A 54,960-nucleotide genomic window follows, 5' to 3' on the forward strand; every position below is an offset into this window, starting at 1 on the left:
CCGCGTCCTTCTCCTGCTGCTGCATCAACTCGGCTCCCGTGCGTACGATGTCCGAACTGTTGTGGGAGCCACGTGCCTTGCCCATGATGATCCTTCCCGGCACCAGTCACTCTGATGCCAACCGGTCATACCGGGCATACACAAACCACGCGACAGGCCCGGGTGTGGTCGCGTCCGACGGCCACCACACCCGGAACTGGGCGCGCAGCATCTCCACATCACTGCCGCTCGCGTCATGATGGTCAGGGTCCTTGATCACCGCGCTCAACGTGGGGATCCGGTCGGTGTAGTGCGCCCCGGCGTTCCCGTACTCGCACGCGCCGCCCGGGTTCATCACCAGGTCCGACATCAGCGGCTGGTTCGGAGGCCGGTTGTAGGTGACCTCGAGATGCGCGTTGCCGCAGAAACGCTTCCAGTACTCGTAGCTCTCCGACGAAGCCATCAGGCGGAACGTCGTGTAGTCCCAGCCGCTACTCGCGGCCTTCTGCACCACGCTCTCCGCGTTGAAACGGACGTTCTGGTTCGTAGCCGTGCACGATCCCGCCGGGTTCGTGGGCTCCTCCGTTCCGACCGTCCCCTTGTATCCGGGCTGGTTGTTCCAGTTCGTCCCGGAGTTGATCGCGCTGGCGGATCCGCTGTTGACCCAGTCCAGCTTCACGCCCCGCGGCGTGCTGTTGTAGACGTACGTCATCGTGATCGCGAACTCGGCCGAGATGATCGTCTTCCCCTTGAAGGAAGCCGTCGGGATCGAATAGAACTGCCGCTTCACGTCACTCGTGCTCGCGCACTTGGTCGACACGTCCGCGGGACACTTGCCGACGCCCTCGTCACCGGAGAACTTCCAGTACTCGTTGGTGGGCCAGTGCGACGACACCATAGCCCAGCCCGTCCGGTTCGCCGTCTTGGCCACCGGGTCGATGTACAGCGGGTAGGTGGTGTCATCGCCCGTGAGGAGTTCCTGGTCCGGGGTCAGAGTCATCACCCCGTCACCGACCTCCAGCCCGACCTCGGCAACCTTCGCCCCCTCGGTGGGACCGTCCAGCGGGTCATCCCCGGTGTCGGAATCCTCGTCGCCGCCGTCCGCACCGTCAGAAGCGGTGCGTGCGGAGGGCTCCTCGGGAGCTGTGCCGCTGGAGTCCCACATCTTGGGTGCGGGAGCCTCGAACACCGGCCCGCCGGCACCCTCGTCCTCCGCGACCATGCCCCCGCTCTCGGTGGCCTCGAGTCGCAGGCCGTCCGTTGACACCGGAAGTTCCAGTGCGGCCAGATCCGGATCGGCGGCGGCCTCGGCCGACTTCACCACGAGCAGGTGGGAGAAGCCGTCGACGTCCGCCTTTACGACGAGATCCACGTCCGGCATCACCGGGTAGGTGGCCGTGTCGCCCTCGACGGTGGGCGTGGGCAGCTCGCTGGGCCAGCCCACGGACATGGTCCTTCCGGACTTCCTCATCGTCGCCAGGACCTGGTCGCCGCCGCCCGAGAACTCCATCGCCGTTGTCGACGCCCGGGGCGCGAAGCCTCCCCCGGCCGTCTCGACGAGCGTCGTGTCGAGAGCCGCCCAACGGCCGTTCTTGTACGTCCGCACCGGCTGCACATACTGGCGCTCGGTGAACGTGCCGTCCGGGTTGGCGACGGTGTCGCTGGTCTCACTGCGCAGCGACGTGACCTCCACGGGCGCGTCGCTCTGGATCGCGGCCCGCATCGCGGCGTCCTCCGTCGGCGCGGTCTTCGCCTTCGCCGAAGCCGGTTTCACGTCCGCGGCCGGGGTGGCTGTCGCGTTCTGCGCCGGCATGGCCAGACCGGACGCCAGGATCGCGATCACCGCACCCAGGACTGTCTTGCCCCGGCTGATGCGGGGACGCGGCCGTCTGCTGGTACCCATGCGCGTTCCACTCTGCTCAGTCCGCTTGTACGTGGTCACCGGATCACCGTGCCGAAGGTGTCACCGTCGTCCGGGATGCCGCCGGCCCCGGGCCGCAGCGTGGTGGCCGTGCCGGCCCCGCCGTCGACGAGCGTCCACGGAAGGACGTACACGCCTCCCCTGGACTCACCGGCCGTCTTGCCGAACGGCACACCGACGTAGAGATTCGCCGACGTGGCCATCAGGGAAATCCCGGTGTAGTCCCGCCGTCCCGGATCACCGGGGATCACGCCGCCGCCCCGTACGAGAATCCGGTCGCCGGCGCCTGGGTCGCCGAGTGCGGGAAACACCTGCACCGCCCCCGCCTCCGCGCCAGACTCCGTATCGTGGCCCGGGACACCGACCGCGAGGCGGACGGTCGCCGCCGTCCCCACCGTTCCCGGCGCCGTGTTCGCCAGCGCGACCCGCTGCCCGAAGTAGTCCCCCGCAGCCACGTCCCCCTCGACGTCCGCCACACTTCGGTCCACGGACTTCAACTGCGTGACTGCCCCGGACGCCGGCACCTGCAGGACATGGACCATGCCGGCGTCGGCAGCGTCATCAGGGTCAGCAGGGTCCGGGTCGATATCCTCCCCAGGAACACCGACCGCGAGCAGGGCATCCGTCTCCGAAGCCGCGCCGGACGGCCGGTAGGCCACCATGGACAGCGACGTGCCCAGCTGGTCACCTGTCTCCGCCGTGCCCGAAACGCCGTCAACGCTTTGATCGACACCGGCAATCGCCGTGGGCACACCACTCGTAATCGTGTGACTGAACACGATCGCCAGCCCGGCGAACGCCTCCTCGCCGATCGCCTCACCCGGCGCCCCCACCGCGAGATAACGGGGCGACGCAGCGAGGGAATACCCGAAGCGGTCGTTCAGCTCGGCCGTCCCCGGCACCCCCGGGTCGTCCTGGCTCGCTGTCGTTCTTGTCGCGCCCTGCACGTAGTGGATCAGGCCGGCGTCGACCGCCGACCCGACGTTCTCACCGGGAACCCCGACCGCCAGGAACTGCTGTCCGGCCGACGTCTTACCGGCCGCGAGAGACCATCCGAACCAGTCGTTGGCCTCCACGGACGTGGCCGGAGCAAGATCTGACTGCCGCCACGTAACCACCGTCGACCCCGGGCCGATACCGGTGGGCGTCCCGTGGATCACGTGGATCATGCCCGCGTCCGGCATGTCGACGCCGCTGACCGACACGTCCTCCATCGGGACACCCACGACCAGGTCCGAACAGCCGTCACCGTTCTCGTCGTAGGATGCGAGCGACTTCCCGAACTGGTCGTTTGCCTCCGGGCTGACTCCCATCTCGGGCAGACCCTGGGAGATCTCGAACGACTGGCCGCTGCCACCGAGGACAACCCGCACCAGCCCGGCGCGGGTCAGTCCCGACACCGTCGCCAGCGGGTCAGCGACAGCAGTGTCCCGGACACCGTCTCCGTTGAAGTCGGATTCCGTTCCGGCGACGCAGGCAGCATCAGCCGCAGCCGGTGTCACCGACGCCGTAGACGATGGGGCCTCGCCCGGAATCAACGTGGCAGCGAGAATCAGCATGCCCATGAGGCACACTCGTAGGTATCCAGGCCCCCCCCGAAGGGCCCAGGCACGATGGCCTGGCTGGGCGGCAGCAAGCGGCATGCGGCAAACCTCTTCGACGGCTCAAGCGTGCCGACCAGCTGCAAACCGCCTGCGGGCAGCACAAATGCGGATACGACTGCGATCGAACCTGACGCGCGCCGAAGCACTCCTCTGTTCGAGCAGATGGATCAAAGCGCGGCACCGCAACTACGTCAAGGAGTCGATCAACTACTGTCCGCATAGTCACCAAAGTCGCTTGAGACCGGCAACTCCACTTAACAATCGGAGATTCCTGCTTCACCCCGCAACATCGGATCTATCAGCTAAAGTCAACGATCGTGCACATGCCAGCGCATGCCCGGACTCCGCCAGAACAGGCATTCCACGACATGGACGTAGCCTGGTCCAAGACAAGTACGCCAGCGACGAATGAACGCACGAAGCCCCTCAAGCGAACCAAGCCGGCGTACTCCACAGCGGCTGCCTGAGGGGCGGTCATCCAACCTGTTGCGCGGGTCAGCCCCCCGTCGTCGAACGCAAGCTCGTCACGAAAGCCGTCCAACTGTCGTCGGTGAACACCAACTCCGAACCGCGGCCCTCGGCCTTCGAGTCACGCACACGAACACGGTCAGCCCCGTCGAAGGCCACCTCGACGCACTCGCCGCCCTCGCCACCGCTGTAGCTGCTCTTGAACCACGTCAGCTGGTCGTGACTCATGACTTCCTCACAGGCCGGCCACAAAGGCCTGCCAGCTCTCAGCCGTGAACACCAGCTCCGGACCGCAGCCTTCGGCCTTCGAATCACGGACATGAACACGGTCGGCCCTCTCGAAGGCCACCTCGACGCACTCCCCACCATTGCCACCGCTGTAGCTGCTCTTGAACCATGTCAGCTGGTCGTGACTCATAGTTCTCCTCGCAAACGGTCGATCAGGGCATGTGACTCAGCGGGTGCAAGGGCCTGCGCCCGGATGCTGCCGTAGCGCGCAGCAAGCACGCGGACCTCGTCCGGATCAGTGACAAGCTGGCTGAAATCCTGGAACTCGCCGTACCCAACGGGTGGCTGCCCCTTTGGGTAGATCAGGATGAACGGCCCTTCCATACCCGCATGTCCATCGTAATCCAAGGGCAGCACCTGCAACTGGACATTACGCAACGCCCCGATCCGCAACAGGCACTCAAGCTGCTCCCGCTGAACCTCCGGCCCTCCGATCCGACGGAGCAACACAGCCTCATCGAGCACAACCGTCACCATGGGCAACGGCCACCGCTCCAGCACCTGCTGACGCGCCAGCCGGGCCGCGACCCGCTCCTCGATCGTCTCGGCATCGAGCAGTGGCTGCCGCGCCAGCAGAATCGTCCGCGCGTAGTTCTCCGTCTGAAGCAGCCCAGGCACCGTCAGCGTGCTGTAGAACCCGATTTCGGTCGCCTCACGCTCCAGCCGCGCATAGTCCCGGAACCACACCGGATGCCGCGCCCGCCCCCGCGCCCGGTCCCGCGCCGCCGTCACATCCCCGCAGATCGCCTTGAGCAGCCCACCGCACCCCAGCGCATCATCCACGGCGGCGAGGAACTCCGGCTGCGGCACCCGCCGCCCGCGTTCGACCGACGAGATCAGCTCCTCGCTGTAACCGATCAGCTCCGACAGCTCCCGCTGTGTGAGCCCCGCCCGCTCCCGCGCAGCCTTGATCTGGCGGCCCACGAGCCGATACAGCTCACCGGCCAGAACCTCACCCTCAGGCTCAGCCATCAGCCCTCCAACCACTCACCCCGAACCACGACTTACCGGCCAACGACCATCCGCCCGCCACGTCACGCCCGGACACCGGTACACGCCACGCCACGCACCCGGACAGTTACCCTCCGTACCGTGCGCCCCTCTCCCCTCCACGGCATGCCGCGAGCCACGCTCTCCCCATGACCAGCACCGCCCACCGCACGCGGACGACCTTCCGCTTCCCCCTCACGCCCCTCGGCGCCCGCACCGCCCGCCGCGCGCTCGCCGAGACCGCCCCGCCCGACGACGTCCTCCTCGTCGCCGGCGAATTGCTCGCGAACGCCGTCCAGCACGCCCGCCGGGCAGGCAGGCTCGGCCTCCTGACCGTCACCGCCTCCGACGACCGCACGACCTACACGGTGGAAGTCACCGACCCCCGGCCGGACACACACCCGCCGACGGCGGCAGTCCCCGACCTCACTGCCGAATCCGGCCGTGGGCTGCTCCTCGTGGATGCTCTCGCCGTGAGCCGCGAGATCGTTCCGCACCCTCCCGTCGGCAAAACCGTGCGGGTGACGCTCGCCACATGAATCAGCCGGATTCCGGACACGTAGGCTGCAACGATGAGCGAGAAGCTGTGGGACATCGAGCCGTCCGGGCCGCTGAGCGGCGACGTCATGGTGCGGGGCGCCAAGAACGCCGTCAGCAAGCACATGGTCGCCGCCATGCTCGGGAGCGGGCCGAGTGTCATACGCAACGCTCCCGACGTCGGCGAGGTCGGCATCACCGCCAAGATGCTCGAGCACGTCGGCATGACCGTCGAGCAGACGGACGGGGAGATCACTGTCGTCCCCGGGACGGTGACCGACCCGGGCGTCGACAAGGCGTTCACCGGGCTCAACCGGATCCCCATCCTGATGCTCGGCCCCCTGCTGCATCTCGCCGGTGAGGCGTTCGTACCGCTCGTCGGCGGTGATCCGATCGGGCGGCGGCCGGTGGACTTCCATCTGGACGCCCTGCGCGCCTTCGGCGCCGAGGTGGAGCTGACGGACGACGGCGTACGGGCGCGGGCCGCGCGGCTGCGCGGGACGCGGATCGACCTGCCGTACCCGAGCGTCGGCGCCACCGAGACGGTGCTGCTGACGGCCGTACGGGCCGAGGGCCGCACCGTCATCCGCAACGCCGCCACCGAGCCGGAGATCATCGAGCTGGCGCTGTTCCTGCAGCGGATGGGGGCGCGGATCTCGTTCAGCCCGGAGCGCCGGATCGTCGTCGAGGGCGTGCCGTCGCTGACGGGGGCGCGGACGACGCTGGGCGGGGACCGGATCGAGGCGTTCTCGTATCTGGTCGCGGGGCTGGTCACCGGGGGCGAGGTGCGGGTGCACGGGTGTGCGCAGGACCGTCTCGTCACGCCGATCACCGCGCTGGCGCGGATGGGCGCGCGGTTCGAGATCACCGACGAGTGGATCATGGCGTCGGCGGACGGCCGGCTGCGGGCCGACGCGGTGCAGACGGATACGCACCCGGGGTTCGCGACGGACTGGCAGACGCCGCTGATGGTGCTGTTCACGCAGGCGGAGGGCATGTCCGTACTGCACGAGACGGTGTACGAGAACCGGCTCGCCTACGTCCCCGCGCTGCAGCGGATGGGCGCGGAGATCGAGGTGTACGACACCTGCCTGGGCGGGCCCGCCTGCCGCTACCACGACACCGGGGCGGTGCACTCCGCCGTCGTACGCGGCGTCAGCAAGCTGCGCGGCGGCGAGGTCAGCATGCCGGACATCCGGGCGGGCTTCTCGGCGGTGCTGGCGGCGTCCGTGGCGGAGGGCCGTTCGACGCTGCGCGGGGTGCATCACATCGAGCGCGGGTACCACCGGCCGGCGGAGCAGTTCCGGGCGCTGGGGCTGAACCTCAGGAGCCGGGAGGCGTAGCCCTCCCCGCCGTCGCGGAGAACAGCCGCACGGGATTTCGGCCGGAACCGGGTACGGAATCACCGCCGTAGGGCGTTGAACCCTGCGACGAGGGGAGTGCACACGATGACCGATCCGAACTGGGTGCCCACGTCCTGCACCCTGCCCACCGCGGAGCAGCCGCTCCGGGTGGCCGAGTGGGACGCGTTGTTCGCCGAGCGGCTGGAGACGGTGGAACGGCCGGCGCCGCTGTCGGTGCGGCTGCGGCTGACGGCCGCCGAGGGGGTGGCCGAGCAGGTCCGGGAGCTGGCCGGGCGGGAGGGCGACTGCTGCTCGTTCTTCCGCTTCGGCACCGGGAGCGATGCGGCCGGGGTGTATCTGGACATCACGGTGGACCGGACGCACACGGCGGTGCTGGACGCCCTCGCCGAGCGGGCGGCGCTTCGGCGACGGATCCGCTGAACCGCCGCCCCCGACCCGGTCAGGGACGGATCGCCGTCCCCAGGATGTGCGCCACGGCGGGTGCCGGGACCTTCGTCTCGGGGAAGTCGAACTCCTCGAGTTCCTCCAGCCGGAATCCGGCCGCCTCGATCGCGGCCTCCGTGTCCCGGCCGGTGTGGCAGCCGCCCATCAGCGGTGGCCAGATCGTGGCGTCCAGTACGCGCTGCACCCGGCGCATGCCCGGGGTCCCCGCCCGTACGTGCTCAAAGAAGCACAGCCGGCCGCCCGGGCGCAGCACGCGGTACAGCTCGCCGAGGGCGGCGGCCTGGTCGGTGACCGAGCAGAGCGTCAGACAGGCGACGGCCGCGTCGAACCGGCCGTCCTCGGCGGGGATGCGCTCCGCCAGTCCGCCGACGACATCGACCGGGACCGGGGCGTCGAGGGCGGCCTGTCCGGCGGCGGCGCGCAGCCGGGGCTCGGGCTCGACCGCCAGCACGCGGGACACCTCCGGCGGATAGTGGGGGAAGTTCAGGCCGTTGCCGGCGCCGATCTCGATCACCTCGCCGGACAGTCCCTCCACGAGACGGCGGCGGTATCGCGTCACGCCCGCCTTGGTCAGCGCGGGGGCGGCGACCGAGGCGAAGAAGCGGGCGAAGATCGGATGGCTCATGGACCGCTGCGGCACCGTCGCCACCGCCTTCCTGTCGCTGTTCGGCCAGTGCTCCCTGAGGACAATAGAGGAGATTCCGCACGGAGATCCCGTAGGCGAGCCCCGAAATCGCTGGACACCGGCCGACGTCCACGCCTAGGGTGTGGCTCACGCCCTTGATCATCAGGAAGGAGGCGACCGCGATGTACTCCACGACTCACACCACACGCTCCCGCCCCTTCTTCGGGCGTTCCTCCAGGGGTTGAGGCCGGTCACGGCCACCGGGAGCGTGCGACTTCCGGAAGGAAACCCCGTGACCGAACTGGTCATCCGCCACCTCGCCGCCGGCGAGGAGCACCTCTTCACCCAGCTCCCCGATCACCCCGCCCTCGGCAAGTCCGCCTTCGGCCGCCCGTGGGCCAGCGTCGCGCAGGGCGGCGAATACCGTCTCGACTGGTGCTGGGTCGCCCTGCGGGACGACCGCGTCGTGGCCCGCGCCGCCTGGTGGGCCGGCCCGGACGACGAAAAGCCCCTCGCCCTGGACTGGTTCGACTTCACCGACGCCGAAGCGGCGGCGGAGATACTCCGTACGGCGCCGCTGCACGCCGAGTACGCCCTGCTGCTGCCCCCGCGCTGGCGCGAGGACCCCGTCGTACGGGCCGACGCGCAGGCCAGGATCGACGCGGCGGCCGCCGCCGGGATGGAACTGCTCGTCGAGCGCTTCCAGTACGAGTGGACCCCCGGCTGCGGCGTCCCGGAGCGGCCGGGGCGGCTGGAGTTCCGCGCCGAGCCCGACGACGGGAAGATCCTCGACGTGCTGCGCCTGGTCGAGGAAGGCAGCCTCGACGCCCACGCCCGCAAGGCGATCCGTGAGGGCGGCATCGAGCAGGCGGCCCAGGAGGAACTGGACTACTTCCGCTGGGCGCCGTCGCCGCGCGAGTGGTGGCAGGTCGCGTACACGCCCGACGGGGAGCTGGTGGGGCTGCACATCCCCGCCCGCAACTACACCAACGCCATGGTCGGCTTCATCGGCGTCGTACCGGCGCAGCGGGGCCACGGGTACGCGTACGACCTGCTGGTCGAGACGACACACGTGCTCGCCGCGCAGGGCGTCGAGAAGATCGTCGCCTCGACGGACTTCGGCAATCGGCCGATGGCGCGGAACTTCGAGAAGGCCGGGTATCCGGTCATCCAGGAGCGGTACTTCATGATCTAGGCCGACGGGCCCGGACCTCAGCCCGAGGTCCGGGTCCCGTTCGGGCACATTGAACTACCCACCCGTACAATGATCTTCATGGAGCGCATACCCCGCACCGCCGCCCGCCTCGCCGTCCTCGACCCCGAGGGGGCGGTGTTCCTCTTCCGCTATCCCGCCGGCGAGATCCCCGTCTACTGGGCGATGCCCGGCGGCGGGCTCGAGGACGGGGAGTCGTACGTCGACGGGGCGATGCGCGAGGTCGTCGAGGAGACGGGGTGGACGGATCTGACGCCCGGACCCCTGCTGTGCACCTGGGAGCACGACTTCACCCGTCAGGGCGTCCCCGTACGGCAGTTCGAGCACATCTATCTCTCCGCGGGTCCGCGCCGCGAGCCCACCCCGGAGGCGATCGCCCGGCACGGCGAGGACAACATCATCGGCTGGCGCTGGTGGACCCCCGCCGAACTCGCCGCCGCGACGGAGGACCTGTGGCCGCCGAGCCTGCCGCAGCTCCTCGCCGCGCTCCCGGCACAGCCCGTGCACCTCTGACGGCCGGGGCCGGCCCGTAGACATTCGGGGCCGGCACCCGCAGCCTGTCCCTGTGGACTCTCCGCTCACGACCTATCTGCTGCCCGTCGTCCTCGCCGTCATCATGTTCGGCCTCGGCCTCGGACTGTCCGTCGCCGACTTCCGGCGGATCACCGCGTACCCGCGCGCCGTGGCGGTCGCCCTCGGCTGCCAGCTGCTGCTGCTTCCGGCGGCCTGTCTGGGGCTGGTGCTGGCCTTCGGCCTGCCCGGGGAGCTCGCCGTCGGGATGATGCTGCTGGCGGCGTCCCCCGGGGGCACGATGGCGAACATCTTCAGCCATCTCTTCGGCGGGGACGTCGCGCTGAACATCACGCTGACGGCGATCAATTCGGTGGTCGCCGTCTTCACGCTGCCGCTCGTCGTGAACCTCTCCCTCGCCCACTTCATGGCGGGCACCGACCAGGCGCTGGGGCTGCGGTTCGACAAGACGGTGCAGGTGTTCCTGGTGGTGCTGGTGCCCGTTGCCCTCGGCATGCTGGTGCGTGAGCGGCGGCCGGGGTTCGCGGAGCGTACCGAGCGGCTGGTGAAGGTCGTCGCGGTGGCCGCGCTCGTCGTGGTCGTCATCGGGGCGGTAGCCGCCGAGCGGAACAACGTCACCGGCTATCTGCGGGACGCCGGTCTCGTGGTGTTCCTGTTCGGCGCGGTGTCGCTGGCGACCGGTTACGGGGCGACGCGCCTGGCGCGGGCGGGGCACCGGCAGTCGGTGGCGTGCTGCTTCGAGGTGGGCATGCACAACACCACCCTGTCGCTGGCCATCGCGCTCAGCCCGTCGCTCCTGGACAGCACCCGGATCGCCATCCCGTCGGCGGTGTACGCGGTGCTCATGTTCGGGATGGCGCTGGGCACCGGTTTCCTGCTGCGGCGGCTCGGCGGCCCGGTCACCGCGGGGTCAGATCTCCCGGACGCAGCTCCGCGGGCGTCCGATGGCCTGACAGTCCCAGAGTGAGGTCCAGGTCGGCGAGGAGGCTCCGCAGGACGTGCCGTACGCCGTCCTCCCCGCCGAGCGCCAGCCCGTACGCGAAGGGGCGGCCGTAGAGCACCGCCTTCGCACCGAGGGCGAGGGCCTTCAGGACGTCCGCCCCGGTGCGTACGCCCGAGTCGAAGAGGACGTCGATCCGGTCGCCGACGGCCGCCACGATCTCCGGCAGCGCGTCGAGGGAGGCGATCGCGCCGTCCACCTGACGGCCGCCGTGGTTCGACACGACGATGCCGTCCATCCCGGCGTCGGCGGCGCGGCGGGCGTCGTCGGGGTGCTGGATGCCCTTCAGCACGATGGGGCCGTCCCAGTGCTCGCGCAGGAACGGCAGCCGGTCCCACGTCTTGTCGGTGCCGGTGTACAGCGGCACCCATGTGAGCACCGCCGCCATCAGGTCCTCCTCCGGCGACTTCTCGAGCCCGGCGCGGAAGACGGGGTCGGAGAACGTGACGGCGCAGCCGACGCCGCGGATGAACGGGAGGTACGACAGGTCGAGGTCGTGCGGGCGCCAGGCGAGGGTCCAGGTGTCGAGGGTGACGACGAGGGCGGTGTAGCCGTTCTTCTTCGCGCGGTCGAGGAGGCTGACGGTGAGGTCGTCGTCGTTGGGCCAGTAGAGCTGGTACCAGCGGGGGCCCGTGCCGCTCGCCGCCGCGACGTCCTCGATGCTGTGGGAGGAGGCCGTGGACAGGATCATCGGGACCCCGACGCTCGCGGCGGCACGGGCGGTGGCCAGTTCGCCGTCGTCGTGGAGGATGCTCTGGACGCCGATGGGGGCGAGCAGGACGGGGGCGGCCAGTTCTTGGCCGAGGACGGTCGTCCGCAGGCTGCGTTCGGTGGCGCCGGTGAGCATGCGGGGGATCAGGCGGCGGCGGTCGAACGCCTCGCGGTTGGCCCGGTCCGTGGCCCCGGAGCCGGCCGACCCGGCGACGTACCAGTACGGGCCGTCGTCGAGGACCTCGCGGGCCGCCGCGTCCAGCGCGGTGGGGTCGGTGGTGAAGGGCGGGGTCTGCTCGGCGAGCCCGTTGAGGTAGATCTCGGGCTGGTAGTCGGCGAACGGCTGGGTCATGGGTGGCTCCTCCCTGGTCGCAGGGAGATTCTGGGTCACGGTGGGGGCTTTGGCTACCCGGCGGTACGGGTGTCAGTCGCCGAGGTCCGCGATGAGCCGGGCCTCCCCCATGACCGCCGCTCCCCCGGCGGTGTCGCCGTGATCCGCCAGCCACAGCGCCGTCTCGACCCGCCGGGCGACGGCCCACGCCCGCAGCCGGGCGGCGTCCTCGCCGAGCTCACCGGCCAGCAGGGCGAAGCGCCGGGCGACGACCTGGGCCGGGGCGGGGTGCGCGTACGGATCGTCGATCTGCTCCAGCAGGGGGTACACGTCGTACGCCGGGTCCCCCGCCATCGGCTTGGCGTCGATCGCCAGCCACGGGCGGCGTTCGGCGGCCAGTACGTTGCCGGGGTTGAAGTCGCCGTGCACGACGGCCGTACGGGCGGCCGTGGCGGGCAGTTCCCGCAGCAGCGCGGCGCCGTGGGCGACGAGGCCGGGGTCGTAGCCGGGGCGCAGCCGGTCCCGGCGTTCCTCCACCAGGTCCGCCCAGCCGGCGGTGACCTCGGCGAGGAGCGGCAGGCGGTGGCCGTCCGGGACGGGGACGCCCCACAGGTCGCGCAGCACCTCGGCGCCGTATCGCAGCCGGTCCTCCGCCGGGAGGTGGCCGGCCTCGGCCAGCTCGTCGCCGGGGACACAGCGCTCGAGCAGCAGGGCGTAGTCGGCGGGCTCCTCACGCAGCACGCGGATGGCTCCGTGGCCGTCCCAGATCCGCAGGCCCTCGGCCTCCGCGGCGGCCTCGGGGTGCGGCCAGGACAGCTTGAACACGGCGTGGGTGCCGTCGGCCGTCTCCGCGGGCGCCACCCAGGAGACGCTGCCGCCGCGGAAGGGGCGGCCGAGCCTCAGCGACCAGGCGTCCCGGTACTTCCCGACGAGCGCGGGCAGTGCGTCGAGCCACTGCCGGGCGCGGGGCTCGCGCCGGCCGAGCCCGGTGAACACGGGAAGGTCGGGCGGGAAAAGATCGGTCACCCGGGTCAGAGTACGGGCGCGCCCGGTCCGTCGGGCCGTTCCCGCCGTCCCTCGACCACGCCGCGCGCGATCCCGGCGACCTCCTCCTCCGGCAGCCGCCGGAAGCCGTCGGCGGTGACGGCCGCCAGCGACGGGTAGAGGCGGCGGGTCAGGTCGGGGCCGCCCGTCGCGGAGTCGTCGTCGGCGGCGTCGTACAGCGCCTGGACGGCCAGCGTGGCGGCCTGTGTCTCCGCCAGGCCGGGGCGGTAGAGCTTCTTGACCGCGCCGAGGGCGAAGACCGAACCGGAGCCGGTGGCCGCGAAGTCGTGCTCCTCGCAGCGCATGCCGTCGACGAAGTACGAGTAGATCCGGCCGCGTCCGGCACGCTCGTCGTACCCGGCGAGCAGGGGGACGACGGCGAGACCCTGCATGGCAGCCCCGATGTTGCCGCGGATGAGGGTGGCGAGGCGGTTCGCCTTGCCCTCGAGGGACAGGGCGACGCCCTCGATCTTCTCGTAGTGCGCGAGCTCCATCCGCAGCAGCCCGTACATCTCCTCCGCCACACCGGTCGATCCGGCGACGCCCACGGCGGTGAACTCGTCCGCCTGGAAGACCTTCTCGTACCGCCGGTTGGCGATCATGTTGCCCATGGTGACCCGCCGGTCCCCCGCGATCAGCGCCCCGTCCGCGTACCGCAGCGCGACGATCGTCGTCCCGTGCGGCACCTCGAACGACCCGGCGGGCCGCGGCCGGTTCCACGGCAGCAGCCCCGGCGCGCGGGCGCCCAGGAACTCCGTGAACGACGATCCGGCCCCGAAGAACTCCGGCGGCAGCGTGCTGTCCCCCTCCATGGCGCTCCTTCGCGTCGCGGTGTCAGACCCTTCGCACCCTACGTCAGCCCTCCCGGCCGCCCTCGGCCTGCTCCGCGAGGCGTTCGAGGACGTCCTGGAAGTCGGCGCCGACCGTCACCGTGAGGGTGCCCTCGTCGAGTTCGCTGAGCTGGACGAGCTCGCCCGCACGCCACCAGAACAGATGCGGGCTGACCGGTCCGACGGCGTCCTCGTGGCCCGCCGCGGCGTAGCGGGCGATGCCGCCGAGGCTGGCGATCACGCTGATGTCCTCGATGGGATGGAACACCAGCTGGTGCCGGAACGGCATCGCGACCAGCGCCCCGTCGGGGCCGAGCGGCCGGCCGGTGACCTGCTGGACCAGCTCGTCGAGTACGAGCACCCGGCTGGCGGTGAAGAACGAGTCGCCCATCACCACGTGGAACCGCTGTCCGTCGTCCTGCTCGACCGCCTCGTGGCCCTCGACGGGCAGCGACCGCAGATTGCGGACCGCCTGTGCGCGCAGCGCGTGCACCCCGCCGAGGGGCTCCAGCGATTCGTCGTTGAGCAGCATCACGCTGTCCGGCAGGTCGAGGGCGAGCACCTCGCACAGGCCGGGCGTGAGCGGACGGGCGTAGCCGAAGTGGCCGCGGTCGAGGAGGTCGGAGTCGACGATCCGCGGATAGACGCGGCGCAGCAGTTGCTCCGCCGGCATCGTGTCGAGTGCGGAGGGGCCGTCCAGGGTGCGCAGCAGGACGGAGATGTGCCGCCGGATCAGCTGCGGCCACAGCCGCCGGCCCCGGTCGTCGTGGTGGCAGGTCGCCGCGAGGTTGCCGAGGCCGAACTGGCGGCCCGTGTTGTCCGCCGCGTGCTGGGCGTAGAGCGTCACCTCCAGCCCGTGCTCGGCGAACGCCTCGCGGACGGTGCGCCGGAAGAGCGCGCCCTCGTGCACGGAGAAGAACTCGAAGGCGTCGTCACGCGGCACCTCACGACCGTCCCGTTGCCGTCCCCTGTTACGGCGGAATATCCCCACGGCGCTCCCCCTTCCACGCGCGATCTTCCGGCTCCGATCCTACCCGCGAGGGGGGTCGGCTACCCGTTCAGCGGACCGTGTCCGCCGCCCGCAGGAAGGTCTCCAGCCCCGCCAGATCGTCGGAGTTGAGATGGTCGACGTCGGCGGCCAGCAGCTCCCGCCACACCGCGTCGCGCTCCGGTCCCGGCAGGTCGGGGGTGGCCCAGAACCGTACCCGCTGCCCCTTGGAGTGGGCGAGCGCGACGACCGAGCGCAGGGCCTCCCGTTCGGCGGCGGGCATGGGGCCGGCGCCCTGCCAGGTGAAGGCGCTGGACCAGCTGGCGCTGAGCAGGGGGATGAAGGACGCGGGGACGTCGGTGGGGAGGTCCTCGTAGCGGCCGTCGTAGAAGGCGTAGCGCACGTGCTCGGCCTCCATCGGGATCCGGGCGGCCCGGTCGCCGGAGATCACGGCGGTGACGGCGCGCGGCTGGACGCGGCCGTCGACGGCGTGGCTGAACAGGCCCCGGTAGCGGCGCAGTACGCGGGAGAGCTCGAGGTACGTGGGCTCGCCCAGGTCCTTGATGTCGACGAGCAGCTGCAGCGGGCGGTGGTAACCGGCGTACACGCTGCCGCGGTTGCGGGCGATCCGGCGGGCGAGCGGGTCGAGGTAGAGGCTCTGCAGGGTGCGGGTGGGGTCGAGGGCGGCCTCCTCGTGCGCGACGAGGAGCTGTCCGTCGCGGAGGAAGACGTCCGCCTCGACGGAGGTGAAGTTGTGGGCGAGGGCGTCGAGTAACGGCCGCTCGTGGAGGTAGTCGTTGTGCGCGTGGGCCCGGCGCAGCGGGGCGGGGCCGGCGGCGCGGGCGGTGCCGGGCAGCAGGACGGCGCCTGCGGCGGCGGCGGAGAAGGCGGCGACGGCCTGGCGGCGGGTGGGTCGGTACACGGGTGTTTCCTCCCCTGGTTCGCGGTGGCTCGTACGGAACAGCTGTCCCTCAGGATGACGTCCCTCGCGCTCACTTGAGGGATACGCGCAGGAAATTCCTGAGGCTGTCACCCGTCGTTTCCGTCGGGGGACGCTGATAGAACGGCGGGATGAAGATCCGTACCGGAGGACCCGCCGACTCGGCGGTGATGATCGAGCTCTTCGACGGCGCGGTGCGCTGGCTGGCCGGACTCGGCCGGACGGGGCAGTGGGGGACGAGCCTCGCGTCGGAGAGCCCCGCCCGTCGGGAGCATTTCGAGGAGTACGCCCGGGACATGACCGTCCGCGTGGCGGAGACGGACGACGGGCGGGCCGTCGGGGTGTGCGTGCTCGTCGAGGAGCCGCCGGAGTCGGTGTCCCCGGCGGCGGAGCGGGAGCTGTACATACGGCTGCTGCTCACCGACCGGGCGCTCAAGGGCGGCGGGATAGGCGCGGCGCTGGTCGCGGACGCCCGGGAGGAGGCGGTGCGGCGGGGGATCTCGCTGCTGCGGGTGGACTGTTACGCGGGCGACGATCAGGCGCTGGTCCGGCGGTACGAGGCGCTGGGGTTCCGGCGGGCGGAGTCGTTCACGGTGGAGCGCGAGGGGCTGGCGCCGTGGCCGGGGCAGGTGCTCGGGACGCGGGTGTGAGGCGGGCCCGGGGCCGCGGCAGGGTCAGCGGCTCCGGGCCCGCGTCACACGCGGCGCCGGTCGGGATCAGCCGGCGTCGGGGGCGGTGCTGCCGACGAGTTCGGGCTTCGCCTCGGGGGTCTCGTCGGCGACGACCTCCACGGTGGGGGCGTCGGAGGTGTGGCAGGTGCCGTTCGGGGAGCAGCAGTCGCCGGCCATGGGCGTCTCCTTTTCTTTTCGGGGATACCCTCAGGGGGTATGTGCAGCACTATATACCCCCGGGGTGTATCCGACGCAAGAGGCTGCTAGCGTGCGCCGCATGACCGGTCTCGAACTCCTGCGCGCCGACCCGGCGCTGGCCGCGCTCGCCGCGTTCCCCTTCGACTTCGATCTGGAGCGAGCCGAACACGGCGAGGAGGTCCGCCTGGCATCCGGCGCGGCGCTCACGCCGATCGCGGGGGACGACACGGGCGGGACGTTCTTCGTGTGCGCCGGCGGGCCGGTGCTCTACGCCTCGTCGGAGGGACAGGCGGGACTGATCGCGGGGAGCGTGGACGAGGCGCTGGAGCTGGTGGTCGGGCTGCCGGGGTGGCGGGATCTGCTGGGGTTCACGGCCGGGGATCCGCCTGACGAACTCTGCGCCGAGGTGGCCGAGCTGGAGGGCGAGATGCGGGCCTCGTACGCGCCGGACCTCGACGAACAGCGCTCCGGGCTGCTCGCCGCACTGGGGCTGGCCGCACTCGGTCCCGCCGAGCTGGTCGCCCGGCTGCACACGGCGCAGTTGCGGACGGAGCCGGACTTCCTGCTTCTGAACGCCGAGGAACTGCTGGCGTACGAACCACTGCACGACCACCCGCAGCGCCCCCTGTACGACGTGGTCCTCGAGTCCGGCCGGGCGGATCTCGCGCTGCTGCGTGCCTCGCCGGAATCCTGGACTCGTACAGCCGCCGACGGAATCCGACGCCCCGTCGCGCTCCGCGCCGCGCAGTACGACCGCGACCCCGGCGACCTGGGCTTCCTGCGGACGCTGGCGGAGGCGGAGGCCAACTACGGCATGACGGACGAACTCCGCCTCGCGATGCTGCTGATCGCCCGCCACGGAGGCGCGGCGGAGCTGCCGCTGCTGCTCCGGCTGCGCGAGACCTCGTACGACACCCACTGCGGGCTCTCGGAACTGCCCGAGAAGGGCGAGGAGGAGCTACGGGCCTGGGCCCGCGAGCTGGACGACGCCCTCTTCGGCGAGGATCCGGAGGAGGAGCCGGAGCTGCTGTGGATCGAGTTCGCCCGCCGCCAGGGCCGGACCGAGCACGCCCGCGCCGCGCTGATCCGGCTGCTCGACGCCACGGGTCCGGCGGAGGCGCCCCGGCTCGGCACCCTGGCCCACGAGCTGGCCGAGCTCGGCGACTTCGCCCAGGCCGCCCGCGCCCAGAAGATCCACACCGCCCTGCAGGACCGCGCCTGGGACCGCGGCTCCGCCCTCACCCGGCTGGCGTCTCTCCAGCGGCAGGCCGGCGACCCGCAGGCCGCGTGGGCGTCCCTGGAGCGGGCGCTACGGGTCCTCGATCCGCCCGAGGCGCCGGCCGTCCCCGCCCCCGCCCCGCCCGCCGACACCTCGGCCGACGGCTGGCGCGGGTACGGCCTCGGACACCGCGTCGTCCAGGAGCACTTCGAGCTCGCGGCGGCAGCCGGCGACCGCCGCGCGTACGACCGCGGCCGCGAGCTGCTGGCGTCCCTCCCGCACCCGCCGGCGGCGGCCGTGCGCGAGGCCGCCGACCGGGCGGCACGGGCGGTGTCGTAGGCGCCGCCTATGGCCGCCCGAACTCCAGCAGCGCCGCCGCGCACTCCCCCGCCGCCTCCTCCGCGTGCGCCGGGATCGCCGTCCCCGCCCGCAGACGCCGCTGCACCAGGGCGTACGGGACATCCACCAGCGCCATCACCGCCCGCTCCACCTCCGCCGGCGTCCGCGCCGCGCGCCACGTCCCGTACCGCCGCCATGACCCGGCCGTTGGCCGCCGCTGCGCCGGGTGGCCCGCGCCCGGCGCGGCTGAGGCCCCCGTCAGTCGGTGGCGAGCAGCTGTCTTCGCAGGCGGGCGAGGATCGCGGAGAGCAGCCGCGACACGTGCATCTGCGAGATGCCGAGCTCCGCCCCGATCTCGCTCTGCGTCAGCTCCTGGCCGAACCGCATGGACAGGATGCGCCGTTCGCGTTCGGGCAGCGCGGCGACGAGGGGCTTGAGGGCGTGGATGTTCTCGACCTTTTCCAGCCGGCGGTCCTCGTAGCCGAGCCGGTCGGACAGGGGGCCCTCCCCGTCGTCGCCGTCCGTCTGGTAGTCGACGGAGGAGGCGGTGTAGCCGTTGGCGGCGAGCAGGCCCTCGAGGACGTCCTCGGCGTCCAGTCCGGTGTGCGCGGCGAGTTCGGCGACCGTCGCGCTGCGGCCCAGACGCTGTTCGACCTCCGTCTGCGCCTTGGCGAGGGTGAGGCGCAGCTCCTGCAGGCGGCGCGGGACTCGGACGGCCCAGGAGGTGTCGCGGAAGAACCGTTTGATCTCGCCGATGATGGTCGGCAGCGCGAACGAGGGGAACTCCACGCCGAGTTCCGGATCGAACCGGTTGATCGCCTTGATCAGGCCGATGGTGCCCACCTGGACGATGTCTTCCTGCGACTCGGTGCGGGTGCGGAAGCGGGCGGCGGCGTAGCGCACCAGGGTCAGATTGAGCTCCACGAGGGTGTTGCGTACGTACGAGTACTCGCCGGTGCCTTCCTCCAGGGTGCGCAGCCGCACCAGGAGGACCCGGGACATCTCGCGCAGTGACGCGGTGTCCGTGTCGGACGGTCGGGGAACGGGCGGCAGTTCGGCCTGCTGCCGCGCCGGTCTGGGGTGGGGCGCCGGGCCGGGCCCCGGGGTATGTCGGTGCGAGCGGGCGTAGTTCTCGGTCAGCCAGGGGGCGGCCATGTCCCGGTCCTCTCCGTCGGGTTGCCGAGGTCGTGCGCCTCGGGTCGGGTCCGTCTCGCCTGGTACCCGGTTTCCGCGACGGTATGCGGAATCGTTATCTTCCGTGATCGGGTCGGCCCTCGGCGTCCAGCAGGGCCAGGTCCTCCTCCCGTACGACGTCGAAACGCAGCGCGAGGGAGGCCACGGCCTCCTTCTTGCCGTTCTGCCGCGCGCCCTCGGCGGCGAGGTCGGCGGCGGCGCCGAGGCGGAGTTTGACGGCGAGGTAGTCGAGGTTCCACTGCACGGTCGTACGGCTGGCGGCGGGCCAGCGGGGGCGCAGCCGCTCGACGATGCGGTCGGTGGTGGGGAGGGGGGCGTGCGGTTCGCCCCTGAGGCGGGGCTCGCAGAGGGCGGCGAGGACGAGGAAGTACCGCTTGTCGCGGTCGAGGGAGAAGGCCATGAGGGTCGGCGCGCCCTGTCCTTGCGCCGGGGCTCTGACCAGGTACTCGTGGCGGGGGGCCCAGACGTCGAAGGTGAGGAGTTCGCCTGCGGCGGGGAGGACGACGCGGGAGAACTCGAAGGGGATGGGGGCGTCGAGCCTTCCGGGGGCGATTTTGATGTGTTCGCCGGCGCCTTCGGGGTTTTCTACGACGTAGGTCTGGGTGCTGAAGTTGGAGAGCTCCCAGTGCCCTTTCCCGGCGGTGATCTGCCCGGCGTTACGGGAGACGCCGGGGTGGGGGATCTCCATCCAGCGGACGTCGCCGCCGGGGTGGCCGTCGCGGCCGAAGTCGAGGGTGTCGCCGGGTTCGAGGAGCACCTGGCCGCCGCCGGCGGGGTGGGGCGCGGAGGGGATGACGATGATGGAGTCCACGGGGCTCCTTTCGCGGTCAAGCGGCAGTGGGGGGTTGCGGGTCGGGGGCGTTGACGTCGAGGGAGAAGAGGATGCCACCGCCGCAGGGGACGTACAGGGCGGAGCCCAGGATGCCGGGGGTGAATCCTCCGACGCCCAGGGGCAGTCGGGCTCCGGGTGCCGGCCCGGAAGTCCACCGGACCTCGCCCGTCGCGCGGTCCAGGGCCGCCACACGGCCGGTCGGACTGGAGACGAGGACGAGCCGGTCTCCTACCGCAGGGGCACCGGGGCTGTCGAATTCGAGGGTGCGCCGCCACAGTCGGCGGCCGGTTCGCAGATCAACGGCGCTCACGGTGCTGTCGTCCGCCGACTCGTAGTACACGTCGGCAGCGAGCACGCCCGGCGGATCGGGATCCATCAGAGGATCCGGCTGCTCCGCCAATACCCCCAACCGGCCCGTATCCGGGTCGAGGATGCCGAGGCGTCTGCGGTCGGATGTGCTGACCCCCACCACGATCTTCTCCGCATCGGCTGCAAGCGGCTTCAGGAGATACGGGTGGGTCCTGGACCACAGTCGCTCACCGTCGCGCGTCCGAAAGGCCGCGACCACCGTGGTCATCGAGTTCTCGTCGGACGTCGCACAGCTCGTCACCACCACGTCGTCGAGCATCCGCAGGCCACACGCCTCGGTGTACGGCAAGGTCCTGGACCACAGCCGACGGCCTGAACGCCCCTCGTATCCGATCACCGCGCCTTCATTCACGAGGGCTACCACTCCCCGGGATATCCCCGACACCGGCGCGACGGCCACATACTTCGAATCTTTCACCTGGTGCCACAGCGTCGTACCAGTGGCTGCGTCCACCACGTGCACAGCCAGCTCCGTACCGTCGCCCTCGGTCTGCACCAGGACCAGGTCCGACGAGGCGGCCAGCAAATGAGGCACGGGGTACTCCTCACCCGTGTACTTCTTCCGCCACTCGGCACGTCCGGTCGCCGGGTCGAACCGGGTCAGTGGCCCACTCCCCTGCGCACAGAACAGCGCCCCCTGCGTCGGCGGCGCGCACGTCGGCCCCTCATGCACGTTCGGGAGGAGCCGGGTTGCCCACGGCCGCCACCCCTCCGGCGTCCCCGCGACCACCCCCCGGACGGCGTCCTCCGACCGCCCGTCGGCGCCGACCACCGCAAGCAGCCCGACGGCCAGCCCCACCGCCACCCCCCGCCGCACAGCCCTCCCCACCCGCAACCGCAGCCGCACCCGCCGCCCCGGCCCCGACACCGCCGCCAGCACCTCCGCCGGCGTGGGCCGCTCCCCCGGGTCCTTCGCGAGGCACCGCCGTACCAGCGGCCGCAGCCACTCCGGCGTGCCCCCCAGGTCCGCCGGGGCCGCGACCACCCGGTGGGCGATGAGGTACGGCGAGTCGTCGTCGAACGGCCCCGCCCCCGTCGCCGCGTACACCAGCAGCGCCCCCAGGGCGAAGACGTCCGCCGCCGGTCCCACGTCCCGGGGCCGGGCCAGCTGCTCGGGGGCCATGAACGGCGGCGACCCGATCACCCGTCCCGTGACCGTCAGCGTGTGGTGGTCCGCCGCCCGCGACACCCCGAAGTCGATGACCCGCGGCCCGTCCGCCGCGAGGAGCACGTTGCCGGGTTTGAGGTCCCGGTGCACCACGCCCGCCCGGTGGATGTCCCGCAACGCCGCCGCCAGCCCCGCGGCCAGCCGCCGCAGCTCCGCCTCCCCCAGCGGACCGTGCGCCTCCACCTGCGCCTGGAGCGCCGGCGCGGCGACGAACTCCGTCGCCATCCACGGCACGTCGTCCGCGACCCCCGCGTCCAGCACCCGCACGGTGCTCGCCCCGGTGACGCGCCGCGCCGCACTCACCTCGCGCGCGAACCGCTCCCGGAACTCCGCGTCGTCCGCCAGATGCCGGTGCACGACCTTCACCGCGACCGGCCGCCCCGCCCGGTCCCTGGCCAGATACACGGTGCCCATCCCGCCGGACCCGAGCCGTGCCTCGAGCACATAGTCCCCGACGGCCCCCGGATCCCCCGTCCGCAAGCCCACAACCGCCCCCACCCGGTAAGCGCGTTCCGCCAACCGGCCGACGGTATCAACGGGTTCGGACCGGCCGCCACAGGTCCGGCCGGGGGCCCGGGGGTTGTCCCCCGGAAAACGCGGCAACGGGTTCGGACCGGCCGCCACACGCCCGGCCCGCCCAACACCCCGGTCCGGGCACACGCCCTGAGTTCTCTCAGTACCGCCCGGCCGCGGATCTTTGCCAGGTTGTCCCCATGCTCCGAATCGACTTCAGTGCGGGGGACTTGAGCCGACTAAGGGTGTCGAAAGAACCCGATCCGATGTGGGAGGTGGTACTCAGCCTGCAACTGCTGCAGAGCCGCCAGGCGAAACTGGCGTTCGACCCATGGCGCCGCGAAGTACAGACCGCGCTGCGCCGCACCGGCCTCACGACGACCGCCGCCGGGCTGGCCCGGCTGTGTCCGACGGCCGCGTACTTCCCGGACTTCCTGACCCCGGGCGGCACCGGCCCCGAGCTGGAGGGGGCGCTGGACCGGGTGCTGTCCACACCCCGCCGGCGGCTCGCGGAGGAGCTCCGGCTGCTGGCCCGTACGACACCGCTGCCGCCGTCCGCCGCCCGGCTGGCCTCGGGCGACACGGCCACGCTGCGGCGGCTGGGCGAGGCGGTGCGCCGGTACTACGCCGTCGCGGTGGCCCCGTACCGGGAGGCGATCCGTTCCGCCGTGGCGGCGGACCGCCAGCCACGGGCGGCGGCGGCGCTCTCGCACGGGGCGGGCGGTCTGCTGTCCACGTTCCAGCCGGAGCTCGTGCAGGAGGGGGACACCCTGCGGTGCGCGTATCCCGTCGTACGTGAGCTGCCGCTGCGGGGCCGGCCGCTGACGCTGGTGCCGTCGTTCTTCTGCGTACACCGCCCGGTGGCGCTCGTGGACCCGGGGCTGCCGCCGGTGCTGGTCTACCCGCTGTCCCCGGCCCCCGGCTGGCTCCCGGCCCGTGGCAGCGCCCCGCGCACCGCGCCGGCCCGGGCACTCGGCCGGCTGATCGGGTCCACGCGGGCGCTGGTCCTGGACCTGCTGGACGAGCCGCGCACGACCAGCAGGATCGCCGCGGAACTGGGCGTGGCCCTGGCCTCGGCGAGCCGCCACGCCTCGGTCCTGCGCGAGGCGGGCCTGATCACGTCCCACCGCGACGGCCACCACGTCCTCCACCAGCGCACGCCTCAGGGGGAGGCGCTGCTGAACGGCTGACCCCGGACGGGTCCGCCCCCTGTGACCAGGAGGCGGACCCGTCCGGGAGGGCTCATGCCCGGGCCCAGGTGCTCTCCGTGATCCAGTCCGAGTAGCCGTCGTCGTCGTAGACCTTGACCTCGACCTGGGCGTCCTCGGGAATGTCCTGCCCGTTCCAGATCTTCTTGTCGACGACCGCGTCGGTGCCGTTCGGCGAGATACGGGCGAGCCGGTGGTACACGGTGCCGGCGTAGTAGCCGAGCTCGACGTAGATGGTGTCGCCGTCGTTCCTGGTGTCGTACACCCACAGCTCCTCGCCGAGCGGGTGGAACTCCACCTTCCCCACGAACCAGTCGCCCTTGTACAGCTCCGTCTTGTACGCCATGGAGTTCCCGGCGTCGTACGCGAAGTACGTCCCGTCGAACGGGTCGGCGAGATCCCCACCGCTGCAGGGGCAGTACGTGGTGGCCGGGTGATAGTCGGCCACCGTCGGGTCCGGGTCGTACGCCTGTGCGGGCGCGGCAGCGCCCAGGACCGTGCCCCCGGCCAGCACGGCCCCCGCGGCGATACCCGCCGCCAGCTCTCGAAGTCGCATGTCGGTCCCCCGTTTCCGGGCGTCGCCGCCCGCTCGGATCACATCCGTGAACCGCACCATCGTGACCCGGGAGCGCGGTGGCGCCGCGGAGTTTCGACGAGGACTCAACCCGGCGTCACGCCCACGGGTGCGGTCAGGGCTACCACCGGACCGGCAGCCGGTGCGGGCCGCGGATGAGCATGCCGTGGCGCCAGGTGAGGGCGGCCGGGTGGGCGTCGAGGGCGAGGCCGGGGCAGCGCTCCAGCAGGGCCCGGACCGCGATCCGGGCCTCCAGGCGGGCGAGCGGCGCGCCGAGGCAGTAGTGGATTCCGTGGCCGAAGGCGACATGCCCGCCGGCGGGCCGCCGGACGTCGAAGCGGCCGGGGTCGGGGAAGCGCGCGGGATCGCGATCCGCGTCCGCCAGAGCCACCAGGACCATCTCGCCGCCGCCGGGCACGACCGTGTCGCCGATCTCGACCGGCGCGGTGGTGAACCGGAACGTCGGCGTCTCCACCGGCCCGTCGTAGCGCAGCATCTCCTCGACCGCGTTGTCGATGAGCGTCATGTCCTCGCGCAGCACGGCGAGTTGATCGGGGTGGGTCAGCAGGGCCAGCACACCGTTGGAGATCAGATTGACCGTGGTCTCGTGTCCGGCGACCAGCAGCAGCCAGGCGGTCCCGAGCAGTTCGTCCGCGGACAGCCGGTCACCGTCCTCGTCGGTGGTCCGGATCAGGGCGCTCATCAGGTCCGGCCCCGGGGTGAGGCGCTTGTCCTCCAGTAACCGGGTCAGATACGCGGTCACTTCACCGGTCGCGGCCAGCCGCGCCTTCGGGTCGGGGTCGGTGAGGACCGTGGCGGTCCACGCGCGGAACGCGTCCTGGTCCAGCATCGGGACGCCGAGCAGCTCGCAGATCACCGATATGGGCAGCGGGAACGAGAGCGCCTCGACCAGATCGGTCCGCCCCTCCTCGATCCCCGTCATCGCGTCGAGCAGTCTGTCGGTGATCTCCCGCACCCGGGGGGCGAGTTGCTCGACCCGCCGCGGTGTGAACTCACGGACGACCAGCTTGCGCAGCCGCTCGTGATCCGGCGGGTCCGAGTTGAGCATGTGCGGCCCCGCGGAGGGGCTGGAGATCGGGAAGGAGGGCGAGGCGTTCTTCCACTGCTTGGACAGCCGCGGATCGGCGAGCACGGCCCGCCCGGCCTCGTACCCGACGACGAGCCAGGCCTCAGCCCCCTCCGGAATCCGCACCCGGTGCACGGGCCCGCGCTCACGCAGCGCCGCGTACACCGGATAGGGATCACGGACGAAGTCCTCCCCCATCGCCACCAGATCGACCACGCCGCCTACCGCCATCGCCCGCCTCCCCGTCATCGGCTTCCCCTCGACGCTAGCAGCGGCCGGCACCCGGGCGAAGGACCGATCAAGCCCCGCCGGCCCCTTCCGGACCGGCGGCGCACAGCGACCCCGCGGGCGTCAGTCCTCGGCCGGCGCCAGCCGCAGGGAGATCGAGTTGATGCAGTACCGCTGGTCCGTCGGCGTCGGATAGCCCTCGCCCTCGAAGACGTGGCCGAGGTGGGAGCCGCAGCGGGCGCAGCGGACCTCTGTGCGGACCATGCCCGCCGAGCGGTCCTCGATGAGCTCGACGGCGGCGGAGTCCGACGGGTCGTAGAAGCTCGGCCAGCCGCAGTGGCTCTCGAACTTCTCCGTGGAGCGGAAGAGCTCCGCTCCGCAGGCGCGGCAGTTGTAGACGCCCGTCGTCTTGGTGTCGGTGTACTCGCCGGTGAACGCGCGCTCCGTGCCCGCCTCGCGCAGCACCCGGTACTCGGCGGGGGTCAGCTCCGCGCGCCACTGCTCTTCCGGCTTGTCGATGTCGTACGGCATGGGTTTCAGGCCTCCAGGACGGAGAGGATCTTCGGGCCGAGGTCGGTGACGTCGCCCGCCCCCATGGTGAGAACAAGGTCACCCGGCTTCGCCATTCCTGCCAGCAGCCCGGGGGCGCCCTCCTTGGCGGGCGCCGCCGTCACGTCCGCGCCGGCGGCCCGGGCGGCGTCGACGATCAGGGTGGACGTGACGCCGGGGATCGGGTCCTCGCGCGCCGGGTAGATGTCCAGGACGACCGAGGCGTCCGCGAGGGCCAGCGCCTCGCCCATCTCCTTGCCCAGCTCCTGGGTGCGGGAGAACAGGTGCGGCTGGAAGAGGACCAGGAGCCGGCGCCCCTCGCCCGCGGCGGCGCGCATCGCCTCGAGGTCGGCGGTCATCTCCGTCGGGTGATGGGCGTACGAGTCGATCACCTGCACCCCGGCCGCGGCGCCCTTCAGCTGCAGCCGGCGCTTCACACCGGTGTACGAGGCCAGCGCCGGCGCCAGTGCGGCCGGGGGGACGCCCAGGGCGGCGCCGGCGGCCAGGGCGGCGACGGCGTTGTGCGCGTAGTGGCGGCCGGGGACCGAGACGGTGAACGTCAGCTCCTCGCCCGCCAGGCGGACGGTGACCTCGCTGGTCAGGCCGTCGGGGACCACGGACAGCACGCGGACGTCGGCGTCGGGGGCGTCGCCGTACGTCGTCACCTTCAGGCCCTCGGGGAGGTGCCTCCGCAGCTCGCGGGCGCCCTCGTGGTCGGCGGAGAGGATCAGCGTGCCGCCGGGGGTGATGCGGCGGGTGAAGGTGGCGAAGGACTCGTAGATCTCGTCCATCGAGGCGTAGTTCGCGTGGTGGTCCAGCTCCACGTTGAGGATGATCGCGACCTCGGGGGCGTACTTGTGGAAGCTCCGGTCCGACTCGTCCGCCTCCGCGACGAAGATGTCGCCGCCGCCGTCGTGGGCGTTGGAGCCGGGCTCGTCGAGGTCGCCGCCGATGGCGTACGACGGGTCGAGCCCGAGGGTGCGCAGGCTCACGGCGAGCATGGACGTGGTCGTGGTCTTGCCGTGGGTGCCGGCCACGGCGATGGGACGGAGTCCGTCCATCAGGGCGGCGAGGGCGTCGGAGCGGTGCACGACGGGGATGCCGGCGGCCCGGGCGGCGGCGAGCTCCGGGTTGTCGTCGCGGATGGCGGAGGAGACGACCACGGCGGTGGCGGCCGGGTCGAGGTGGGCGGCGGCGTGGCCGATGTGTACGGTCACGCCGTGTGCGCGCAGGGCCTCGGCGGTCGGGGAGTCCTTGGCGTCACTGCCGGCGACCGCGGCGCCACGCTGGGCGAGGATCTTGGCGATGCCGGACATTCCGGCTCCGCCGATTCCCACGAAGTGGGGGCGGCCCATCAGGGGTGGAATCGCCGTCGGCATGCGGTTCTCCTTGCCAGGGGGGTGCAGTGTGCGGGGTGATTCTCGCATCCGGGGTGAGGTCCGGGGGACGCCGCGGCCTCCGGCAGGGGGGTCGTCCTTCAGTTGCGTTGGCTGACGCGCATCCGGCCTTCGGCCGGAGTCCTCAAACGCCGGACGGGCTGTAAGGGACCCGTCAGCCCTTGATGGGTGAAGGCGCGCCCCCATATCAGCCCGTCCGGCGTTTGAGGACTCCGGGCGAAGCCCGGATGCGCGTCAGCCGACGCAACCGCACCCGCACCCGCCGTCACTCGTTGTGCGCGAACAGCTTCAGCACCGGGACCCCCACCTTGTGTCTCGCCCGGGAGGCCCAGTCGCGGTGGAAGAACTCCTCCACCAGATGCGGCGCCGTCAGGACGATCACCTCGTCCGCCTTGCGGTCCGCGACGACCGCCCGCAGCTCCTCCAGCGGGTCCTCCCCGACGATCCGGCCCGCGGCCGACGCTCCCGCGCCGCGCAGCGACTTCAGCGAGAACTCCAGCGCGGCCTCCGCCGGCGTCAGCGCCTCGGAGCCCTCCGGCTCGTCGCCCTCCCGTACCGCGTCCTCGAACTCCCCGAGCGCGACGTCGTCGAGCGCCCGCAGCAGCCGGTCCTGATTGCCCCGGGGCTGGAGCAGTACGACAAAATCCACCGGCTCGGCGCCGTGGAGCGTCGTCACCATCTCCACATCGACGGGGACCAGCGGCTTCTCGATCATCAGCACTGTGGTGAACACGACGTGCGCCCTCCATCCGTACGGCCCCTCCTCGCATGGGGGTCCGCTCCAGAAACGATCCTGCCGCTCTAGTCTGCCCAGTCAGCCGTAAACGGAACGGCACATTCCGCAGATTGTCAGATCCGACGGTAACGGCTGAACAGAAACCCGGCCTCCTCCAGCAGCGACACCAGAGTGAACTCCCGCGGCACGGCGTACGCCGCCGCCCCCGTCATCACCCGCGGCGCGTCCCCGAGCGTCACCCGGGGCGCGAGCGTCAGGCACAGCTCGTCCAGCACCCCGCCCGCGGTGAGCGAGGCCAGCACCGTCGGTCCGCCCTCCGTGAGCACCCGCGTCAGCCCCCGTTCGCGCAGCGCCGCCACCACTCCCGCGGCCTCCGCTCCGCCGTCCGGCCCCGCGACGACCACGTCCGCCCCCGCCGCACGCGCCGCGGCGACCCGGTCGGCCGGGGCGTCCTCGCCCGTCAGGACGATGGTCGGGGTCAGGGGCTCCGTGAACAGGGGCAGCGTGAAGTCGAGGTTCAGCCCCGCGCTCAGCACCGCGATCGCCGGCGCCGGGGTCTGGCCCAGCTCCCGGCGCCGCGCGGCGAAGGCGTCCCGGGTCCGGGCGGGGCGGTACCCCTCCTGGCGAACCGTTTCAGCACCGACGAGCACCACGTCCGCCAGCCCCCGCAGCACGCCGAAGATCCGCATGTCCCCCGCCCCGGACAGCGGCTGCGAGCGGCCGTCGTGGTGGGCGGCGCCGTCCAGGGAGGACACCATGTTGGCGCGCAGCCAGAAGCCGGCGTCCGCGGGATAGGCGTACGCGTCGGCGAGTTCGCCGAGCTCCCACTCCCGGTCCGGCGTGACACGGTCGTCGGACTGGGGACCGGCGTACGGGGGGAACAGGCGTCGCATACGGGGCAGTGTGGCATGCCCCACGTCGTACGGAGGCGCCAGGCACACCCCCGTACCATGTGTACGTGCCATCCTCCTCCGCCCCCGCGCCGATATCCGCCGACACGACCTCCCCCGGGGCCCTCTCCGAGCGGACGCCGCGGGTTCCCGCGGAGCGGCTGGTGGCCGAAATGGTGCCGCCGCCGCGCTTTGACTCCGTGCGCTTCTCCACGTACGTCCCGGACCCGGACCGGCCGAGCCAGGCGGAGGCCGTCACGGTGCTGGCGGACTTCGCGGCGGGCCTGGGCGGCGGGGCCACGGCGGTGGGCGGCGGGGCCCGGCGCTGGTTCCGTAAGGCGCCGGCCGCGCCGAAGGGGCCGCGCGGGGTGTATCTGGACGGCGGCTACGGCGTCGGCAAGACGCATCTGCTCGCCTCCCTGTGGCACGCGACGCCGGCCGAGCCGCGGCTGAAGGCGTTCGGCACGTTCGTGGAGCTGACGAACCTGGTCGGCGCGCTGGGCTTCCAGCAGACGGTGGCCACGCTGAGCGGGCACCGGCTGCTGTGCATCGACGAGTTCGAGCTGGACGACCCGGGCGACACGGTGCTGGTGTCGACGCTGCTGGGCAAGCTGGTGGACGCGGGCGTGGCGCTCGCCGCGACGTCGAACACGCTGCCGGGCAAGCTGGGCGAGGGCCGCTTCGCGGCGGCGGACTTCCTGCGCGAGATACAGGGCCTGGCGGCGCACTTCCGCCCGCTGCGCATCGACGGCGAGGACTACCGCCACCGCGGTCTGCCCGAGGCGCCGGCCCCGTTCACCGACGAGACCGTCACCCGGGTGGCGTACGCGACGCCGGGCACGACGCTGGACGACTTCCCCACGCTGCTGGAGCACCTCGCCTCCGTGCACCCGAGCCGGTACGGGGCGATGACGGACGACGTGCGCGCCGTGTGCCTGACGGGCGTGAAGGAGATCTCCGACCAGTCGACGGCGCTGCGGCTCGTGGTGCTCGCGGACCGGCTGTACGACCGGGAGGTCCCGGTGCTGGCGTCCGGGGTGCCGTTCGACCGGATCTTCGGCCCCGAGATGCTGGCCGGCGGCTACCGTAAGAAGTACTTCCGGGCGATATCCCGGCTCACGGCCCTGGCCCGCGACGCGAAGCCGCTCGCCGCGGAGGGCTGAGCCGGCCGTACAACCGAACAATTCTGCGACTCTCCCGTCCCGGTGGACACACCCGGCGCGAACACGCCGGGCATGCGCACACCGTTCACATGCCGTTCACCAGGTGATAGGAACGAGGCCGCACATCTCCTGTCCGCCAACAGGAAGTTGATCCGTCTGATGACGTCACGACGCGAGATGCTGGCCCGTACGGGTGCCGCGGGCGCGGGTATCGCCTTCGCCGGGGCCTTCTCCGAACTCTTTGCCTCGAGCGCGGCCGCCACCCAGTCGATGGGCCGCGGCGCCGGCTACGGCCCGCTCGTCCCCGATCCCGATCATGTGCTGGACCTGCCGGAAGGTTTCAGCTACCGCGTACTGTCCCGCACCGGGGAGCCCCTGCGCTCCGGCGAGGGACTCGTCCCGCAGGCCTGCGACGGGATGGCCGCGTTCGCCGGCCCCCGCGGCGGCGTGATCCTCGTACGCAACCACGAGAACCGCACCACCGCCGAGCACAAGGTCCCCACGGTCGAGGGCATCACCTACGACCCCGCGGGCGGCGGCGGATGCACCGCCATCCACCTCGACCGGCGCGGGAACGTCGTCGGTGAGCACGTCGCTGTCGCCGGTACGGCCATCAACTGCGCCGGCGGACCGTCCCCCTGGGACACCTGGCTGACCTGCGAGGAGACCGAGGACAAGGCCGGGATGAACGGCCACACCAAGGACCACGGCTTCATCTTCGAGGTGAGCGGCGCCGACCCGCGCAGCACCGGGGCCGTCCCCCTGACGGCGATGGGCCGCTTCGCGCACGAGGCCGTCGCCTTCGATCCGCACAACGGGGTGGTGTACGAGACGGAGGACGCGTTCGTATACCCCTTCGGCCTCTTCTACCGCTTCCTGCCCGAGAAGCCCCTCGGCGGCGTCGGCTCCCTGCGGGCCGGCGGCACGCTGCAGGCCATGCGGGTGCCGGGGGTGCCCGACCTGTCGGCCGTGACGGAGACCGGCGCGGTCTTCCGGAACATCGAGTGGATCGACGTCCCGGACCCCCTCGCCACCACGACGTCCATCCGCGACCAGGACTTCGGCCCGGGCGGCATCACCCACGGGCAGAAGCTGGAGGGCTGCTACTGGGGCGGGCACAACGTGTACTTCGTGTCCAGCTTCGCCCGTACGCAGGACGGCTCCACCGCCACCCACCACGGCCAGGTCTGGCGCTACGACCCGGACGCCCGCACCCTCACCCTGGTGATCGTCTTCGGCCCGGACACGAACCCGCAGAACCCCGGCGACGAGCCGGACAACATCACCCTCGCCCCCGGCGGCGGGCTGATGCTCTGCGAGGACAGCGGCGGCGAGCAGCACGTCTTCGGCCTCACCCGGCGCGGCGAGGTGTACCCGATGGCCCGTAACCGGCAGAACATCGGCACGCCCGAGGCACCGGAGTACGGCGAGTTCGCGGGCGTCACGTTCGCCCCGGACGGCGGCACGATGTACGTGAACGCCTACACGCCTGGCACAACCTTCGCGGTCACCGGACCATGGAAGAAGTGATCCGGACGTGAACACCGTCCCGGACCGGCCGCCCCGTGCCGCCGGTCCGGGACGCGCCAGACCGTCGGAGGTGCCCGGTGGCGAAGAGCGAGGCGACGGACCTGCGCGAGCTGCTGCGCGTCCCGCCCGGCGGCCCGCTGGACCTGGGCACCTATGATCCGCGCGCCACGCCCGCGGGCCCGCGGAACAAGGCCGCGGGCCGGGCGGCGGTGACGGCGCTGGGGCCGGAGCTGGCCGGACTCCAGGAGCGGCTCTTCGCGGCGGCCACGGCCGGTGACCGGCGGCGGCTGCTGCTCGTCCTGCAGGGCATGGACACCTCCGGCAAGGGCGGCACGGTCAAGCACGTCGTCAAACTCTTCGACCCGTCCGGCTGCCGGATCCGCTCGTTCAAGTCGCCCACCGACGAGGAGCGCCGCCACCACTTCCTGTGGCGGATCGGCAAGCAGCTGCCGCAGTCCGGCGAGATCGGCGTCTTCGACCGGTCGCACTACGAGGACGTGCTGGTCGTCCGGGTGCGCGGGCTGGTGCCGCGGGAGGTGTGGTCGCGGCGGTACGACGAGATCAACCGGTTCGAGGAGTCGCTGGCCGCCGACGGGGTGACCCTCGTCAAGTGCTTCCTGCACATCAGCCGCGAGGAACAGCGCCGGCGGCTGCTGGCCCGGCTCGACAACCCGGCCAAACGGTGGAAGTTCGACCCGGTCGACATCGACGAGCGGCGGTACTGGGCCGCGTACCGGGAGGCGTACGCGGAGGCGCTCGCGCTGTGCAACCCGGACCACGCGCCGTGGTACATCGTGCCCGGCGACCGCAAGTGGTACCGCGACTGGGCGGTGAGCCGGCTGCTGCTGGAGCATCTGACGGAGCTGGATCCGCGGTATCCGCCGCCCTCGTACGACGTGGACGGCTGCCGGGCCCGGCTGCTCGGCGAACGGGTGAAGGGCCGCCGCCGGGCGGGCTAACCCGATCCCCCGTACGACGCTTTCCGCACGATAATCGCACGGATCATCTTTACGCTCCGGAGCATGATCACCTCCCGGGGCGCGTGTGCCCTCGTCCTGCTGGCCGCCGTCCTGCTGCCGACCGGCTGCGCCGCCCCGCGGGCGGCCGAGTCCGCGAGAACCGCCGCCAAGTCCGCCGGTGAACCCGAATCGGCCGCGAAGCCGCGCACCCCCGCCCTGGCGCCTGTCCTGAAGCACGGCGGGCGGGGTGCCAAGCGGGTCGCGCTGACGTTCGACGCCGACATGATGTCCGACCAGGTCGACCGGGCCGCCGGCGGCGAACGGTTCGACAATCCGGAGCTCATCGCCACCCTGCGCCGGCTCCAGGTGCCGTCGACGGTGTTCATGACCGGTGCCTGGGCGGACCAGTACCCGGACCAGGCGCGGGCGATCGGCCGGGACCCGATGTTCGAGGTCGCCAACCACTCGTACAGCCATCACGCGTACACCACCCCCTGCTACGGCCTCCCCGCGGTGGACCCCGGCACGATGCGCGCGGACGTCGACCGGGCGTTCGCCGCCATCCGGCGGGCGGGGGTGGCGCGTCCGGTGCCGTACTTCCGTTTCCCGGGCGGGTGTTACGACGCGGCGGCGCTGAAGGCCGTCGCGCCGACGGGGGTGACGGCGGTGCAGTGGGACGTGGAGAGCGGGGACGCGTTCGCCACGGACGCGGGCGCGGTGGCCGAGCAGGTGCTGGCGGGGGTGCGGCCGGGGTCGGTGGTCGTCATGCACTGCACGTCCAGCGCGGCGCCGGTGACGGAAGAGGCGGTGCGCACGATCGTGCCGGAGCTGCGTGAGCGCGGGTACCGGTTCGTGAAGGTGTCGGAGCTGGCGGCGGGGTAGCGTCCGTCAGCCGGAGCAGGCCGTGCGCTGGGCCTCGAGCCACTCGCAGGCCGGGCAGAGGACGACGCCGGGAACGCTCTCGGCGTACTCCGTGGCCTCGCCGCACTGGACGCAGTCCGCGCGCGGCTCGTCCGGGGAAGTTCCGGTGCCGGCCGGGGCACTTGGGGCGCCGCTGGTGTCGCAGTACGTCATGTCTCCACCGTAACTCCTCAGCCGCGGCGCCCGCTCACCGCGCACGCGGCAGCCGCCGCCGCGGCGGTGACGGCGGCGGCAAGGGCGAGCGGACCCAGCGGGAGGTCGACGGTGCCGTGGCGGGAGCCCGTGACGAGGCCGGTGACGGCGGCGTTGGCGGGCGACACCCCGGCGACGAGGACGGCGAGGGCGCCGATCAGCGTCGCCGGGACGGAGCGGGCGGGACCGCGCAGGACGGGGCGGTTGGCGAGCGCCCCCACCGCGACGCCGAGCAGCGCGCAGGAGACGGCGGCGGTGAGGCCGGCGGCGGCGGTCGGCAGGACGTCGAGCCGCACCTCGTGGTCGGAGCTGCGCGGGTCGCTGACGGCGAGGACGGCGCCGGTCCCCGCGAGGGCGAGCGTCAGGGCGCCGGCCAGGGCCGCGAGGAGCGCCGCGAGGTGGGTCCGGGCGGCGCCGCGGGCGGCGACCGTGCAGGCGCGGGCGGCGTCGGGCTCCGCGCCGACGCAGATCCGTACCAGCCAGGCGGCGCTCGGGGTGAGCGCGGCGGCGGCGAAGCCCAGGGAGTCCAGGGCCGGCTCGCCCCCGCGGATGCCGATCGCGAGGATCGCGGCGTACAGCACGGCGGGCGCCAGCCAGCGGTGGCCGCGGACGAGCAGGGCGCACTGATAGCGGACCAGGGCGGTCACCGGCTCACCCCCCGCACACTCCACGGCGGCTCGCACGTCAGCAGCTCCCGCAGCACCTCGTCCGCCCGCTCGTCGGGGACCGTCAGGCTGACCCGGTCGCCGGTGCGCACCGCCACGACGTCCGGCGGCAGCGGCGCGTCCTCGGGGCCGCTCACCGTGATCACGGCGTACGGGGCGGTACGAGCCGGGGTGACCGCACCGGCGGCGACCTGCCAGCGGTCGGCGCCGGGGAGCCGGCTCGGGTCGTGGTCGACGAACACCACGGTCGAGCCCCGCGCCGCCAGCTCACCGACGGCCACGTCGAGGGCGCCCCGGGCCGCGGCGTCCAGTCCGGTCCACGCCTCGTCGAGGACCAGGAGCCCGGGGTCCGCGAGCAGTCCCTGGGCGACGGCGACCTTCTGGCAGGTGCCCTTCGACAGCTCGTCGAGCGGCGCCCCGGCGAACTCCGCCGCCCCGAACCGCTCCAGCCACTCCCCCGCCCGCGCCCGCGCCTCGCCGCTCCCCAGCCCGTGCACCCGGCCCAGGTGAACGAGCCAGCCGCGCGCGGTGAACGGCAGCCCCGTCGCGGGGAACCGCTCCGGCACGTACGCGGTGCGCGAAGGCCGCCCGCTGATCCGCCCGGCGCTGGGCCGGTCGATCCCGGCGAGCAGCCGCAGCAGCGTGGACTTCCCGGACCCGTTGGCCCCCTCGACGCGCACCACGCCCCCGCCGGGCGGCAGCCCGAGCTCCACCCCCCGCAGCACCCACGGCCCCCGCACCCCGTAACGCCGCCCGACACCCTCCAGCCTCATGTGACCGGACGCTAGCGCAGCCCCCCGTAAGAACCGCGTGATCTCAGTGCCCCGCCGGCGCCGGCCGGGCCTCGCTCGGCCGTACGATGACGAACCCCTCGCCGTCCAGCCGCAGCTGCACCGCCTCGCCGGAGCCGCCCCGGAGCATCGAGCCGAACGACTGCGACCGGTGCAGCGACGTCTGCAGCTGCGCGCTCCAGCCCACGACCGCGTCCGTGTCCACGAACACCGGGTACTGCGGCGACACCGGGATCACCACCGGCGTCCCCTCGCAGATCACGCCCAGCCGTCCCTGCCCGGAGAAGACGCTGTTGAACAGGCCGCCGCCGACCATCCCGGCGCCCTTCACCATCTTGATCTCGTACGACAGCGTCGAGTCGAAGCACAGCACGTTGCGGCCGTTCACCGTGAGCGCGTCGCCGGGGGCGAAGTCCACGATGAAGCAGTTCGCCGCCTCGTGCGCGAACCACACCTCGCCCTGCCCCCGCACGGCCATCAGCGCCAGCCCCTCGCCGGTCACCGCCCGCTTGAGGAACTGGCCGGCGCCCTGCCCCTTCTTCTCGAACTGGAGATTGCCGCGGTACGCGATCATCGCGCCCTGGCGGGCGAGGCACTCACCGTTCACGGCGTACTTGACGCACTTGGCGTTCTGCAGGGTCATCCCGGGGGCCGTCGCCGGTTCGGCCATGTGTTCCTTGGCGAAGATATCGCTATGCATGGGTGGATCGTCCGCCGGAACCACCGCGTCCGCCAAGTCCGGCGCCACGCGGCGTGACCAACTGCCCGTCGTCTTGGTGCCGTTCACAAAATGACCGGTCAGTAAACAGTGACGCCGCCCTCTATCCGCGTAGAACAATCATGCCGCATCATGGTCGGGCTCCACCCCCCTCGCACCGCCCACCACCATGTGGCGGTGTCTGGCATGTCCCCGACACCAGGGGACATTCACCCCCTGTTGGAGGACGTCTTGTTCCCGCAGCAGTTCCGTACCGCGCTGGTGGGCCTCACCCTCACCGGTCTCGCGCTCACTGCCGCACCCGGCCTCGCCTCGGCGTCGGACGCCAAGTCGGCGCCGGTCCGCGGCAAGTCGCAGGTCTCCTCGATCGAGGACTCCACCGCCCGGTCCCTTGCCCTGTCCCTCGCCGACGGCACCTTCCGGTCCCAGGTCGCCCGGGCGACCGCCGGTGGCGCGGAGGTCTCGCTGGCCCCGCTGGCCGGCCAGGCCGGGTCCGCGTTCCGCTCCGAGGTCGCCGCCGCCGACCGCAAGGTGGCCGCCGCCAAGGGGCTGGACGCGGACACCGGTTCGCTCCTCACCGTCCAGCTGGCCGGCGCCGACACCACCGCCGCCGCGCTGAGCGCCACCGCGCCGCTCGTCGCCACCGCGCCGAACGACGACGAGGCGACCTCCGTCACCGCGTACGACTCCCTGGGCCGCGCCCACCGGCTGGACGCGAAGGTCGCGCCGGAGCAGCCCGTCCTCGTGGTCGGTCTGGACGGCGACAAGGCCGTCTCGGAAGGCATGCAGGTGCTGAACCGCGAGCTGGCCGCCGCCGGCGTCGCGACCCCGGCCAGCACCGCCGCCACCACCACGTCGACGCAGGCCGCCGCCGCGGACGGCTACTGGACCTCGCGCGTCACCGCGGTCCGGCTCTCCGACGACCAGGAGACCTGGATCAAGGGCAACGCCGAGATCTTCACCGTGACCAGCGGCTTCGGGCTGGACGGCAAGGTCCGCGTGGACACGGTCACCATGCCGTACCTGGACGACGCCGACCACACGTACTACCCGAACCAGATCCTGGTGAACTGGTCGCTGTACAAGTACAACCTGGCCGACACCGTGATGTTTGAGGACGACGGCGACACGAACTACTCGGCGCTCGCCAAGGCCCTCGCCAGCGCGCTGCTGACGATCCTGGACCTCGGCGCGTACATCCCGCTGGTGAACCCGGTCATCGACGCGATGCCCGACTCGTTCTGGGTGGACGACCCGGACTTCGTGGACGCCTGGTACACCCTGTCCCGTGAGATGACCGGCACCCGCAACGGCGCCGGCGGTCACGGCTGGATGACCTTCGACCGGTACTTCGTCTCCGCCCTGTGAGGTGACACCGCGCCCCGCCCGGCACTCCCCTGCCGGGCGGGGTTCGCACCTGAGCGGGCCGCCCGGATCCGGCACACGGGCGGCCTGGCAGACTTGACGGTGATGACCAGCACCGAAACCCTCTTCCGCGACCCCGACGGCGGGCGCGACGCGCGGCCCCAGTACGTCCTGCCCCTCGTGGTGCGGATCGAGAAGGCCGCGCCGCCCGCCCGTACCGACGCCCTCGAGACCGCCGCCCGCGCCGTGCTGACGCTGCTCTCCGACGAGCGGACCACCGCCCCCGACGGCGAGTGGGCCGAGGCGGTGCGCGACTGGGAGGACGCCCGGATCCGCAAGGTCGTACGACGCGCGCGCGGCGCGGAGTGGCGCCGCGCGGGGACGCTGCCCGGCATCACGGTCACCGGCACCGACGCCGAGGTGCGGGTGTTCCCGCCGATCCCCCTCGACGGCTGGCCCAAGGACCTCGCCAAGCTCCAGGTCTCCGGTACGGAGCTGGCCGACCCCGAGCCCCCGCCGGCCCCCGCCGCGGGCACCCCGGTGCTGTGGCTGCCGCCGGGGCTCGCGATGTCCGCCGGGAAGACCATGGCGCAGGCCGGCCACGGAGCGCAGCTCGCCTGGTGGGAGCTGTCCGACGCCGAGCGGGACGCCTGGCGCGCGAACGGCTTCCCGCTGGCGGTACGCACTGCCGCGCCCGCCGCGTGGGACGGGCTGCTGCACAGCGGGCTGCCGGTGGTCCGGGACGCGGGCTTCACGGAGATCGCCCCGGGCAGCGTCACGGTGGTCTCCGAACACCCGGCGCTGAAACGCGGTTGATCGGCCCGTCCGCCCGTGCTCTGATCGCCCGATGAGCGACGTGACAGAGGTACGCCCGGCGGAGCTGTCCGACACCGCGGCCGTCCGCGCCGTCGGACTGGCCGCGTGGCCGCCCACGTACACGCCTCTCACGGGCCCCGGGTACGTCGAACGCTGTCTGGCCGTCTGGTGGTCGACCGAGGCCACCGCCCGCGGGATCGCCGCCGGGAACGTGCTGGTGGCGGAGACCGGCGGGCGGATCACCGGGATGGCGGGGCTCGGGGAGAAGGACGGCGTACCGGTGCTGTGGAAGCTGTACGTGCTGCCGGAGTGCCACGGCACCGGCGTCGGCTCGGCGCTGCTGGCCGCCGTCGTGGCGCGGCTTCGGGCAGCGGGGGCGACACGGCTGCGGCTGGAGTACCTGGACGGCAACGAGCGGGCGGCGGCGTTCTACCGGGCGAAGGGCTTCCGGGAGATCGGGCGGGCGCCGGACCCGGAGCATCCGGAGCTGCCGGCCGACGTGTGGATGGAGGCGGACCTCACCGCCGCGCGGTGAGGGTGCCGCCCCCTCCCCGGCCCCGGTCTACGGCACCAGCACCAGCCGCCCCCGCACCCCGCCGCGCGCCAGCCGCTCGTGGGCCTCGGCGGCACGCTCCAGCGGCAGGGTGTCCGCCACCCGGGGCGTCAGCACCCCCTTGTCCGCCAGCGCCGTGAGCTCCGCCAGCCGGGCGCCGTCCGCGTAGACCTGCGTGAGGTGGACGGTGGTCCCGCGCAGCGGCAGCGGGGTGTTGGACGGCAGCACGGCGGCGAACCTGCCGCGCGGGCGCAGCGCCGCCAGCGCCCCGGCCCCCACCGACGCGGCGTCCAGCACGCCGTGCACCCCGCCGGGCGCGACGGCCCGTACCGCCGCGGCGAGGACGGCGTCCCGGGGGACGAACTCCGCCGCGCCCAGGCCCCGTACCAGCGCCTCGTCCCCCGGCCCGGCCTGGGCCACGACCCGCAGCCCGCGGTCCTTCGCCGCCAGCTCCACCCCGTACCCGCCGACCGCCCCCGCGGCCCCGGTGACCAGCAGCGTCTGCCCCGGCTCCAGCGCCAGCGCGGCCAGCGACTGGTCGGCGGTGAGGGCGTTCAGGGGCAGCGTCGCCGCGTGTGCGGCGTCGGTGCCGCGCGGCGCCGGGGCGACCGCGTAGGCGTCCACCACCAGCTGCTCGGCGTACGCCCCGAGCTCCAGGTCCAGCAGATCCAGCAGCGCCACCACCGAGTCGCCCACCGCGACCCCCGTCACGCCCGCACCGACCGCGTCGACCACGCCCGCCGCGTCCCAGCCGACCCCGTACCGCGCCCGCTCCGCCACCACCCCCACCTGCACGAACACACCCGCGCGCACCGCCGTGTCCACCGGGTTCACCCCGGCCGCCCCGACCCTGATCCGTACCTGCCCCGGCCCCGGCTCGGGCACCGCCGTCTCGACCACCCTCAGCGCCTCGGGTCCGCCCGGCTCCGTCACAATCACAGCTCGCATCGTTCCCCGCTCCTTCGTACCGATCGCTTACGGCACGAACCTAGGGGGCGTTACTCTCCATCGGTAAGCAGGCACCTGAAAGTGCGTACCGGACCCGGGGGAGAGCCACGGATGCCCACCATGACCGCCGCCGAACGCCGCGACGAGGCCCGCGAGGCGTACGACGCCTTCCTCGCCGCCTGCCCCTCCCACCAACTGCTCGGGCGCATCAGCGACAAGTGGACGGCGCTGATCGTCACGTCCCTCGCCGACGGCCCCCGGCGCTACGGGGAGGTCGCGCGGACCGTCGCGAGCATCAGCCAGAAGATGCTCACGCAGACATTGCGCTCGCTGGAGCGCGACGGCATCATCACCCGCACGGTGACGCCCGAGGTCCCGGTCCGGGTCGACTACGAACTGACGGAAACCGGCCGCGAACTGCTGCCCGTCCTGCGCGCGATCAAGGACTGGGCGGAGACGCACATCGAGGGCATCATGGCGTCCCGCGAGGCGTACGACCGGCGGAGCTGACCGGTCCCGGCCATCGGGCGGCAACCTCAAATTTGGCTCTGAACAATCCCCACAAGGGTTCGACGTCGCCCCCGCAGGCCATCATCTGTCCACGCGAACGAGCACGACAGGGGGAGGGGGCGGCGGATGCATCAGCCGCTGGGAACGGGGATCGGCTGGCGGCCGGAAATCGCCGGTGAGATCGAACAGCTGACGGACATCGACTGGGTCGAGGTCGTGGCGGAGAATATCTGCCCCGGCCACCTCCCCGACGCCCTCACGGCGCTGCGCGCCCGGGGCGTGACCGTCGTCCCGCACGGGGTGGGGCTGGGCCTGGGCGGCGCGGAGCGGCCCGACCCCGGGCGGCTGGTGGCGCTGGCGGAGCGGGCCGGGGCGCTGGGGGCGCCGCTGGTGACGGAGCACATCGCGTTCGTGCGGGCCGGGGGGCCGCTGACCGCGTCGCCGCGCCTGGAGGCCGGGCATCTGCTGCCCGTACCGCGCACCCGGGACGCGCTCACGGTGCTCTGCGAGAACGTCCGGATGGCGCAGGACGCGCTGCCGGTGCCGCTGGCACTGGAGAACATCGCGGCGCTGTTCTCGTGGCCGGACGACGAGTTCACCGAGGGCGAGTTCCTGGCGGAGCTCGTGGAGCGGACGGGCGTACGGCTGCTGATCGACGTCGCCAATCTGCACACCAACCACGTCAACCGCGGCGAGGACCCGGCCCGCGCGCTGGACGAGCTGCCGCTGGAGGCCCTGGCGTACGTGCATGTCGCCGGCGGCTATCTGCGCGACGGCGTCTGGCACGACAGCCACGCGCATCCCGTACCGCCGGAGGTGCTCGGGGTCCTCGGCGAGCTGTGCGCGCGCACGACACCGCCGGGAGTGCTGCTGGAGCGCGACGCGAACTTCCCGCCGCCCGGCGAACTGGCGGCGGAGCTGGCGGCGATCGGTTCGGTCACCAGGGGGGTGGCGCATGTCTGAGACGGGGACGACGCACACGGAGGCCGCCCGCCAGCGGCTCGCGCTGCGGCAGACGGCACTGCTGTCGGCGCTGGTCGCGGGGACGCCGGTGCCGGAGGGTTTCGACGGGGCGAGGCTGCGGGTGCAGTCGCGGGCGCTGGCGGCGAAGCGGGCGGACGTCGTCGCCAAGGTGGCGCCGGAGCTGCCGGAGATCCTGGGGGCGGACTACCGCCGCCGGTTCCTCGAGTACGCCGCCCGCCGGCCGATGACCGGGGGCTACCGGCACGACGCGCTGGCCTTCGCCCGCCATCTGCTGGACGCCGGCCGGCCCGCCGACCCGGGTGCGCGCCGGGAGCTGGCGCAGTGGTGGCGCGAGCGGCGCAGCCCCGCGCCGCACCGGACGCGTGAACTGCTGCGCCGGGCGCGCGGCGTGCTGGGAAGGGGGGCGCGCTGATGGGGTTCGTCGTCGTCCTGGCGCTGCTGGCCGGGGCTTTCGTATGGCTGCGTGCCGAGGCGGTACGGGCCAGGGGCACCGCGAGCGGCGGGGAGCACTGGACGCCGTCCGACGTGCTGGAGGGCGCCTTCCTCGCGGGCGGGCCGGGGCGCGTGGTGGACACCGTGCTGGCCACGATGCACGAGGACGGGCGGATCCGGATCACCGACGGCGGGGTGCGGGTGCTGCGGGCGGTCGCGGGCGAGCCCGTCGAGCGGGCGGTGCTGACGGCGGTCGGCAGCGACTGGACGGCGCCGCTGGCCACCGTGCGGGCGACGGTCATGCGCGATCCGGCGGTGCAGGAGATCGGGGATGCCCTCGCCGCGGCTGGGCTGCTGATGCGGGCGGACGTGCTGCGCCGGTGGCGGCGGACGTTCCGGCTGTACGTCGCGTTCGTGGCGGTGACCATGCTGGCGTGTCCGTTCCTCGCGGTCGCCCTGGAGCGGTGGGAGATCTTCCCGGGCTTCTTCGCGGGGATCCTCGCGCTGATCGTCGGTGCCACCGTGTACTCCCCGGGGAAGGGCCGGATGACGCAGGCCGGGCGGAACGCCCTGGTCACGCTGCGGGGACGGAATCCGTGGGAGGCGCCCGGCGCCGGGGTCCCGGCGGTCGCCGCGCTGGTGGCGCTGGGCGGGGCGGCGGTGCTGACGGACGCCGTGCTGCGGGATCAGTTCCTGGCGGTGCAGCGGCAGGCGCTGGTGACCGCGGGGTCGCCGGCCGCCCCGAACACGCCGTCGTACACCGACACGTCGTACACGCCGAACTGGTGCGGGTCGTCCAGCGGCGGGAGCGGGAGCGGGGGCTGCGGCGGGTCGTCGTCCTGTGGCGGGGGGTCGTCCTGCGGGGGCGGGTCGTCGTGCGGCGGGGGGTCCTCCTGCGGCGGCGGATCGTCCTGTGGCGGGGGGTCCTCGTGCGGGGGCGGGTCGTCGTGCGGTTCGTCGTCCTGAGCGGACCCTCGTACGGAAAACCCTGACCGGATCCCGGAAACATCTGGCGCGAAGGCGTCCCGGTGACATACAACTCGGCCATGTGGGTGATGTTCGGCCTCCTGGCCTGGATCGCGGCCCTGACCTCGTGCGCCCGGCTGTCCCGGGCCGCCTTCGCCGCGGGGCGGTGGCCCGATCCGTACCCGGACGCCGGGCCGCCCGGTGAACTCACCCTCCCCCAGACCGCCTTCCTGGCCGGCGGCCCGCGCCGGGTCACGGACCTGGTGCTGGTGCGGATGGCCCGCGCCCGCCGGCTGCTGCTGGCCCACACCGGCTGGGTGACCGTCGTCGACCCCGAGCCCCACGACGCCCTGGAGCGCGGGGTGCTCGCCGCGATCGGCTCGTACGGGCAGGCCAGGATCGCCGACGTACACGCCGCGGCCGCCGGGTCGGAGCCGATGACGGCGCTCGGCGAGGACCTGGCCCGCACGGGGCTGGCGGTGCCGCCCGAGGTACGGGCCGCGGTCACGGCGGGCGTGCGGTCCGTGCGCAAGGCGGGGGCCGCCGTGCTCAGTCTGTGGCTGGCCGCCACCGCGCTCGCCCCGCCGCACGTGCCGGCGCCCGCGGTCGGCGGCTGGTTCGTACTGCCGCTGCTGCTAGTCGCGGGCAGTCTGCTGATCTCGCGGCTGGAGATCCGCCACCACACCGACTGGGCGTCGTACGCGGGACAGCAGGCGCTCGCCCGCCTCGCCGTGCCCCGGCAGCGGACCGCCGGGGCGGTGACCGACGAGCACGCCCTGCTGACCGCGCTCGCGGTGCGCGGACCGGCCGCCCTGCCCGAGCCCGCGCTGCGGCAGGCGCTGCTGGGCGCCGGGCGCCGGGAGCGCGCGCCGCAGGCCCGGCTGGGCGAATAGGAGGACTTTTCCGGGGCGCGCGCCGACACCCCGGCGGCGTCCTTTACTTCACCAAGTGCTCAACGAATCATCCCTTTTGTCATCGACGCATCGTCGACACCACCCCCGAAGGGATCAGCCGTTGAGGGCTGCAGTGCTGTACGGAATCCTCGGTTCACTCGCTCTCACCGGTCTGGCGACCGCCCCCGCCGACTCCCACCCCCAGCAGGCGGCGCGGCACGGCGTGGAGGTGGCCGCCGAACACGCCGAGCGCGCGGGCATCACCTTCGGCGACTGTCCCGAGTCCGAGGACCTCCCGAAGGCGGTCCGCTGCGGCACCGTGAACGTCCCCCTGGACTACGCCGATCCCGACGGCGAGCAGCTGGAGCTCCTGGTCAGCCACACCCCGGCGACGGGCCCCAAGCGGGCACGCCTGGGCGCGCTGGTGTTCAACCCCGGCGGCCCCGGCGGCTCCGGCACGTACTTCCCGCTGCTCAGCCGGCTCCCGGAGTGGCAGAAGCTGGCCCGCGCGTACGACTTCACCGGCTACGCCCCGCGCGGCGTCACCCCCAACGCGCCGCTGTCCTGCCAGCACCCGGACGAGTTCGGGAAGGCCCCTTCGAACAGCCCGCAGCAGCCGACCGCGCACGACAAGGCGGCCGGCGTCGAGGACGCCAAGGCGTACGCGGCGGGCTGCGCCGCCAACCGCGGCATCGAGCACTACACGTCCCTGAACAACGCCCGCGACCTCGAGGTCCTGCGCGCCGCCCTGCGCCAGCCGAAACTCAACTACCTGGGCGCCTCGTACGGCACGTACTTCGGCGCCCTGTACGCCACCCTCTTCCCCGAGCGCGTCGGACGGTTCGTCTTCGACAGCGCGGTCGACCCGACCCCGCGGAAGATCTGGTACGAGAACAACCTGATCCAGTCCCTGGCCTTTGAGAACCGCTGGTCGGACTTCCGCCGCTGGGTGGCGAAGCACGACAACGTGTACGGGCTGGGCCGCACCGAGGACGCGGTGGCGCGCTCGTACGACCGGGTGCGGACGGCGGTGGAGAAGGAGCCGGCCGGGGGCAAGGTCGGCAGCACGCAGCTGCAGGCGGCGTTCCTGCGGACCGGGTACGCGGACGACTTCTGGCCGACCGCGGCCACCGCGCTGGCGGAGTACGCGGCGGGCCGGCCGGCGGCGCTGGTGGACTTCGCGGCGCCCGCCCCCGAGGAGCGGGCCGCCGAGGAGAACGGCAACGCCGTCTACACGGCGGTGGAGTGCAACGACGCGGCGTGGCCGACGGACTTCGCGGTGTGGGACCGCGACAACACCCGCCTCGCCGTCCGCGCGCCGTTCGAGACCTGGGACAACGTGTGGATGAACCTGCCGTGCGCGTACTGGAAGGCCCCGCGGCAGCGCCCGGCGGACGTCCGCACCGCGCCCGGCGAGCTGCCGCCGGTGCTCGTCCTCGCCGCCGAGCGGGACGCGGCGACCCCGTACGAGGGCTCGAAGGAGCTGCACCGGCGGCTGGCGGGCTCCACGCTGATCACGGAGCGCGGCTCGGGCTCCCACGGCATCGCCGGCGGCCCGAACCCGTGCGTCAACGGCCATGTGGACGCGTACTTCCTGCACGGCACCGTCCCGGACTCCGACGCGTCCTGCGGCCCCCACCCGGAGCCGAAGGCGAAGCTGGAGACCCCGGAGGCCTGATCCCGCTGTCGGCCCCTGCCACTAGCGTGGTCCCATGCCCCTCGACGACGCACTGGCCCGACGGATGCGCGAGGCCGACTTCTGGCCCGCGTACCTCTTCGACGACGACGCCCCCGACCTCTGGGACGAGGACGCGGAGGAACAGGAGTCGCAGGTCGCGCGGTTCGAGCTCGGAGGGGGCTTCGAGCTGGTCCTCGACGTGACGCTCGGGCTGGAGTACGTGGATCTCGCGCTCCGGGCGCCCGGGCGGTCCGAGCCCGTCACGGTGGGCTGGGACGACCAGGCGCACTTCCATCCGCACGTGATGTCGTGGCCGGAGCTGGACCTGCTGTGCCGCGCGGTCGCCCTGCACGACCCGGAGCTGCGGCATCCGGGGCCGATGCTGGCGCTGCTGTGCCGGTTCGCGTTCCGGGGGGAGGACGAGGACCTGGACGCGGTGACGCCGCCGACGGACGCGGCGTTCGGGGTCGTACGCCCGGGCCCGGACGTCGCGGTGCGGCCGGAGACGCGGGACTGGCACGAGCTGCGTACGCTGCCCGGCGTGCGGTGGGTGACGACGCCCGGGGGTCATCCGGTGGCCGAGCAGCCGGACGAGGAGGGCGAGCCGCTGTATTCGCTGCGGGTGCCGGACTCGGCGGAGTTCCCCTTCGCCGCCTGGGCCGGTCTGCTGGCGCGCGCCCGGGAGGCCGTGGCGGCGGTGCGGGCCGACCCCGCTCTGGCGGACCCGGCGGTACGGGACGCGCTGGCGCGCTGCGCCGGGGCGGACGGCCACGGGCGGCTCGGGGCCCTCGCGGAGGCACTGGCGGCGGCGGGGTTCGCGGTGCCGGTGGTGCTCCGGGCGATAGCGGAGCCGGTGCACCGGACGGAGGCGTGCTGGGCCGTGGAGGTCCTGGCGGACCTTCCTCAGGGGGAGCTGACGGCCCGCTGGTTCGGGCCGAGCCCGCTGCCCCGGTCCTGAGGCCGGTGCAGGGCCGGGGTGGCGGGGAGCAGCGTCAGGCCAGTTCGGCGACGAGCTGCGGGAGTTCCTTGCGGCGGCCCGTGTAGAACGGGACCTCCTCGCGGACGTGGAGGCGGGCCTCCGAGCCGCGCAGATGGCGCATGAGGTCCACGATGCGGTGCAGCTCGTCCGCCTCGAAGGCCAGGATCCACTCGTAGTCGCCCAGCGCGAAGGACGCGACGGTGTTGGCCCGGACGTCCGGGTAGCCGCGCGCCATCTTGCCGTGGTCCGCGAGCATGCGGCGGCGGTCCTCGTCCGGGATCACGTACCAGTCGTACGAGCGGACGAAGGGGTACACGGAGACATACGCGCGGGCGTTCTCGTCGGCCAGGAACGCCGGGATGTGCGAGCGGTTGAACTCCGCCGGCCGGTGCAGCGCCATGTTCGACCAGACCGGCTCCATGGCGCGGCCCAGCCTGGTGCGGCGGAAGAGGTTGTACGCCTCCTGCAGGGCGTCGGCCGTCTCCGCGTGCCACCAGATCATCACGTCCGCGTCGGCCCGCAGACCGGACACGTCATACGTACCGCGTACGACGACATCCTTGGCCGCGAGCTGGTCGAACAGCTCCTGCACCTCGTCGGCGTACCCGGCACGGTCCTCGGGGAGGGCGTCACGGAGCCGGAACACCGACCAGAGGGTGTAGCGGATGACCTCGTTGAGGTCCTTTGCTTTCTTGCCCGCATTGGGGATGCGGTCTGATGCGGCAGTCATGCGTCCATTGTCCCAGGCGCACCCAGCGTTTCCGCGGCGGCCCTGTCCGCGCTCGCGATGACCGCCGGGATGCCCACCCCGTCGTACAGCGCCCCGCACACCACGACCCCGGCGGGCAGCGCGGCGCGGATCCGCCCGACGCGGTCGACGTGTCCGACGGCGTACTGCGGCAGCCCGTCGTTCCACCGGGTGACCAGCGACGCGACGGGCTTCGCGGCCAGCCCCACGGCCGTGTGCAGGTCCTTCAGGGAGAGGTCGACGAGCTCGCCGTCCTCCCGCTCGAGGTCCGCGGTGTCCCCGTAGCGGCCGACGGACGTACGCAGCAGGAACAGCTCGTCGTCGCCCGCCCAGTCCCACTTGCGGGAGGAGAACGTGGACGCCTTGATGGTCCGCCCGTCCACCGACGGCACCAGGAACCCGGTGCCCGCCGGCAGTACGTCCTCGACCTCCTGGCGCCGGAAGGCCATGCTGACCAGGGCCATCGACGCGTACTCGACCTCGTCCAGCTCGCGCGCCGCGTCCGGCGCCGCGACCCGCAGCAGCCGCGCGGCGGGCCCGGCCGGCAGGGCCAGGACGACGGCGTCGGCCTCGTACTTGGCGTCCTCGGTGAGCGCCCGCCAGCCGCCGTCGACCGGCCGCAGCGCGGTGACGGTGACACCGGTGCGGACCGTGCCCCCGGCCGCCCGTACGTCGTCGGCGACGGCGAGCGGGAGCCGGCCGATGCCGCCGTCGATGCCCAGGAACACCGGACCGCTGCCGGCGGGCGTGGCGCCCTGCACGGCGTGGACGGCCTCGGTCAGCGTCGGGTGCTCGCGGACGGCGTCGAACAGGGCGGGCATCGCGGCGCGCAGGGAGATCCGGTACGCGTCGCCCGCGTACACCCCGCCGAGCAGCGGTTCGACGAGCCGGTCGACGACCTCGCGCCCGAACCGCCGGGCCACGTACTCCCCCACGCCGACGTCCTCGCCGACCTCCTCCGCCGGCAGCGACGCCTCACGCCGGACGGCCTCCACGCCCTCCTCCGACACGACCCCGGCCACCGCCTCGGGCGACCCGGGGATGCCCATCACGTGCCCCCGCGGCATCGGCCGCAGCTCCCCGCGCGTCCACACCGCGGCGCCTCCCATGGCCACCGGCTGGAGCGCGTCGCCGAGCCCCACGTCACGGGCGAGCCCCACGGCCTCGGGCCGCCGGGCGAGCAGCGACTCGGCGCCCAGGTCGAGGGGCAGCCCCTCGAGCTCCCCCGCGTACAACTTGCCGCCGACGCGGTCGGCCGCCTCCAGCACCGTGACCTCGGCGCCACCGCGCACGAGCCTCCGCGCCGCGGCCAGCCCCGCGATCCCGCCTCCGATGACCAAGACCTTCATACCGCCACTCTCTCAGACGCCGATACGAGTCCCGACCGTGACCTCCCCGGAACCGTGAGCGGCAACCGGCGCCCCCCGCGCCACGTCAGAGGGGCACACGAAACCGACCTCGGGGGGTAATCAACGATGCGCAGAGGCATCCCGGCGCTCGCCACGCTGCTGCTGGCGGCGGCGCTCACACTGACGGGCTGCAGCAGCGGCGCGGACGAGGACTCGGCCTCCTCCTCGTCCGGCGACAAGAGCATGAGCCAGGACATGGGGGCACCGGAGGCGGACCAGAAGGGCGCCTCGGGCGCCGACCAGGCGTCCCCCGCCCCGGCAAAGCTGTCCCCGGCGGCACTCATCCGCACGGCACGGGTGACCGTACGGGCGAAGGACGTGACCGCCGCGGCGGCCGGTGCCCGCACGGCGGCCGAGGCGGCGGGGGGCTACGTCTCCAACGAGTCGACGCGGAACGAGGAGCAGGCGACGCTCACGCTCAAGGTCCCGTCCGGGACGTACGACGAGACGCTGGACGAGGTCGTACGGCTCGGCGACAAGCTGCTGACGCGCGAGGTCAAGGTGCAGGACGTCACCGACCAGGTCGTCGACGTCGAGAGCCGGGTGCGGTCCGCCCGCGCGAGCGTGGACCGGATCCGGCGGCTGATGTCGTCGGCGACGAAGCTCACGGACGTGGTCTCGCTGGAGTCGGAGCTCTCCACGCGCCAGGCGAACCTGGAGTCCCTCCTGGCCCAGCAGAAGTCCCTCGCGGACCGCACCTCGCTGGGCACGATCACCCTGACGATCTCCAGGCCCCCCAAGTCCCCGCCCCCGCCGCCCGCGGACGAGGACCCGACGGTCCTCTCGGCCCTGTCGTCCGGCTGGCACGCGTTCGTCACGACGCTGCGCTGGATAGCGGTGGTCCTGGCGGCAACCCTCCCGTTCGCCACCCTCGCCGCGCTCCTCTTCCTGGCGTACCGCCGCTTCCTCCACCACACGCCCACCCCGCCCCCGCCGCCGTCGGCGTGGAAGCCGGCCCCGGCACGGGAAACGGAGACGGACTAGCAGACGCACCGCCCGAAACCGAACCACCGGCCCGCCGTACGGCGCCCCTGCGGGGCGATATCCCTGCGGGGGCGCTGAGGCGCCGAAACGCCGGGGCGTAAGGCGTTAGCTGGCGGGCTGGCGGGCTGGCGGGCTGGCGGGCTGGCGGGCTGGCGGGCTGGCGGGCTGGCGGGCTGGCGGGCTGGCGGGCTGGCGGGCTGGCGGGCTGGCGGGCTGGCGGGCTGGCGGGCAACGCCAAGTAGCCCTCCCCGTCACCCGACCGGACCCGACAGCGCAAGTCAGCCACCTTCCAGCCCTCCCGTCGCCTAGTCGCGTCGTCTGGTCCGGTTACGCTTCCTCCGCCTTCGCTCCGGGGCGACGCGGCGTTTGAGGCCGAGGCGCGAAGCGCCGAACGGGGTCTGGGGCGGAGCCCCAGCAGCGCAACCGCACCGACCCGGGGGCCAGGGGGCGGAGCCCCCGAACCGCCGACGCACCGTTAGCGTGGACCCCACACCGGTGACGAAAGGACCGCACATCGTGGGGGCGAACGAGCGACTCGTAATCATCGGCGCCGACGCAACAGGAATGTCCGCCGCGTCCCAGGCCCGAAGACTCAAACCGGACCACGACCTGGAGATCACCGCCTTCGAACGCGGCCACTTCACGTCCTACTCCGCCTGCGGCATCCCCTACTGGGTAGGAGGCGAGGTAACGGACCGCGACGCCCTCATCGCCAGAACCCCCGCAGAGCACCGCGCCCGAGGCATCGACCTCCGCACCCGCACCGAGGTCACGGAGATCGACCTCGACCGCCAGTGCGTCCGCACCCGCGACCTCGACGACCCCACCGCCGACGAACGCTGGCACGGCTTCGACCACCTGGTGATCGCCACCGGCGCCCGCCCCGTCCGTCCGAAACTCCCCGGCATCGACGCCGAAGGCGTCCACGGCATCCAGTCCCTGGACGACGGCCAGGCCCTGCTGGACGCCCTGCACAAGGACCACGTCCGCCGCGCCGTGGTGGTCGGCGCCGGCTACATCGGCGTCGAGATGGCCGAGGCGTTCCGCCACCGCGACATCGACGTGACCGTCCTGGAGGCCTCCGACCAGCCGATGAGCACCCTCGACCCGGACATGGGCCGCCTGGTGCACACGGCGATGAACGGCATGGGCATCCACACGGTGACGGGCGCGGCGGCCACCGCCGTCCTCACGGACGCCGACGGCAGGGCCCGTGCGGTGACCACGGAGAACAGCGAGTACCCGGCGGACGTGGTGGTCCTCGGCCTCGGCGTACGCCCGGAGACGACCCTCGCCCGGGACGCGGGCCTGCCGACCGGCCCGCACGGCGGCCTGCTGACGGACCTGGCGATGCGGGTCCGCGGCCAGGAGAACATCTGGGCGGGCGGCGACTGCGTCGAGGTCCTGGACCTGGTGTCCGGCCACACCCGCCACATCGCGCTGGGCACGCACGCGAACAAGCACGGCCAAGTCATCGGCACGAACGTGGGCGGCGGCTACGCCACCTTCCCCGGCGTCGTCGGCACGGCGGTGTCCAAGGTCTGCGACCTGGAGATCGCCCGTACGGGCCTGCTGGAGGCGCAGGCCCGCGAGGTGGGCCTGCGGTACGTGACGGTGACGATCGAGTCGACGAGCCGCGCCGGCTACTACCCGCGCGCCGCCCCCATGACGGTGAAGATGCTCGCCGAACACCGCACGGGAAGGCTGCTGGGCGTCCAGATCGTCGGCCGCGAGGGCGCCGGCAAACGCGTCGACGTGGCCGCGGTGGCCCTGACGGCGGGCATGACGGTCGAGCAGATGATCTCCCTGGACCTCGGCTACGCCCCACCGTTCTCCCCGGCCTGGGACCCGATCCTGATCGCGGCCCGCAAGGCCGCGGCGGCAGTGACCAAGGAAATGCGAGGATAATTCGAATACCCGTCTGACAGACTGCCCCGCATGGCCGAACCAGTCGATCAGGTGGACGAACACGACCGCGTCATCGGCGTGGTGGACCGCGCCGAGGCCCAACGCGCGAACCTCCTCCACCGCATCGCGGTGACCGTCTGCCGGGACCCCGACGACCGCGTCCTGGTCCACCGCCGCCCGGACGACGACAGCCGCCACCCCGGCCACTACGACTCGGTGGCCGGCGGCGCCGCGAACGTGGGCGAGGGATACGGCGAGGCCGCCGCCCGCGAGCTGCGCGAGGAGTTCGGCATCCGGCTGCCCGCACCTCCGCCGCTGGTGTTCAAGCGGATCATCCACGGCCGGTACGGCCGGTACTGGCTCGGTGTACACGAAGCCCGGCTGGACGCCGCCACCATCGCCGCGATCACCGCGAACCCGCGGGAGATCGCCTGGTGGGGCTGGATGACCGTACCGGAGCTGCGCGAGGCCGCCGCACGCCTGCCGTTCGTCGGCGGCGAGGACAGCGCCCTGTGGACCTACCTCGCCCTGACCGCCTGAATCAGCGCGCCGTGCGCTCGTGCACGTACTCCACCAGCCGCGTCAGCACCGTCGGATCGGTGTCCGGCATCACCCCGTGCCCGAGGTTGAACACATGCCCCTCGAGCCCGCGCGCGGCCTCGAGCACCTCGTCGGTCTGCGCCCGTACGGCCGCCTCCGGCGCGAAGAGCACCGCCGGATCCAGGTTGCCCTGAATGGCCTTACCGGGCCCCACCCGCCGCGCCGCCTCGTCCAGCGGCACCCGCCAGTCGGCGCCGACCACGTCGGCCCCCGCCTCGCCCAGCAGGCCCAGCAGCTCGCCCGTACCGACGCCGAAGTGGATGCGCGGCACCCCGTACCCGGCGACGGCGTCGAAGACCTTCGCGGAGTGCGGCATGACGAACCGCCGGTAGTCCGCCGGCTTCAGCGCGCCCACCCAGGAGTCGAAGAGCTGCACGGCGGAGGCGCCGGCCTCGATCTGGACCTTCAGGAACGCGGAGGTGATGACGGCAAGCCGGTCCAGGAGCTCGGCCCACAGCTCCGGGTCCCCGTACATCAGGGCCTTGGTGTGCTCGTGGTTCTTTGACGGCCCACCCTCGACCAGATAGCTGGCCAGCGTGAACGGCGCCCCGGCGAAGCCGATGAGCGGCGTCGCGCCGAGCTCGGCGACGAGCATCCGCACGGCCTCGGTGACGTACGGGACGTCCTCGGGCCCGAGGGCGCGCAGCTGCGCGAGGTCCGCGCGGGAGCGGATCGGCCGGGCGACGACGGGGCCGATGCCGGGCTTGATGTCGAGGTCGACGCCGATGGCCTTGAGGGGGACCACGATGTCGCTGAAGTAGATGGCGGCGTCCACGCCGTGCCGGCGCACCGGCTGCAGGGTGATCTCGGTGACGAGCTCCGGCATCATGCAGGAGTCGAGCATCGCGATGCCCTCGCGCACCTTGCGGTACTCGGGGAGCGACCGGCCCGCCTGTCGCATGAACCACACGGGGGTGTGCGGGACGGGCTCGCGCCGGCAGGCCTTCAGGAAGGCGGAATCCCTCGCCGCGGACGGCGCGCTGTGCTCGGATGCAGGAGAACTCACCCCCGCATCTTCGCACGCGTGAGACCGGGCTCCGGACCTGCCCCGGACACGCCCGTCCGCACGACTCCACAAGCCCTCAAGTCACCGGATATCGGCCCCTGCCCGCGTGGTTGGTGACCTGATCCACCGTCCAGGCCCTACTCTTCCGGCATGGCAGCGGCTCCTGGACACCTGGCTGATGATCATCATCGAGATACCCCCGAGGAGGACGGGGCCCCGCTTTCGTTCCGCCAAGCGGTGGAGGCACTGCGGACGGCGTCGGTGCCGTCCGGGGTGCGGCTGGAGCCCATCAGGGCGCCGCGCCGGCTGGCCCCGTACGCCTATGCGACGGAGGCCGCGGTCCTGCAGGACGACGAGGAGCTGGCGGACGGCCGGCTGGTGCTGCTGCATGACCCGGACGGGCACGAGGCGTGGGCCGGGACGTTCCGGCTGGTGACGCTGGTACGGGCGGACCTGGAGCCCGAGATGGCCGCCGACCCGCTGCTCCCGGAGGTGTGCTGGTCCTGGCTGACGGGCGCGCTGGGCGCCCGGGGGGTCACGTACCGGGAGGCGAGCGGCACCGTGACGCGGGCGGCGTCGCACTACTTCGGCGGGATGGCGAACCGTGCCCCCACCACCCGGATCGAGATCCGCGCGTCGTGGACGCCGCAGGAGGTGCCGACGGCGCTGGGCGGTCATCTGACGGCGTGGTGCGAGCTGCTGCGCCAGTGCGCCGGCCTGCCCCCGACGGCGGTGCCCTTCCCGTCCGCCGCGGGAGGCGGCGGGGCGGTGGTGCCGCTGCCGCAGCGGCGGGGGCCGCGCTCGACGCGGTAGTCCGTGGACAGCTGACGGGCGCCGCTTCCGCCTCCGGAAAGGCGGCGCCTCGAGGTCGCGCGGCCCGTCGTACTCAGCCCCTCGGCCTCCTCGCCTCCGGATGGCGCAGGCACCAGCCGTCCCAGGCCGAACGCACCATGGCCGCGGCGTCGTACTTCGCGGACCAGCCCAGTTCCTTCATGATCCGCTCCGCGGAGGCGACCACTCGCGCGGGGTCACCGGCGCGGCGCGGTGCGATCTCGGGGGTCGCCTCGCCGTAGCCGGTCACCGAGCGGATCAGATCGACCATCTCCCGCACGGAAACGCCCTCCCCCCTGCCGATGTTGCAGGTCAGGTCCGTCGGCTCGGACAGGCTCGCAAGCTTGCCGGCCGCGGCGGCATGGGCGTCGGCAAGGTCTTCGACGTGAATGAAATCGCGGACACAGGTGCCGTCGGCAGTCGCGTAGTCGTCACCGAAGATCACCGGCGCGGCGCCCGCCGTGATCTTCTCGAAGACCATGGGAACAAGGTTGTACACCCCGGTGTCGGCAAGTTCGGGGGTGCCCGCCCCGGCGACGTTGAAGTAGCGCAGACAAGCGGTGGCGAAACCGTGCGCCCGCCCGGCCGCACGCACCATCCACTCGCCGGCCAGCTTGGTCTCGCCGTACGGGCTCATCGGTGAGCAGGGCGTGTCCTCCGTGACCAGGCCGGCGTCCGGCATGCCGTAGACGGCCGCCGAGGAGGAGAAGACGAAACTCCGGACAGCACCGGCCGCGACGGCTTCGAGCAGCGTCCGCAGCCCCTGCACGTTCTCGCGGTAGTAGTACAGCGGCCTCTCGACGGACTCGCCGACCTGCTTCTTGGCGGCCAGATGCACCACACCGGTGATGCCGTGTTCCGAGAGGGTCCGGCCCAGGAGTCCGCCGTCGAGGGTCGAACCGACGACCAGCGGCACCTCGTCGGGGACGCGGCCGGAGTCACCGGTGGAGAGGTCGTCGTAGACCACCACCTCTTCGCCGGCAGCCCTCATCGCGCGTACGACATGGGCGCCGATGTAACCGGCGCCGCCCGTAATCAGGTAGGTCACCGCGGCATCGTATGCGTACGTCCCCGGGTCCCCCGCACGGCGTCGGCAGCCAGGTGCGACGTCGTGAGGCAAGGAGACTCCCGAAGGTCGCACAGGGTTGTACGTGATCCCGTGTGAGATAGGCAATGCCCGACGCAACCTTGATCGAACCCAGGTATACATACAATCGTTCGGTCAAAGACACCGGAGAGATATTCCGGCGCAGCATTTCCGCGGATTCCGGTCAGAACACAGGGCTGCGGACAGGGCGACCCTCTGTGATCTCACGCGGACGAGGAGTTATGACCGGACTGTCACTTCGGGCTGTCCAGAAGCTGACCTGCAAGAAGCGGGACGCCTGGTGGACGGTGCTGCTGGTGGACCCCGTCGCGACCCGGATGCTG

57 protein-coding genes and 1 pseudogene (1 of these 58 only partly in view) are annotated in these 54,960 nt (G+C 72.7%); 27 read left to right on the top strand and 31 right to left on the bottom strand.

Features of this window, described 5'->3' with window-relative positions; all coding sequences use genetic code 11:
- Positions 1–106: 106 nt before the first annotated feature.
- The 5 genes from SRB5_RS28530 to SRB5_RS28550 all read right to left on the bottom strand — a co-directional run bounded on the left by SRB5_RS28530 (position 107) and on the right by SRB5_RS28550 (position 5,232).
- Positions 107–1,882, bottom strand: coding sequence for a DNRLRE domain-containing protein (locus SRB5_RS28530; RefSeq protein ID WP_153456342.1), 1,776 nt, complete (start codon positions 1,880–1,882; stop codon positions 107–109).
- A gap of 35 nt (positions 1,883–1,917) precedes the next feature.
- A complete protein-coding gene (locus SRB5_RS28535) occupies positions 1,918–3,465 on the bottom strand; it encodes a hypothetical protein (protein WP_228390525.1) in 1,548 nt (515 codons plus the stop codon).
- Positions 3,466–3,999: 534 nt separating this feature from the next.
- Entirely contained in the window at positions 4,000–4,200 is a 201-nt protein-coding gene (locus SRB5_RS28540; RefSeq protein ID WP_153456343.1) for a DUF397 domain-containing protein, read from the bottom strand.
- Positions 4,201–4,207: 7 nt separating this feature from the next.
- A complete protein-coding gene (locus SRB5_RS28545; protein ID WP_153456344.1) occupies positions 4,208–4,390 on the bottom strand; it encodes a DUF397 domain-containing protein in 183 nt (60 codons plus the stop codon).
- Positions 4,387–5,232, bottom strand: a complete 846-nt coding sequence (locus tag SRB5_RS28550; RefSeq protein WP_153456345.1) for a helix-turn-helix domain-containing protein — start codon at positions 5,230–5,232, stop codon at positions 4,387–4,389. The genes SRB5_RS28545 and SRB5_RS28550 overlap by 4 nt, the downstream gene beginning before the upstream one ends.
- Positions 5,233–5,399: 167 nt before the next feature.
- On the opposite strand from SRB5_RS28550, the gene SRB5_RS28555 reads away from it, so the two are divergent.
- The 3 genes from SRB5_RS28555 (at position 5,400) to SRB5_RS28565 (ending at position 7,571) form a co-directional block, all read left to right on the top strand.
- The gene (locus SRB5_RS28555; RefSeq protein WP_153456346.1) at positions 5,400–5,789 is read left to right on the top strand and encodes an ATP-binding protein; all 390 of its coding nucleotides are present in this window, start codon (positions 5,400–5,402) and stop codon (positions 5,787–5,789) included.
- Positions 5,790–5,822: 33 nt separating this feature from the next.
- Positions 5,823–7,130 (top strand): UDP-N-acetylglucosamine 1-carboxyvinyltransferase, encoded by a 1,308-nt coding sequence (murA, locus tag SRB5_RS28560; protein WP_153456347.1) that lies wholly within the window; start codon positions 5,823–5,825, stop codon positions 7,128–7,130.
- Between the two features lie 105 nt (positions 7,131–7,235).
- Positions 7,236–7,571 carry a hypothetical protein gene (locus tag SRB5_RS28565; protein ID WP_153456348.1) on the top strand — a complete coding sequence of 112 codons (336 nt, stop codon included), beginning with the start codon at positions 7,236–7,238 and terminating at the stop codon, positions 7,569–7,571.
- 19 nt (positions 7,572–7,590) lie between these two features.
- Here SRB5_RS28565 and SRB5_RS28570 read toward each other — a convergent pair whose 3' ends face one another.
- Entirely contained in the window at positions 7,591–8,220 is a 630-nt protein-coding gene (locus SRB5_RS28570) for a class I SAM-dependent methyltransferase (RefSeq protein ID WP_153456349.1), read from the bottom strand.
- A 292-nt stretch (positions 8,221–8,512) separates the two neighbouring features.
- Between SRB5_RS28570 and SRB5_RS28575 the strand changes: the two genes are divergently transcribed.
- The 3 genes from SRB5_RS28575 (at position 8,513) to SRB5_RS28585 (ending at position 10,931) form a co-directional block, all read left to right on the top strand.
- Positions 8,513–9,415, top strand: coding sequence for a GNAT family N-acetyltransferase (locus SRB5_RS28575; RefSeq protein WP_323378639.1), 903 nt, complete (start codon positions 8,513–8,515; stop codon positions 9,413–9,415).
- A gap of 78 nt (positions 9,416–9,493) precedes the next feature.
- Complete coding sequence (locus SRB5_RS28580; RefSeq protein WP_153456351.1) at positions 9,494–9,946, top strand: NUDIX hydrolase; 453 nt, start codon at positions 9,494–9,496, stop codon at positions 9,944–9,946.
- A gap of 52 nt (positions 9,947–9,998) precedes the next feature.
- A complete protein-coding gene (locus SRB5_RS28585; protein ID WP_323378640.1) occupies positions 9,999–10,931 on the top strand; it encodes a bile acid:sodium symporter family protein in 933 nt (310 codons plus the stop codon).
- On the opposite strand, the gene SRB5_RS28590 is transcribed toward SRB5_RS28585, so the two are convergent.
- From SRB5_RS28590 to SRB5_RS28610, 5 genes are all read right to left on the bottom strand, one after another.
- Positions 10,864–12,027 (bottom strand): lactate 2-monooxygenase, encoded by a 1,164-nt coding sequence (locus SRB5_RS28590; protein ID WP_153456352.1) that lies wholly within the window; start codon positions 12,025–12,027, stop codon positions 10,864–10,866. The genes SRB5_RS28585 and SRB5_RS28590 overlap by 68 nt on opposite strands.
- 72 nt (positions 12,028–12,099) lie before the next feature.
- Entirely contained in the window at positions 12,100–13,032 is a 933-nt protein-coding gene (locus SRB5_RS28595) for an aminoglycoside phosphotransferase family protein (protein WP_323378641.1), read from the bottom strand.
- A 5-nt stretch (positions 13,033–13,037) separates the two neighbouring features.
- Positions 13,038–13,862: a proteasome subunit beta gene (prcB, locus tag SRB5_RS28600; RefSeq protein WP_153456353.1), complete on the bottom strand. Its 825-nt coding sequence runs from the start codon at positions 13,860–13,862 to the stop codon at positions 13,038–13,040.
- Positions 13,863–13,905: 43 nt separating this feature from the next.
- A complete protein-coding gene (locus SRB5_RS28605) occupies positions 13,906–14,871 on the bottom strand; it encodes a hypothetical protein (protein ID WP_323378642.1) in 966 nt (321 codons plus the stop codon).
- Positions 14,872–14,938: 67 nt separating this feature from the next.
- Positions 14,939–15,790, bottom strand: coding sequence for a phosphatidylinositol-specific phospholipase C/glycerophosphodiester phosphodiesterase family protein (locus SRB5_RS28610; RefSeq protein WP_323378643.1), 852 nt, complete (start codon positions 15,788–15,790; stop codon positions 14,939–14,941).
- 149 nt (positions 15,791–15,939) lie between these two features.
- Between SRB5_RS28610 and SRB5_RS28615 the strand changes: the two genes are divergently transcribed.
- The gene (locus SRB5_RS28615; protein WP_153456354.1) at positions 15,940–16,458 is read left to right on the top strand and encodes a GNAT family N-acetyltransferase; all 519 of its coding nucleotides are present in this window, start codon (positions 15,940–15,942) and stop codon (positions 16,456–16,458) included.
- Positions 16,459–16,524: 66 nt separating this feature from the next.
- Here SRB5_RS28615 and SRB5_RS37245 read toward each other — a convergent pair whose 3' ends face one another.
- Positions 16,525–16,656 (bottom strand): hypothetical protein, encoded by a 132-nt coding sequence (locus SRB5_RS37245; protein ID WP_267132617.1) that lies wholly within the window; start codon positions 16,654–16,656, stop codon positions 16,525–16,527.
- A gap of 100 nt (positions 16,657–16,756) precedes the next feature.
- On the opposite strand from SRB5_RS37245, the gene SRB5_RS28620 reads away from it, so the two are divergent.
- Positions 16,757–18,235 (top strand): tetratricopeptide repeat protein, encoded by a 1,479-nt coding sequence (locus SRB5_RS28620; protein WP_153456355.1) that lies wholly within the window; start codon positions 16,757–16,759, stop codon positions 18,233–18,235.
- Between the two features lie 7 nt (positions 18,236–18,242).
- Here SRB5_RS28620 and SRB5_RS37250 read toward each other — a convergent pair whose 3' ends face one another.
- From SRB5_RS37250 to SRB5_RS28635, 4 genes are all read right to left on the bottom strand, one after another.
- Positions 18,243–18,371, bottom strand: a complete 129-nt coding sequence (locus SRB5_RS37250) for a hypothetical protein (protein ID WP_267132618.1) — start codon at positions 18,369–18,371, stop codon at positions 18,243–18,245.
- A 122-nt stretch (positions 18,372–18,493) separates the two neighbouring features.
- Positions 18,494–19,390, bottom strand: coding sequence for an RNA polymerase sigma factor SigF (locus SRB5_RS28625; RefSeq protein ID WP_153456356.1), 897 nt, complete (start codon positions 19,388–19,390; stop codon positions 18,494–18,496).
- Between the two features lie 94 nt (positions 19,391–19,484).
- Positions 19,485–20,240, bottom strand: a complete 756-nt coding sequence (locus SRB5_RS28630; RefSeq protein ID WP_323378644.1) for an FHA domain-containing protein — start codon at positions 20,238–20,240, stop codon at positions 19,485–19,487.
- Between the two features lie 16 nt (positions 20,241–20,256).
- Positions 20,257–22,284 (bottom strand): protein kinase domain-containing protein, encoded by a 2,028-nt coding sequence (locus SRB5_RS28635; protein WP_456114918.1) that lies wholly within the window; start codon positions 22,282–22,284, stop codon positions 20,257–20,259.
- Positions 22,285–22,577: 293 nt separating this feature from the next.
- Here SRB5_RS28635 and SRB5_RS28640 point away from each other — a divergent pair, with 293 nt between their 5' ends.
- Positions 22,578–23,501, top strand: coding sequence for a helix-turn-helix domain-containing protein (locus SRB5_RS28640; RefSeq protein ID WP_228390526.1), 924 nt, complete (start codon positions 22,578–22,580; stop codon positions 23,499–23,501).
- Positions 23,502–23,553: 52 nt separating this feature from the next.
- On the opposite strand, the gene SRB5_RS28645 is transcribed toward SRB5_RS28640, so the two are convergent.
- The 6 genes from SRB5_RS28645 to SRB5_RS28670 all read right to left on the bottom strand — a co-directional run bounded on the left by SRB5_RS28645 (position 23,554) and on the right by SRB5_RS28670 (position 28,983).
- Complete coding sequence (locus SRB5_RS28645) at positions 23,554–24,075, bottom strand: hypothetical protein (RefSeq protein WP_153456359.1); 522 nt, start codon at positions 24,073–24,075, stop codon at positions 23,554–23,556.
- Between the two features lie 139 nt (positions 24,076–24,214).
- Positions 24,215–25,411, bottom strand: a complete 1,197-nt coding sequence (locus SRB5_RS28650) for a cytochrome P450 family protein (protein WP_153456360.1) — start codon at positions 25,409–25,411, stop codon at positions 24,215–24,217.
- Positions 25,412–25,531: 120 nt separating this feature from the next.
- Positions 25,532–25,939, bottom strand: a complete 408-nt coding sequence (msrB, locus tag SRB5_RS28655) for a peptide-methionine (R)-S-oxide reductase MsrB (protein ID WP_153456361.1) — start codon at positions 25,937–25,939, stop codon at positions 25,532–25,534.
- Between the two features lie 5 nt (positions 25,940–25,944).
- The gene (gene murC / locus SRB5_RS28660) at positions 25,945–27,336 is read right to left on the bottom strand and encodes a UDP-N-acetylmuramate--L-alanine ligase (protein ID WP_153456362.1); all 1,392 of its coding nucleotides are present in this window, start codon (positions 27,334–27,336) and stop codon (positions 25,945–25,947) included.
- 283 nt (positions 27,337–27,619) lie between these two features.
- Entirely contained in the window at positions 27,620–28,087 is a 468-nt protein-coding gene (locus SRB5_RS28665; protein ID WP_323378645.1) for an indole-3-glycerol phosphate synthase, read from the bottom strand.
- Between the two features lie 116 nt (positions 28,088–28,203).
- Positions 28,204–28,983 (bottom strand): pyrimidine reductase family protein, encoded by a 780-nt coding sequence (locus tag SRB5_RS28670; protein WP_153456363.1) that lies wholly within the window; start codon positions 28,981–28,983, stop codon positions 28,204–28,206.
- 65 nt (positions 28,984–29,048) lie between these two features.
- On the opposite strand from SRB5_RS28670, the gene zapE reads away from it, so the two are divergent.
- The 4 genes from zapE (at position 29,049) to SRB5_RS28690 (ending at position 33,514) form a co-directional block, all read left to right on the top strand.
- A complete protein-coding gene (zapE, locus tag SRB5_RS28675) occupies positions 29,049–30,143 on the top strand; it encodes a cell division protein ZapE (RefSeq protein ID WP_323378646.1) in 1,095 nt (364 codons plus the stop codon).
- A gap of 159 nt (positions 30,144–30,302) precedes the next feature.
- Positions 30,303–31,673, top strand: a complete 1,371-nt coding sequence (locus SRB5_RS28680; RefSeq protein ID WP_228390527.1) for an alkaline phosphatase PhoX — start codon at positions 30,303–30,305, stop codon at positions 31,671–31,673.
- 77 nt (positions 31,674–31,750) lie between these two features.
- Positions 31,751–32,632: a PPK2 family polyphosphate kinase gene (locus SRB5_RS28685; RefSeq protein WP_323378647.1), complete on the top strand. Its 882-nt coding sequence runs from the start codon at positions 31,751–31,753 to the stop codon at positions 32,630–32,632.
- A gap of 63 nt (positions 32,633–32,695) precedes the next feature.
- Positions 32,696–33,514: a polysaccharide deacetylase family protein gene (locus SRB5_RS28690; protein ID WP_194293060.1), complete on the top strand. Its 819-nt coding sequence runs from the start codon at positions 32,696–32,698 to the stop codon at positions 33,512–33,514.
- A 6-nt stretch (positions 33,515–33,520) separates the two neighbouring features.
- Here the strand turns inward: SRB5_RS28690 and SRB5_RS28695 are convergent, their stop codons facing one another.
- From SRB5_RS28695 to SRB5_RS28710, 4 genes are read right to left on the bottom strand one after another with little or no spacing between them, the layout of a single operon-like run.
- On the bottom strand, positions 33,521–33,706 hold the full coding sequence (locus SRB5_RS28695; protein WP_153456364.1) for a hypothetical protein: 186 nt from the start codon (positions 33,704–33,706) through the stop codon (positions 33,521–33,523).
- Positions 33,707–33,723: 17 nt separating this feature from the next.
- Positions 33,724–34,392, bottom strand: a complete 669-nt coding sequence (locus tag SRB5_RS28700) for an ABC transporter (protein ID WP_323378649.1) — start codon at positions 34,390–34,392, stop codon at positions 33,724–33,726.
- Positions 34,389–35,183 carry an ATP-binding cassette domain-containing protein gene (locus tag SRB5_RS28705; RefSeq protein ID WP_153456365.1) on the bottom strand — a complete coding sequence of 265 codons (795 nt, stop codon included), beginning with the start codon at positions 35,181–35,183 and terminating at the stop codon, positions 34,389–34,391. Before SRB5_RS28705 ends, SRB5_RS28700 begins: the two co-directional genes overlap by 4 nt.
- 43 nt (positions 35,184–35,226) lie before the next feature.
- A complete protein-coding gene (locus tag SRB5_RS28710; RefSeq protein ID WP_153456366.1) occupies positions 35,227–35,901 on the bottom strand; it encodes an AIM24 family protein in 675 nt (224 codons plus the stop codon).
- Positions 35,902–36,150: 249 nt separating this feature from the next.
- Here SRB5_RS28710 and SRB5_RS28715 point away from each other — a divergent pair, with 249 nt between their 5' ends.
- The 3 genes from SRB5_RS28715 to SRB5_RS28725 all read left to right on the top strand — a co-directional run bounded on the left by SRB5_RS28715 (position 36,151) and on the right by SRB5_RS28725 (position 38,635).
- Entirely contained in the window at positions 36,151–37,287 is a 1,137-nt protein-coding gene (locus SRB5_RS28715; protein WP_228390528.1) for a DUF3103 family protein, read from the top strand.
- Positions 37,288–37,389: 102 nt separating this feature from the next.
- A complete protein-coding gene (locus tag SRB5_RS28720) occupies positions 37,390–38,100 on the top strand; it encodes a peptidyl-tRNA hydrolase (RefSeq protein ID WP_153456368.1) in 711 nt (236 codons plus the stop codon).
- 31 nt (positions 38,101–38,131) lie between these two features.
- On the top strand, positions 38,132–38,635 hold the full coding sequence (locus tag SRB5_RS28725) for a GNAT family N-acetyltransferase (protein WP_153456369.1): 504 nt from the start codon (positions 38,132–38,134) through the stop codon (positions 38,633–38,635).
- A gap of 27 nt (positions 38,636–38,662) precedes the next feature.
- On the opposite strand, the gene SRB5_RS28730 is transcribed toward SRB5_RS28725, so the two are convergent.
- The gene (locus SRB5_RS28730; RefSeq protein ID WP_153456370.1) at positions 38,663–39,601 is read right to left on the bottom strand and encodes an NADP-dependent oxidoreductase; all 939 of its coding nucleotides are present in this window, start codon (positions 39,599–39,601) and stop codon (positions 38,663–38,665) included.
- Positions 39,602–39,712: 111 nt separating this feature from the next.
- Here SRB5_RS28730 and SRB5_RS28735 point away from each other — a divergent pair, with 111 nt between their 5' ends.
- The 6 genes and pseudogenes from SRB5_RS28735 to SRB5_RS28760 all read left to right on the top strand — a co-directional run bounded on the left by SRB5_RS28735 (position 39,713) and on the right by SRB5_RS28760 (position 46,022).
- The gene (locus tag SRB5_RS28735) at positions 39,713–40,111 is read left to right on the top strand and encodes a winged helix-turn-helix transcriptional regulator (protein ID WP_153456371.1); all 399 of its coding nucleotides are present in this window, start codon (positions 39,713–39,715) and stop codon (positions 40,109–40,111) included.
- A gap of 126 nt (positions 40,112–40,237) precedes the next feature.
- Positions 40,238–41,507: pseudogene (locus SRB5_RS28740) on the top strand (DUF692 domain-containing protein).
- Positions 41,507–42,493 (top strand): TIGR04222 domain-containing membrane protein, encoded by a 987-nt coding sequence (locus SRB5_RS28745; RefSeq protein ID WP_153456372.1) that lies wholly within the window; start codon positions 41,507–41,509, stop codon positions 42,491–42,493. The pseudogene SRB5_RS28740 and the gene SRB5_RS28745 overlap by 1 nt, the downstream one beginning before the upstream one ends.
- Before the next feature lie 80 nt (positions 42,494–42,573).
- Entirely contained in the window at positions 42,574–43,386 is an 813-nt protein-coding gene (locus SRB5_RS28750; RefSeq protein WP_153456400.1) for a TIGR04222 domain-containing membrane protein, read from the top strand.
- Between the two features lie 121 nt (positions 43,387–43,507).
- The gene (locus tag SRB5_RS28755; protein WP_153456373.1) at positions 43,508–45,064 is read left to right on the top strand and encodes an alpha/beta hydrolase; all 1,557 of its coding nucleotides are present in this window, start codon (positions 43,508–43,510) and stop codon (positions 45,062–45,064) included.
- A gap of 34 nt (positions 45,065–45,098) precedes the next feature.
- On the top strand, positions 45,099–46,022 hold the full coding sequence (locus tag SRB5_RS28760; protein ID WP_153456374.1) for a hypothetical protein: 924 nt from the start codon (positions 45,099–45,101) through the stop codon (positions 46,020–46,022).
- A gap of 34 nt (positions 46,023–46,056) precedes the next feature.
- On the opposite strand, the gene hemQ is transcribed toward SRB5_RS28760, so the two are convergent.
- Positions 46,057–46,773, bottom strand: a complete 717-nt coding sequence (hemQ, locus tag SRB5_RS28765; protein WP_153456375.1) for a hydrogen peroxide-dependent heme synthase — start codon at positions 46,771–46,773, stop codon at positions 46,057–46,059.
- Positions 46,770–48,140, bottom strand: a complete 1,371-nt coding sequence (hemG, locus tag SRB5_RS28770; protein ID WP_153456376.1) for a protoporphyrinogen oxidase — start codon at positions 48,138–48,140, stop codon at positions 46,770–46,772. Before hemG ends, hemQ begins: the two co-directional genes overlap by 4 nt.
- A gap of 126 nt (positions 48,141–48,266) precedes the next feature.
- On the opposite strand from hemG, the gene SRB5_RS28775 reads away from it, so the two are divergent.
- The 3 genes from SRB5_RS28775 (at position 48,267) to SRB5_RS28790 (ending at position 51,632) form a co-directional block, all read left to right on the top strand.
- A complete protein-coding gene (locus SRB5_RS28775) occupies positions 48,267–49,184 on the top strand; it encodes a DUF4349 domain-containing protein (protein WP_153456377.1) in 918 nt (305 codons plus the stop codon).
- A gap of 516 nt (positions 49,185–49,700) precedes the next feature.
- On the top strand, positions 49,701–51,092 hold the full coding sequence (locus tag SRB5_RS28785) for an FAD-dependent oxidoreductase (RefSeq protein ID WP_323378652.1): 1,392 nt from the start codon (positions 49,701–49,703) through the stop codon (positions 51,090–51,092).
- Between the two features lie 30 nt (positions 51,093–51,122).
- On the top strand, positions 51,123–51,632 hold the full coding sequence (locus SRB5_RS28790) for an NUDIX domain-containing protein (protein ID WP_153456379.1): 510 nt from the start codon (positions 51,123–51,125) through the stop codon (positions 51,630–51,632).
- A 1-nt stretch (position 51,633) separates the two neighbouring features.
- On the opposite strand, the gene hemE is transcribed toward SRB5_RS28790, so the two are convergent.
- Positions 51,634–52,698: a uroporphyrinogen decarboxylase gene (gene hemE / locus SRB5_RS28795; RefSeq protein ID WP_323378653.1), complete on the bottom strand. Its 1,065-nt coding sequence runs from the start codon at positions 52,696–52,698 to the stop codon at positions 51,634–51,636.
- A gap of 150 nt (positions 52,699–52,848) precedes the next feature.
- On the opposite strand from hemE, the gene SRB5_RS28800 reads away from it, so the two are divergent.
- Positions 52,849–53,511, top strand: a complete 663-nt coding sequence (locus tag SRB5_RS28800; protein ID WP_153456381.1) for a DUF3000 domain-containing protein — start codon at positions 52,849–52,851, stop codon at positions 53,509–53,511.
- 73 nt (positions 53,512–53,584) lie between these two features.
- Here the strand turns inward: SRB5_RS28800 and galE are convergent, their stop codons facing one another.
- Positions 53,585–54,577 carry a UDP-glucose 4-epimerase GalE gene (gene galE, locus SRB5_RS28805; protein ID WP_323378654.1) on the bottom strand — a complete coding sequence of 331 codons (993 nt, stop codon included), beginning with the start codon at positions 54,575–54,577 and terminating at the stop codon, positions 53,585–53,587.
- 281 nt (positions 54,578–54,858) lie between these two features.
- Between galE and SRB5_RS28810 the strand changes: the two genes are divergently transcribed.
- Positions 54,859–54,960, top strand: partial view of a CDP-alcohol phosphatidyltransferase family protein gene (locus SRB5_RS28810; RefSeq protein ID WP_153456383.1) — the start only. Its footprint extends 990 nt past the window's final position; the window shows 102 of its 1,092 coding nt (coding positions 1–102); its start codon is at positions 54,859–54,861; its stop codon lies beyond the right edge, outside the window.

The sequence above is a fragment of the Streptomyces smaragdinus genome (assembly GCF_009604385.1).
Lineage (GTDB): Bacteria > Actinomycetota > Actinomycetes > Streptomycetales > Streptomycetaceae > Streptomyces > Streptomyces smaragdinus.

Excerpts from the sequence above, each read along its gene's own strand:
- SRB5_RS28775 (WP_153456377.1), top strand. The coding sequence starts at position 48,267 with ATGCGCAGAGGCATCCCGGCGCTCGCCACGCTGCTGCTGGCGGCGGCG.
- hemQ (WP_153456375.1), bottom strand. The coding sequence starts at position 46,773 with ATGACTGCCGCATCAGACCGCATCCCCAATGCGGGCAAGAAAGCAAAG.
- SRB5_RS28710 (WP_153456366.1), bottom strand. The coding sequence starts at position 35,901 with ATGCATAGCGATATCTTCGCCAAGGAACACATGGCCGAACCGGCGACG.
- SRB5_RS28690 (WP_194293060.1), top strand. The coding sequence starts at position 32,696 with ATGATCACCTCCCGGGGCGCGTGTGCCCTCGTCCTGCTGGCCGCCGTC.
- SRB5_RS28535 (WP_228390525.1), bottom strand. The coding sequence starts at position 3,465 with ATGGGCATGCTGATTCTCGCTGCCACGTTGATTCCGGGCGAGGCCCCA.
- SRB5_RS28680 (WP_228390527.1), top strand. The coding sequence starts at position 30,303 with ATGACGTCACGACGCGAGATGCTGGCCCGTACGGGTGCCGCGGGCGCG.
- SRB5_RS28565 (WP_153456348.1), top strand. The coding sequence starts at position 7,236 with ATGACCGATCCGAACTGGGTGCCCACGTCCTGCACCCTGCCCACCGCG.
- SRB5_RS28705 (WP_153456365.1), bottom strand. The coding sequence starts at position 35,183 with ATGAGGCTGGAGGGTGTCGGGCGGCGTTACGGGGTGCGGGGGCCGTGG.
- SRB5_RS28620 (WP_153456355.1), top strand. The coding sequence starts at position 16,757 with ATGACCGGTCTCGAACTCCTGCGCGCCGACCCGGCGCTGGCCGCGCTC.
- msrB (WP_153456361.1), bottom strand. The coding sequence starts at position 25,939 with ATGCCGTACGACATCGACAAGCCGGAAGAGCAGTGGCGCGCGGAGCTG.
- SRB5_RS28735 (WP_153456371.1), top strand. The coding sequence starts at position 39,713 with ATGCCCACCATGACCGCCGCCGAACGCCGCGACGAGGCCCGCGAGGCG.
- SRB5_RS28720 (WP_153456368.1), top strand. The coding sequence starts at position 37,390 with ATGACCAGCACCGAAACCCTCTTCCGCGACCCCGACGGCGGGCGCGAC.
- SRB5_RS28790 (WP_153456379.1), top strand. The coding sequence starts at position 51,123 with ATGGCCGAACCAGTCGATCAGGTGGACGAACACGACCGCGTCATCGGC.
- SRB5_RS28590 (WP_153456352.1), bottom strand. The coding sequence starts at position 12,027 with ATGACCCAGCCGTTCGCCGACTACCAGCCCGAGATCTACCTCAACGGG.
- SRB5_RS28625 (WP_153456356.1), bottom strand. The coding sequence starts at position 19,390 with ATGGCCGCCCCCTGGCTGACCGAGAACTACGCCCGCTCGCACCGACAT.
- SRB5_RS28555 (WP_153456346.1), top strand. The coding sequence starts at position 5,400 with ATGACCAGCACCGCCCACCGCACGCGGACGACCTTCCGCTTCCCCCTC.
- SRB5_RS28615 (WP_153456354.1), top strand. The coding sequence starts at position 15,940 with ATGAAGATCCGTACCGGAGGACCCGCCGACTCGGCGGTGATGATCGAG.
- murC (WP_153456362.1), bottom strand. The coding sequence starts at position 27,336 with ATGCCGACGGCGATTCCACCCCTGATGGGCCGCCCCCACTTCGTGGGA.
- SRB5_RS28530 (WP_153456342.1), bottom strand. The coding sequence starts at position 1,882 with ATGGGTACCAGCAGACGGCCGCGTCCCCGCATCAGCCGGGGCAAGACA.
- SRB5_RS37245 (WP_267132617.1), bottom strand. The coding sequence starts at position 16,656 with ATGGCCGGCGACTGCTGCTCCCCGAACGGCACCTGCCACACCTCCGAC.
- SRB5_RS28760 (WP_153456374.1), top strand. The coding sequence starts at position 45,099 with ATGCCCCTCGACGACGCACTGGCCCGACGGATGCGCGAGGCCGACTTC.
- SRB5_RS28670 (WP_153456363.1), bottom strand. The coding sequence starts at position 28,983 with ATGCGACGCCTGTTCCCCCCGTACGCCGGTCCCCAGTCCGACGACCGT.
- SRB5_RS28540 (WP_153456343.1), bottom strand. The coding sequence starts at position 4,200 with ATGAGTCACGACCAGCTGACGTGGTTCAAGAGCAGCTACAGCGGTGGC.
- prcB (WP_153456353.1), bottom strand. The coding sequence starts at position 13,862 with ATGGAGGGGGACAGCACGCTGCCGCCGGAGTTCTTCGGGGCCGGATCG.
- SRB5_RS28695 (WP_153456364.1), bottom strand. The coding sequence starts at position 33,706 with ATGACGTACTGCGACACCAGCGGCGCCCCAAGTGCCCCGGCCGGCACC.
- SRB5_RS28645 (WP_153456359.1), bottom strand. The coding sequence starts at position 24,075 with ATGCGACTTCGAGAGCTGGCGGCGGGTATCGCCGCGGGGGCCGTGCTG.
- SRB5_RS28745 (WP_153456372.1), top strand. The coding sequence starts at position 41,507 with ATGGGGTTCGTCGTCGTCCTGGCGCTGCTGGCCGGGGCTTTCGTATGG.
- SRB5_RS28650 (WP_153456360.1), bottom strand. The coding sequence starts at position 25,411 with ATGGCGGTAGGCGGCGTGGTCGATCTGGTGGCGATGGGGGAGGACTTC.
- SRB5_RS28750 (WP_153456400.1), top strand. The coding sequence starts at position 42,574 with ATGTGGGTGATGTTCGGCCTCCTGGCCTGGATCGCGGCCCTGACCTCG.
- SRB5_RS37250 (WP_267132618.1), bottom strand. The coding sequence starts at position 18,371 with ATGGCGCTGGTGGATGTCCCGTACGCCCTGGTGCAGCGGCGTCTGCGG.
- SRB5_RS28730 (WP_153456370.1), bottom strand. The coding sequence starts at position 39,601 with ATGCGAGCTGTGATTGTGACGGAGCCGGGCGGACCCGAGGCGCTGAGG.
- SRB5_RS28580 (WP_153456351.1), top strand. The coding sequence starts at position 9,494 with ATGGAGCGCATACCCCGCACCGCCGCCCGCCTCGCCGTCCTCGACCCC.
- hemG (WP_153456376.1), bottom strand. The coding sequence starts at position 48,140 with ATGAAGGTCTTGGTCATCGGAGGCGGGATCGCGGGGCTGGCCGCGGCG.
- murA (WP_153456347.1), top strand. The coding sequence starts at position 5,823 with ATGAGCGAGAAGCTGTGGGACATCGAGCCGTCCGGGCCGCTGAGCGGC.
- SRB5_RS28545 (WP_153456344.1), bottom strand. The coding sequence starts at position 4,390 with ATGAGTCACGACCAGCTGACATGGTTCAAGAGCAGCTACAGCGGTGGC.
- SRB5_RS28640 (WP_228390526.1), top strand. The coding sequence starts at position 22,578 with ATGTGGGAGGTGGTACTCAGCCTGCAACTGCTGCAGAGCCGCCAGGCG.
- SRB5_RS28800 (WP_153456381.1), top strand. The coding sequence starts at position 52,849 with ATGGCAGCGGCTCCTGGACACCTGGCTGATGATCATCATCGAGATACC.
- SRB5_RS28550 (WP_153456345.1), bottom strand. The coding sequence starts at position 5,232 with ATGGCTGAGCCTGAGGGTGAGGTTCTGGCCGGTGAGCTGTATCGGCTC.
- SRB5_RS28725 (WP_153456369.1), top strand. The coding sequence starts at position 38,132 with ATGAGCGACGTGACAGAGGTACGCCCGGCGGAGCTGTCCGACACCGCG.
- SRB5_RS28570 (WP_153456349.1), bottom strand. The coding sequence starts at position 8,220 with ATGAGCCATCCGATCTTCGCCCGCTTCTTCGCCTCGGTCGCCGCCCCC.